Origin of the sequence: Caldicellulosiruptor acetigenus (assembly GCF_026914305.1) — a bacterium.
Taxonomy (GTDB): domain Bacteria; phylum Bacillota; class Thermoanaerobacteria; order Caldicellulosiruptorales; family Caldicellulosiruptoraceae; genus Caldicellulosiruptor; species Caldicellulosiruptor acetigenus.
In genome coordinates this window covers 1-57671 of record NZ_CP113866.1, presented here as the reverse complement: position 1 = coordinate 57671, position 57671 = coordinate 1, and the positions used below count along the sequence as shown (strand labels likewise).

Here is a 57671-nt window from a genome sequence, read left to right as displayed (position 1 = left end):
CTTCCCTTTTCGCGTATGCTATCTCCTATTTCATCCAAAAGCTCTGTGGGAAATGGACCTTTCCCAACCCTTGTGGTGTATGCCTTAACAACACCTATTACCTCTTGAATGTACTTTGGTGCAATCCCTGCTCCAATGCAAAATCCACCAACTGTGGGGTGCGATGATGTAACATATGGGTATGTTCCGTAATCCAAATCAAGCATTGTTGCCTGTGCACCTTCTAAAAGCACCTTTTTTCCTGCCTTTATTGAATCATTCAAAAGTTTTATTGTGTCTGTGATATATGGCTTTAAAATCTCTCCATATTTCATGAACTGTTCCAAAAGCTCTCCGAACTTCATTGGTGTTTTGTGATAAACATGGGTAAGTATCTGGTTCTTTCTCTCATACACATTTCTGAGCTTTTGAATAAACTCTTCCTCGTCAAGCATGTCACAAACTCTGAGGTTTGTTCTTTCTGTCTTGTCAGCATACGCAGGACCTATTCCCCTTTTTGTTGTGCCAAGGCTCTCTTCGCCTCTCTGTCTTTCCTGCTCTTCATCTAATATCTTGTGGTATGGCATAACAAGATGTGCTCTGTCGCTAATTTTAAGATTTTTTGTCGAAATACCCTCTTTTTCTAAGTTTTCTATCTCCTGTATGAGAAATTCCGGATCAATCACAACACCGTTTCCTATGATGTTGAGTTTTTCTTCATAAAGAATTCCAGATGGTATAAGGTGAAGTTTAAAAACTTTACCATATGCTTCAACTGTGTGACCTGCGTTGTTGCCGCCCTGAGCCCGAACAACAACGTCAGCTTCCTTTGCCAAAAAGTCTACAATTTTGCCTTTTCCCTCGTCACCCCACTGGGTGCCAACTATCGCGCGGATTTGTTGCATTTCTGTTCATTCTCCTTCTTTTATATGCTAAGATATTTTACCTGAAATAAAATATTAAAAGTCCTTTAATATTATATCAGAATGAAGTGAGTTTTTTAAGTAATTTTAAAATCTTCTCAGTTTTCTAACATCCAAAGTATCATCGAATACTTGCTCTGCTTCCTTTGATTTTTTCGCATGAGTTCTCTTCTTTCTCAAAGAAGATACTTTATCCCACACCTTTTGAAGTGAATATGGCTTTGCAATCCTTTTAAAGCCTGAAGATATTGCCAAAAAGTACCTCTCTACCTGAGGATACAGACCAAATCTTCTAATGCTCACTTCTAAAAGAAATAAGACAATACAAAGAATTATTAATAAACTGCTAATATCTCTTTTCGACTCTATGCTCTTGAGCCTTCCAGCATACACCTCACTTGGATTTTTTATAACTTTTGCTCCTGATAAAGAGACAAACTGTTCAAACCTGCTGCTGTCTATATCCACTCTAAACTCATCAGAGTAGTTAGCTGAATAGAAAAAGGTTGATACCTTGGATTTGTCCTTGCTACTTAAGGTTACCACAAATACATAATTTCCCAGCATAAAATCAACTTTAGATTCAAACCTGTCAGGTGCAGTTCTTCTCATTGCAAATGTCTTTTCTTGGTCGTTTGGATATATGCATTTGAGAGTTGCAACGGTATCAGCATCGAACTTGCCTACCAAAGATACCACCAAATCTTTTTCTTTTCGAACATTAAAATCAAAGCTGCTGTCATCTGCTCCTTTTTCTAACCACTTGAAAAGCCTTGTCCAAAACTGTGAAAATCTATCCCACAAAACCCAATCGCGCGACCACTGCCCGCTCAAGTCCGAACACCATGCAGCAACCTTTCCAAGCCCGTACCTCCACACTGTCAAAATAGGCTCATCCTCGTCGCTTACCAAAAGGCTGGTTGCAAGGTCTTTTTTTGTTGTTGCGATGTAACCGTAAAGCGGTGGATAAGAGGAAAAACCCGAATTTATAGCATTTGTCTCAACCACTTTGGGGACAAACTTCTTTTCCTTTATGTACTTGCCTTTTATAATTTTTGTCTCTTTTAAAAACACATCAACAAGCTCAGAAGGATTTGAAACTAAATAGAACCTGCCCGAGGTATAAGCAGCTATCCAGCTCAAAACGGAGGCGTTTACAAACTTTCCGACACCAATTGTGGTGATTTTGATGTTATTTCTTTTTGCCTCATCGGCTGGAATTTCATAACCGCTTTGTTCACCCATGCCATCGGTCAGAAGCACAACCAACTTGTTTTTTGCCTTTGACTTTTTTAGAGTTTTAACTGCTTCATTCAGAGGTGGAATTATAGCCGTCCCACCACCTACTTCAATGCTTGAGATGCTTTCTATCACATCTTCTTTTCTGACAAGCTTGCCAAATTTGTATGCCCAATAGTAATTGTGGTCAAAAGCAATCACACCAACACCATCTGAACTTTCAAGGTGCTCAACCATCTTTGCAGAAGCGCTCTTGGCAATCTCTAATTTAGGAATACCTGCGTCTTCTGTATCCGCCATGCTGCCTGAATGGTCAAGAACAAGCACAACATCTATGTTCTTTTCCTTTTCTTTGTTTTTAAGTTCCATCTTGACAGGCAGCATCTTTTCTAAAACCGAATTAGAATAATTCCCAAGTGCATAAGAATTCACACCACCAATTACTATAAGCCCACCGCCTAAATCCTTCACATACTTCTCTACAGCGTTTAAAAAGTTGTCGCTAAAGTTTTCCCTTGATACATTGCACAAAATCACAAAAGAATATCCTAAGAGCTTATCAAGCCCAAAGTTTGCCTGGTCGCTCTTTACCACGTCATACTCGGCTGAATAAGAATCAAGAAGGTTTTTGACATTTTTTACATCATCGACATTCTCATAAACTACCAGAACCTTTTGAGGTTTTCTTACCTGGCACATAGCATACGCAACATTGTTTGACTCTTCTTCATCATCCAGCACCTCAACCGCTCCTTGATAGCTAAAAACCCCTTCCCTGTCCAGCTTATCCTTTATAACAAACCTGTTTTCACCTTTTTCAAGCGTTACATTTTGGCTGAAAATTAAATCATTGTCTCTGAAAATCTTGAGCAGAGCTTTTGTCGAAAAAGTGCTGTTTATATTGGCAAATATCGAAAACGCCTGATTTTTAAATACCTTCTGTGGAATCTTCAAACTTGAAAACTGAACATCTTTTTCTTTCTCACTTTTAAACAGCACTACTTTTACATCTATCCCATTATTTTTGAGAAGTTCTACTTCATTTTTTGCCTCACCTATTGTCTCTTTCCCATCTGTCAAGATGACAAGTCTTTTTTGTGAATCCCTATCAAACAGATTTACTGCATACTTTATTGCATTTTCAATATTGGTTTGAGTGCTATCTACAGCCGTTCCAAATTCAGAAAAGTTGGGATACTTGGTCGGCAGAAACTCAATGTTTGCATCCTGTCCGAACACAACAACTGATTGCAACTCATTTGATTTTTTGAGCTTTATCGACTTTTGAATGAAGTCTTTCATCTTTTCTGCGTTTTTTCTATTGCTCTCTGATAAGTCGGCAAGATAAATTGTTGTTATCTTGTCGGTTGAAATTGCCAAGCTTGGCACGCTCAGAGCCAAAACTATTAAGACTATTAAAACAATCCTCATCCACACAACAAACCTTTTGCCCAAACTTTCTTTTGAAAATCTTCTTGAAACAAGCCAAATAAATACTCCAAGCACAACTGCAGCAAGCAAAACAAAAGGTCTTTCAAACTCTATTCTCATTTAAAAACACCATCCACTCCAAAGTCAAAAAAATGAGCGCAAGTATCAAAAATATATCCTTCAAAGAATATGGCATTTTCACGCTATTGATTTTGCCTGCATCTGAAAAATCGATGTTATTCCCTGCCAAACTATCACCTGAATCATCCAGAGCGTATGTTGGAAAATTTATTGCAAATTTGTAGCTCTCTTTTGACTTTTCATTTAGAACCAAAGAATAAATTCCCAAAGCATCTTTTTTAGGAAGAATTGAAGGATAACCTGACAAATCAACAATTTCTCTTTTCCCATCGGGCAATATCAAATCTGCTTTTTTATCTGAATATGAAAAAACTCTTATCTCTTCACCCGGATAAAAAGCTGTCTTTTCAAATAACTGATTTTTCTTGACAAAAGCGCTTTTGATGTTTGCCATCAAAATTGGGAAAGATACCTTCAAAGGCAGGTCACTGTTATCTATCGCAAAACCGAATAGGATTGACGGATGATTTTGGATATTGCCAAAAGAGATTATTGGCTTGCCACCTATCTTTGCAACTGGTTCAAAAGCTCTATCAATAATATACACAGCCTTTTGTACAGCAAAATCCATACCAATAATGTTTTGTGTAACGCTCGACTTTACAAACCTTGCATATCCTTCATTGCTATCATTTTTCCCTATCTTTATCCCCAAAAGTTTTAAAGCATTGCCGTCATTTGGCAATACAAATATGAAAGCTCCTTTTTGAGGAAACTTTTGTGGTATGCACTGGTCGAATATGTATATATCAAAATCACCAGCAATGTTTTTGCCATCCTGAGTTTTATAAAGTTCCACATCATCAAAAGATAGCCACACTTTTTCAAAAAAGAAATTTCCTTTTCCTACATACAAAACTTTTTGCTTTGCCCTGACAGGTTCTAAAACTGTCCAAAAGAGGTTGTCTTTTTCTAATGCGTCATGATAATTTATTCTTCCCCACACAACCTTGTAATTTCCTTTGATATTTTCAAACAAAAAGCTCTCTGCTTTCCCCGGCAAAAGGGAAATGTTTTTTAATCCTACCAGTTTGCCGTCTGCAAAAAGTTCAAGTTCAAAACTTGCTTTTTCAATTCCTCTGTTTTTAATCTCTACCAGAGCATCAAAACCATCTTTGCTGCTGACACAGGATATATTTTCAATGCTCACATTATCTTTTGGTTTTGGAAACTTGTAAAGCTTTGCATTTTCTAAGTAAGGCACGTTCTTGTCGGTAAATATAAACAAAGTTGTATCTGAAGGTTTGAAAAGCTTTGAAATAATATTCAAGCCGTTTTTCACATCTGTTGCATAGTATGTTTGAGCTACCCTGTCAATTGCATCCTTGGCAAAGCTGCGCGTGCCTTCTTTTTGCAAAACCTCGACTGTATCTGAAAAAGTCACAACGCTTACCTTTGTTGTGCCCGGCAATCTATCTATTATATCCTTTGCTATCTCTTTTGACTTTTGAAGATATGACTTAGAATCATCTTCTCTGCAGCTCATAGAAGCACCATTATCAAAGGCAAAAACTACATTCTTGCGTGCATTTTTTATAAATATATTGGGAGCTGCAAGATACATTGAAAAACTGAAAAGTGTAAAAATTCCCAAAAGCAATAGCAAAGAAAATCTTAACTTTTGCGCCGGTTTTGCAATTCTTTTTTGTTTTTTCAATCGCTCCCACAAAAACGTGCTTGGAATGGTTACTTTCTTGTGCCTTGGTTTTATCATATACAAAAAAATTAATACCGGGATTGTCAAAAGAAACATGAGAAAAAGCGGCTGTGAAAAGGTCATCTTCCCACTCCAATCAGGTTCATCACAGTTTTTTCAAGTGCACTTGAGCTCAAGACCTCAAAAAATAAGCCATTTGCCTTTTTTAAAATTTCTTTGAGAGCATTTTGATACCTTCTCAGCTCTTCAACATATTCTTTAATTAAACTATTTGATAGCTCCACATCAATGGCTTTTGCACTTTCACTGTCAATCAGCTGACAAAATGTATGTTCAAATGAAGGATACGCTTCAATTTCATCTAATATCTGACAGCAGCATACAAAAGAGCACCTTGCAGAAAGCACTTTCAAAACTTCAGCTGCTCCTTCGAACAAAAAATCAGAAAAAATAAATGAGATGCTCTTTCTGGGAATATAAACATTTTTAATATTCTCAAAATCTGCTTCTCCTTCGAAATGAGCATCCTCTAAAAACCTCACAATCTTTGTAAGGCTTTGCTTGCCTTTAAGATACCCTGACGATAAAATGCCATTTTCCTGAACCAAAAATATGCCACAAGTGTCAAGCTGCGAAAGAGCAATGTATGAGAGGCAAAAAGCTAACGCTTTTGCCATATCACCTTTTTTGACTTTGCTGCCGAAATCCATCGATTTTGACATATCAATGAAAAAATTATAAGTTGTCTGTCTTTCCTGTTCAAAAAGCTTTACATAAAGCCTCTGGGTTGCTGCAAAAATTCTAAAATTTACCTTTCTAAAATCATCGCCTGGCATGTACTCCCTGTGGTCGCTGAACTCAAGCGAATTCCCCCGCCCTTTTGATTTCTGCTGCCCTTCAAACTGCGAAGTTATCTCAATTCCAAACTTGAATTTTAGGCTGCTAAGTTTTTTTAGCGTTTTGTCATCAACAAGCCCGCCAAACATAAAAATTCTCACCACTTTTTTAAATTTTTCTACCACTCTTTTTGTCTTTGCAAAATCATATCCACAACCTCACTTTGAGTAAGACCCTCAGATATTGCTTCAAAGTTCAAGCCAATCCTGTGACATAGAACGCTTTTTGCAAGGCTTTTTATATCATCAAACGCAACGTTTGGTCTTCCTTCAAAGAGTGCATTTGCTTTTGCACCTAAAACAAGGTGCTGAAGAGCCCTCGGTCCTGCACCAAACTTGAGATACTTTCTTGCAATTTCATTTTCTTCAATGTGCGGCTGTGTGCTCAAAACAAGCCTTGTTGCATATTCCAAAACAGGCTTTGCAATGGGTACTTGCCGAACAATTCTGCCTATGTTCAATATCTCTTTTCCTTCAATGACCTTTTGAGGCTCGGGCATTTGACTTTCCACTGTCAGGTTTACAATTCTTATCATCTCATCAAAACCCGGAAGTGGAACATCAATTTTAAACAAGAATCTGTCCTGCTGCGCCTCTGGAAGTGGATATGTCCCTTCCTGCTCAAGAGGATTTTGTGTTGCAAGAACAAAAAACGGCTCATCAAGCTTGTAGGTCTGCCCCATCACAGTAACCGTCTTCTCCTGCATTGCCTCAAGAAGTGCTGACTGTGTTTTCGGTGTTGCTCTGTTTATCTCATCTGCCAATACGATGTTAGCAAATATAGGACCTTTTTGGAATGTAAAATTCAAACTTCCATCCTTGTCTTTTGAAATTATATTTGTTCCCACAATGTCTGATGGCATAAGGTCAGGTGTAAACTGAATTCTTGAAAATTTCAAATCCAGCACCTTTGCAATTGACTTTACAAGATGAGTCTTGCCAACGCCCGGCAACCCTTCAAGAAGGACATTCCCGCCGCAGAATATGGCAATCAAAACCTTTCTGATAACATCCTTCTGGCCAATTATAACCTTAGAAATTTCACTTTCTACTTTGCTTAAAACCTGCATTGTATATTCAATATCCTGCAAAACCAAATTGTGTTCACCTCGTGTTCTCTAAATTTTCAAAATAACGTTTGGTTATTTCCTTTGCCCAGGAAGGAACTTCATCTGCCTCGATATACTCGTTTGCCTCCTGTTTGTATTGCGAAAAAACCTTGTCAAAACTCAGCTTTTGCCCTCTTTCTCCGATGCCCTGTTTTTGGGATACTCTGCCACTTTCCTGCCCTGTGTCCGCCAAAACCTTTTTAGATGCATCAAGGCACAGAAGATTTTTTGTATAAACGGACGGCACCTCTACTTTATTTGAAGTTCTGGGAATGGCTGCTCCAAGCCCACTACCTTGGCTGTTTAAGTTATCAACCTGACTTATAGCCCCATCTCCTCCCTGCATACCACCGTCTGCACCTTGGCCAGATGCATTTTGCACGCTATTTGCACTTGCATCTGAGCCTGAAGCGTTTGAAGTTTCATTTTCTGAGCCAGCTTTTAAATTTCTATTTGCTGCTTCTGAGCCTTCTTTTTCGGAAAAAGAAGCGTTCGATCTTTCGTCTTGACTTTTCTGTTCACTGCCTTGTCCGCCTGCTGAACCAGATGCCACTTCACTTTTGCTGTTTGTATTTGCGCTTGCAAGAGAATCTTTGCTGCCTCTTTGATTTGAATTGTTATCATGTGCAACAAGATTTTTGAGTTTTTCAACTGCTGAATAAAACTGGGAATTTTTAGAGCCACTTTTCAAATCATTGAGCAAAAACCATGTCTTTTGCCTTGCAAGTTCTATTTCGCTTCTGGTTTTGGCAAGCTTTATTTCCTTTTTAAGTTTTAATAATACTTCATCAATCTTTCTCTTTTCAGCCTCATTAAGTTTGTAACTTTTTAGCACCTCTTTTTTCTGCTTTTCTATCCTTGTTATTTCCTCTTTCTTAAGTTCATTGAAAGCATGTATTCTCTTTGCCTCATCCATTTTGGGGCTGTGAACATTTGTTATAATGAAAAATACAATGAAAAGTGATGCTACAAACATCCACTTATCTTTTTCAAACCTGGGTTTTATTAGTCTTTTTATGTTTAGATTTTTTATAATCTGTGCTGTTGTTTGCTTTATATATCTTGAGATTTCGGTATCAACTCCAATTAGCTCTAATGCTGTTGTCAGCCTTTCTTTCAAGCCAAAACTGTCAATTAGAAGCGCTGAGTGCTCAAGAGTTGGCTTTCTTAAGATAATAAATATTGCATAGATAACCAAAGACAGCAGGAAAATAAATATCTGGTAGAAAGATTTGTAGTACATCGGGACAATCTTTGATAAAGCTTCTATTAAAATAACAAAAGACAAAGAAGCAGATACACACTGCCACAGACGTGTCAAGAGACTGCAAAGCATCTGTCTTCTTTGTACCTTTTTCAAAAAACTCAAAATCTGCATTTCACTTTCGTGCATAAATTACCATCTCCATCTAATCGGGCTTTCTTCTAAAAATTCTTATTCTTCTCAGAGGACTTAAAAATATCGCGCTCAAAAAGATGTTTAGAATTGTTCCGACTATGCAAATGAGAAGGTGAATCTGATACCCTTTAATCTTATATGAGTATTGCAAAAAAGCATTAAGGCCTGAATTCAGACGAATATTTATAAATTCTATTAATGCGAAAGCAGAGCTTATAGAAATTGAGATTAAGTTCCAAAAACTTTGAGCTTGTAAAGGCTGGCCAGCACTATTTACAAACTTCTGTGCGCTTATCGTAACAATTAAGTAACTGAGAATGGTTGACGCAAGGACAATGGAAATCACAATCACAGTTGCCGCTATGCCTTTTTTGATAAGTGTTGATAGCAGAAGACTCAGCGAACCATAAAAGAGGATGAGCGCAAAAACATAGAGCATAATAAGCAAAATATCCCCCATAGATGTTATACCATAAAAATATAGAAGTACCAATATCGGAATTGCAGAAAAGAAAAGTATTACCGCTTCACCGGCTGCTGCTATCATCTTCCCAACAACAATTTCAAAATTGGTCAAAGGTGTTGAAAGAAGTATGTCAAGTGTTTGATTTTCTTTTTCTTTTGCTATTGCCTGGGAACATAAAATGGTAATTAGAAGCCCGAAAAAACCAGCAAACAAAAATATTAGAAAAAAACAAAAGTTTTGAATAGAATTTTTGTAACGGGTTATCTCAACAACTGAATTTGTAATTGATGTTAAAAACATTATTGTAAAGAGAGTCATAAGAAGCAGCCATCCAGCAATGGTAAACGAAAACTTGAGTCCTCTTGTCCTCTGTTTTATCTCTTTTGTGACAATAGGGTTTGAGAAAATGGCCATCACAAATCTTTTTATACTCTTCAAAACTTCTTCACTCCCCTGTTTTTGAGAATAATCTTTCTAATTTTCAATACCCTGAACTACCTTCATAAACGCTTCTTCAAGGCTGCCCTCGACCATACTCACTTCACAAACCTTTGCGCCTTTGTCAATCAAGCTCTTTATTAATAAAAACAAATCATTGTCATCACCATCAAAACCCAAAATGTATCCACCTTCAATGACCTGAATATCACAAACAGCTGGAAACTCTTTAAACACCATATAAGCCTCATCAAAGCCATCAACAAACCTTATCTTAATCCTCTTTGTGCCGTGCGCAAGCATGGTAATCTGGTTAATATCGCCCTGTGCAACCATCCTGCCGCTGTTTATTATCCCGACATGTGTGCAAAGCTCTGATAGCTCAGGAAGAATGTGTGAGCTTATTATTATTGTCTTTCCCATATCTTTTAAATTTTTTAATATCTCCTTCATCTCAATTCGGGACTGCGGGTCCATGCCAGAAGCTGGTTCATCCAAAATAAGAAGAAGCGGATTGTGAATTAGACACCTTGCTAAACATAGCCTCTGTTTCATACCCCGTGAAAGAGAATCAACAAAATCATACTTTTTATCTGTCAGCCTTACAAGCTCTAAAAGGTCATCTATAAGTTTTTGCGCTTTTGTCCCGCGTATACCATATGCCAAAGCAAAGAATTCCAAATATTCGTTCACCTTGAGATTGTCATACACTCCAAAAAAGTCAGGCATGTAACCAATGAGAAATTTAATTTTGTTAATCTTTTTTGCAACATCTATCCCATCAATTTTCACAGTTCCACCGTCAGCTTTCAAAAGCCCGCACATGATTTTCATTGTGGTTGTTTTACCAGCACCGTTTGGCCCAACAAAACCAAATATCTGCCTGCTGTCAACCGCAAATGAGAGGTTATCTAACGCCTTCTTTTTACCATAAAACTTTACAAGCCCCTCCACCTCAACAAGAGCCATTTATTTTTCACCACCTTCTGCAGAAATAAGAGGAATGGCTGTCACAGACTTTTCATCTTTCCCTACAATTCTAACCCTTATTTTATTGTTTTGGAAATATTTTTCTATTTCATGGCTTCCCATCGCAAGTGGTTTGTCAAAAGTTATCTTATCCCATTTTTGTGTTTTAACATTGAAGATAAATTCATCAACGTTATATCTTCCATACTGTTTTGGCATTTGTATCAAGACCTTTTCTATCCTGTCCAGATACCCCGAAAGGTCATATTCAAGCTCCAGCTCACCCTTGCCATAATATGAAATTGCTTTGTTTGGTGTAATGTAATTTACATTTGGGAATGTGTTTTTTATCAAATTGGGAGTAACAGAACCTGGAAGAATAATTCTTTTGCCTTTAACAATAGCTACCCTGCTGAGGTCTTTTCTGAACACAGCTTCGCTGCGGACTTTTAAAACCTCTGAATTTATGTTAAGCTTATCATCCTTGTAATTTTCTATATGCCCTATCAAAAACGGGTTTGACAAGTCGTTTGGAATAAGGCTGCTCAAAAGTTCTGTTTCTCTGTCAATAAGTCGAAAATCTCTAATTATGCCTCTCTGATTGTTATAAAATCTGTTTCTTATTTCGTCTACCAACATACCGTAAATATTAGAGATTGTTTTTGTGGCCTTGCTGTGCGGTTTTAGTTCTTCTATGTAAACATAGTTATTATACAGAACAACAAATATATTTTTTATTTTATAGTCAGACCTATTGTTTACCTCCACAGTTATCTTTGAGATATCCTTCACGTTAAAATTCACATCAAGAGGAATATCATCCACTTCGTAAACCATCTGGTCTTTTATATTTTTAATAAATGGTCCTGTCAAACCTCTGAAAGCTATTTTATTCCATGGAGTGTAATCAAAATCGTTAGTTGGATTATCTCTATATGTCCAAAAATCATAATTTAAAAAAATTGGTTCTAACTTTTGATTTTCTATGCTCTTAATTTCCACATCAGTTCCAAAAGGAGAAAATATTTGATAATACTTGTCTACCACATACCCTTTCCCATCTGAGTTATACACAATAAAATTTACAGCATTCACATTGGGCTGATTTATCCTGTATAAACTTGCAACTCCAAATATGATTACTGTCCAAACAATACTTTCAAGCAAAATCAGCTGCCATGTCAAATGACGCTTGTTGAGTCTTCTCAAAATAAAGTAATTGCCAAAACTTACAAAAACGATGTATAAAGCAATCAATATCAATATTATGGTGCTATTTGGCCATTTCACATTCACCGCAGTGTAAAAAATGCTGTTGGCTGGATATACTGTGTAAAAATTCTGAGGATTGTAAAATGAGGTGTTCATGTTTTCAATTATTATCTCAAAAATCTTCTTCTTTTCTTCACCTGTGAACTGATTATCAAAAGGGTCAAAAGATGTTACCAAAACTATCCCTTTTCCGTACTTTATTCTCTGTATGTGTTTTTGGTTTATTAATTCAGCATTTTTAAGGTCAAACTCCACATATTTAATCTTCTTAAGTACTGTATCCTCCTGATTGCTTGAAGCAGCCACATTTTGGGTATAATCCTTTTGGCTTACCCTCTTTAGTACTATATCTCCAGTTTTTACCTTGCCAATACTCCCTACAAGAAAATCATCTGTAAAAACAGAAAGATTTTTTTGATAATTTTCGCCCAAGGTTATTAAAAGGTTTCCACCTTTTGCTACATAGTCTTTTAAAGCCTGATACTGCTCAACTGCCAAATTTGAAGTTTTGTAGTTGTGAATGATAATAAATTCAAACATTTCCAGCAGCGACTCTCTTGTTGGAAAATTCTTGCTGCGAAGGACAACAACATTTGCAGCTTTTCCACTATTTTTTAATACATACGAAAGGTCACTTGCTGCAGCCATGTGAGAAAAAATTCCTACACAATCTTTTAAATAGTATGCTTTAGGCTTTATTTTAACCGATGAAATTAATCTGCCATCAGAAGTGTAAACTCTTAAATATTGTTCACTATCATCAACGCCAAGGTACACAGGAAGAATAATTACTTTTTTTGAATTGCCTGCTATCTCAAATTCTTTAGAAAAAGAAAAAACTTTTACTTTTCTTTTTTCAGGTCTGCCGCCCAAACCAGATAGATTTTTATAAATATTCCATCTTTCAAAAGAAAGCTTGCCTTTGAAATTGTTCGGGCTTGAATTTGTCAAAGTAATTTTTGCTTCGACCAATTCATTCACTTTGAATGTATTATCAATCCCATATTCAATATTTTCAATATTTATAAAGCTACCTGCTGGAGTAATTTGAACATACCACAAAAAGATAAAAATAATAACAATAAAAGCTGCACAAAGTCTTTTCTTCATTGGTTTTACTCCCTTCACTTGAAATTGTTATTAAGAAATTATTTATCAATTTTTACCCTCTATCATTTTATCAAATTTTATTTTTTTGTCAATGATAGAAATAATTATGTTGAATTTCTCTCGAATCATTTTTATATTATCCTTTCATATGATATTTAACGATTTATCATTCATTCGTGTTATTACCCTAAACATTATTTTCTACATCTCAAATTAGCTTTTTCTTATGTTATAATTATTTTATTAAAGCCGCAAATTTTTGCAAACTTTAAAAAAGGAGATGAAAGCTGATGAGTTATATTGAAAGCATATTCAAAGACTTTGGTAAACTCAAATGGTATTCTCTTGCGATAGTTGCTGTTTTGATATTTATTAGCATTTTTCTGTACCTTGCACAAAAGCGTCAAAAGTTCACAACAAAAGCTCTTGTATACGGTGGTGTGGCTATCTCACTTTCGTTTATCCTTTCTTTTATAAAGCTTTACAGAATGCCACAGGGCGGTTCAATCACACCTGCAAGCATGCTGCCTTTATTTGCATATGCTTATATGTTTGGTCCATTTGCAGGAATTGTTGCAGGGATGGCTTATGGAATTCTGCAGCTAATACAAGACCCATATGTTGTCCACTGGGCACAGCTGCTTTTGGACTACCCATTGGCATTCGGTGCGCTTGGGCTTTCTGGGTTTTTCAAAAAGAATTTGCCACTTGGAATTTTAGCAGGTGGCTTTGGAAGGTTTGTATTTCATTTTATATCTGGAGTAGTATTCTTTGCATCATACGCACCAAAAGGCACAAGCCCGCTTGTGTACTCTGCCATCTATAATGCAACATACTTGGGTCCTGACCTTGCTGTGTGTTTTGCGTTAGCTTTTATCCCGGGTTTGAGAAGTGCTATTGAGAGGTTAAAGTCCCAGGCTTAGAAATAAAATAAACTTTTTAAAATAAAATTTTGGGCAGGAAGACAAAAGAATTCCTGCCCGTTTGCTATATTTTAAAAATCTCATCTACGTTTATTTCTAAATCAGGAAAAGTAACAACTCTTATTTTATCTCCTTCTGAAAACATCTTTGGTCTTCCATAGCGACCGTTTGCTTCTAAAACAAAGCAGGTGATTATTTTATTTTCCGGTTCTACAATCCAGTATTCTTTTACACCTGCTGTTTCATATTTGTTAAATTTTAAAACTCTATCCAGCCTGACTGTAGACGGTGAGGTTATCTCTATTATCATTTGTGGGGCGCCTATATACCCTGTTTTTGCAAGTTTTGATTTGTCACAAATTATAGTCAGGTCTGGCTGAACAACCGTCGTAGCACTATCAACTTCAAGCTCATCTTTTGCTTCCAAAAACACATCAAAAGGCGCAGAAAATATTTCGCAATCTTTATCCTTCAAGTAGTTACCAAAGAAGAGCATCAGCTCTTTTAAAACCTTTTGATGCTGCCAGCTTGGCGCAGCATGCAAATACAAAGTACCATCAATCAAGCTATAAATTTTATTTTCAGAAATTTTCTGCACATCTGAATAAGTGCTGATAGCACTTTTTTGTATTTCTTCCATGACAATCACCCTTTGAAATACTTATTACTCTTCAAGAAGCTGCATGAGCTCATCTTCAGAAAGCTGTGTGAGGAATGTCTGGGCAGATTGAATTATAGTGTCAAAAAGGTCCTTTTTCTTCTGCTGAAGCTCAAAGATTCTCTCTTCAATAGTGTTTTTGGTAATGAGCCTGAAAACCTGAACAGAATTTTCCTGACCAATCCTGTGCGCCCTGTCCATCGCCTGGTTTTCTACAGCCGGGTTCCACCACAGGTCATACAGTATCACAACGTCTGCGCCAGTAAGATTAAGCCCAAAACCGCCTGCTTTGAGCGATACTAAAAACACCTGTTTCTGGCCACTGTTGAACCTGTTTGCCATATCTATTCTTTCCTCAGATTTTGTTGAACCGTCCAAGTAAAAATATTCAAAACCGCGCTCTTTTATCCTTTCTTCCAATATCCTTAGCATCTCTGTCCACTGGGAAAAGACAATCGCTCTGTGGCCGCTTTCCAAAACATCTTCCAAAATCTCTTCAAACAGCTCAAGCTTGCCAGATGAACCTTCATAATTTTCTAAAAATAGCTTTGGATGGCAACAAATCTGGCGAAGTCTTGTAAGTATTGAAAATATTTTAATTTTGCTTTTTTCAAACCCTTTTTGCTCTATCTCATTTTTGATGTCTTCTCTTGCCTTCAAAAGATACAGCTTGTATATGTTCTCCTGCTCAGGTGTCATAGAGACCTCAAGATTAGTCTCAATTTTTTCAGGAAGCTCAGACAAAACATCTTTTTTGAGTCTTCTTAAAACAAAGGGGGTTATCATCTTATGAAGAAGCTTTAAAGCTTTTTCATCATTTTGCCTTACAATCGGTTTTTCAAACCTCTCAGAAAACCTTGTGTGCGTGCCAAGATATCCTGGTAGCACAAAGTCAAATATTGACCACAGCTCAGACAAATTATTCTCTATCGGTGTGCCGGTCAAAGCAAAACAACATTTTGCGTTTATCCTGCTGACAGCTTCTTTGCTGAGCGACTGCGGGTTTTTGATGTGCTGGGCTTCATCCACCACGCAAACTGAAAATTCTAAGTCTTTGTAAAGGTCAATGTCTCTTTTCAAAAGAGAATACGAAGTAATAACTATATCATAATCTTTGAGCTTTTCAATGATTTCACTTCTTTTTGCAGGAGTGCCGTCAACCACCACTGTTTTCAAATCAGGTGTGAATCTTTTTGCCTCCTGCTGCCAGTTGTAAACAAGCGAAGTTGGCGCAACTACTAAACAAGGTCCATTTAACTTATCCTTGCATGCTGATATGAATGACAAAACCTGCACTGTTTTTCCAAGACCCATGTCATCTGCCAAGATGCCACCAAAACCGTTCAAATAAAGATGCGAAAGCCATTTAACACCCACTTTTTGATATTCTCTTAGAATCCTATCTAAATGCTCAGGAATTTCAATTGTGATATCTTCTACCTTCTTCATCTTCTGAACATAAACATCAAAAGCACTGTCTTTTGAAATATTAAGATTTAAGTTTTCAAGTATTTCAGATAAATAAATTGCATGGAACTTGCTAAAAATGGCCTTTCCTTTTTTGAGGTCTTTTTTGGAGATATCAAGGTCTTTTACTATATTTTGAATCTTTTCAAGCTCTGGACTGTCTAAAAGCAAAATTGTGCCGTCTTTTAATCTGTGATATCTCTTTTTCTCTTCCAAAGAAGCTAATATATCTGGAATTTCATCCTGTGGGATATCTTCGCTTGAGAGCCAGAAATCTATTGACGCGTGATTTAAGCTAACCTTAACACTAAATTTGGGATTTTTCTTTACTTTAAAACTCTTAAAAGTTTCTGAATAGTACACATCTGCAACTTTCATTAAAACCGGAAGTCCGTCCATTACAAAATTGAATATCTTTTCTTCATCCTCTAAAACAAAACCCTTCTTTTGGTCTTTCTCAAATCCATATGCTAATAGTATAGAAAGAATTTGTATCTCTTTTACTCTCTCCCTTTGAAGTCCTGCTTTTTCAACTTCAAAATCAGCAAAGCCGTCTGTATATTTTATATGAGCACAAATTCCTCTTTTGTAAGTATCAAATAAAACCTTTAATTTTAATTCCTCATCTTTTAATTCCAAAAACTCTTTCACTTTGGATGAAAATTCAAATCTGCAGCACTCTTTTGCAATAGGATAAGCTATTTCAAAAAATTCCTTTAAATCTTCTTTGTTTAATCTTATCTCTCCATATCCTTCACCATCAGTAAAGTCAGCAAAATTAAAATAGTAAAGAGGGGAAATCACCAAGTTCTTTGGGTTTTTCAGAATGCTCAGAGTATCCTGGTATATCACAAATCTTGCCTCAAGAGCCCAGTCAATTATTTCTGCCTGTTCCAAAAACTTGGACTTTATAACTGCTTCTTCATCATCTATATCAACAAATATGTCAATATCTACTGGTCTGTTTAAATCCACCTTTATTCTTTTATATTCATCTCCTTCATAAACTGCAAATATCTCTTGCCCATCTAAAAGGCTGAAAAATTCTTCCCAGAGTGGATATGGAACATTAAAATACTGTTCTGCGAACACAACAGGCTTTACTTTCTTCAACTTGTAAATATATTCTAAAAGTCTTCTGTCCTGCTCAGGAAAGACGTGAATAAAAGGTTTGAATACAAACTTCTTTCCAAACTGGTATTCAATTTTATTCATATAGGCTTCTGAAAAATCGCCTATGTTTTTGATAAAGTATTCTTTATTTATGTCTTCAGAGTATATCTTAAACCTGACATTCAAAGCATCAACTGATACTGATTCTATTATCTTCTTTATATACACATTCGGCTTCATTTCAACCTCTGATACAAGGTGTAGCGCTGCACGGGCATACGCTGATTTTATTTTCTCAAGTCTCTTTTTAAACTCTGACTTTCGTCTTTTCTTCTCTTCCTCTTCAATCTTCTTTTTAAATCCCAAAAAAATAGGTGGAATATAATCTACAACCTCAGCTTCGCCTTTAGCAAATGCCTTCAAAAGTGCAACCGCATGTTTGCAAAATCCTTTGTATGTCTGGGCTGCTTTACACTCACACCAAAATCCAAAATTGCTGATACCCATCTTCAAATTGTTGCCTTCACCTTCAGTATAAATTTCAAAGTCAATTATTACATTATATGTGCCTGTGTCTCCTTCGACCTCTGCCTCAACAATTTTGAGCTGCGGATTGAACTTTGGATTTTTTACCCTCCCATGATTATAAAGCTGGATTCCTCTGAGATAAACACCATCGTTTGAAGCAAGATTTCTTATCATGTAATCTGTAATAAGGATATATACCCTTTTTGTCATCTCTTGTAGCAACACTCTCAGCTCCTGTACTATTTTAATCTTTGAAAATTCTAAAATTTTTCTGTATATAATTTTATCATATTAAAAAATCAAATTAAAAACAAAAAAAGCAGGCTTTTTACCTGCTTGCGCCTCCACCGCCAGAGGAACCTCCGCCGAATCCTCCAAATCCTCCGCCACCGCCTCCAAAGCCGTCAGAATCATCAGAATCATCAAAAAAGCTTCTGTTGTTCTTCCATAAATCATCGTAGCGATATACATAAACTTTTTTCTCCCACTTTCCGTTTTTCCTTGTCCATATATATCTTTTTCCAACATATGGTTTCTCAAATAACATAGATATTCCCATGAAAAAAATAATGAGGAAAAACAAACCAAATCCTATTATTAATCCAATGTCAATTCTTAATACAAATGGCGATTCTACAGCATTTTTTTCATTACCATCAGTAGCAATCTCATTTTTATTTATATTTTCAGCACTACTATATCCTGAAAGCTCTTCTATCTTAAGCCCATACTCCTTTGCAACCTCGCTTGCCACTGCAAAGAATGTATCTTTTATTCCTTTTGAATATTCTTTGTTTTCAAAGGCAGGTATAGCATACTCATCCAGTATCCTGCCTGCCTTCCCATCTGGAATTGCACCTTCCAAACCATATCCAACTTCTATTCTTATCCTTCCTTTTTTGCCCGAAAGCAAATTCTCTTTGTTCACAAGAATCAAAACCCCATTGTTAAGTTCCTTGTCGCCAATTCCCCAGCTGTTGAAAAGCTCGTTTGCATATTCTTCTATTGTATAGTTGCCAAGAGTTTCTACAGTTACAACGACAATCTCTGCTTTTGATTTGTCTTCTATCTCCTTTGCCAAAACCCTCATTTCATCTTCATCAGAGCTATCAATCAAGTCTGCATAGTCAAAAACATAGATATTTTCAGGAGGTTTTTTTGGAATCTGGGCTTTAGCAGAGGCAAAAGATTCAAACAGAAGGCTTGAAACTGTAATTATAAACACTGCTGCAAGTATTCTGAAAATTAAACCTGGTTTTATTTTCATTGCCAATCTTCTCCTTTTTATTTCGAAAAGTCAACAGAAGGCACATTTTGAGCTTGGCTTGATGCCTGAAAATACTGGCGCTCTTCAAACCCAAACATCCTTGCAATCAAAACGTTCGGAAAAACCTTTATTTTAATGTTGTACTGCCTTACTGCGTCGTTGTAATCCTTTCTTGCAACGGCAATTCTGTTTTCTGTTCCAGCAAGCTCATCCATAAGCTGCACAAATGTCCTGTCGGCCTTGAGATTTGGATAGTTTTCAACTATCACTAAAAGCCTTGAAATTGCCGAGGAAAGCTCATCGTTTGCCTTTGCTTTATCTTCTACTGTTGAGGAATTTAAAAGCTTTGACCTTGCTTGAGCAAGAGTTTCAAAAATCTCTTTTTCGTGTTTTGCATAGCCTTTGACAGTGTTAACCAGGTTCGGAATTAAGTCTGCCCTTCTTTGCAGCTGATTTTCAACCTGGCTCCACTTGCTGTCAACATTCTCTTTCAAGCGCACAAGGCTATTGTATGTTGAAAAGGTGTACACAACAAGCACTACAACTAAAACTAAAATAGCTAAAAGGATTTTTGTGCCTTTCTTCAATTTTTCACTTCTCCTTCCCATATACTTTTTGGCTACAAGGATATATATACCCATAAATTTATTGTACTAAATATCATGCTAAAAATTAACTATGTATTTTTGCTTTTATGTTGAATGTATTTGAAAAAATGCTTATAATATCTTTGTAGCCATTTTTTTGCTTTAATATCTGTGATATAACTGAAGTTGAATATTTGCTGTGAAAAGCTTGCCAAGAAAAATTGTAAAATGGGAGGAGATTTTGGTGAAAAAAATTAAAATGTTAGTTTGTTTCCTGCTGGCAGTTGTTTGGATAATTAACCCTTTGACTTTTGCATACTCTCAGCAAGCCTCTTCTCAAAAGTTTGTGTATATAAAGCCACAGTTTGAAAATGTTATGTTCTGGCCAAACGGCTGGATTTCTTATCTCCAAGGAGGAAAATGGGGAATTCTTAGCTCATCTGGCAATGTTCTTTTAAACCCTCAGTTTGATAAAATAGAACCTATAGTTTACGATGGTCCTGCAATAATGGGGATTGAGGATAAGTTTTACAAAGACATTTTTATTGTATGGCAAAATGGAAAAGTAGGTTTTTTGGACAATAACGCTAAAATTCTTGTAAAACCAGAGTTAGATTCCTTTGAAGTTTTAAATCCCTGGTTAGATGTTTATGTATGCAAAAAAGATAGTAAATACGGTTTTTTAAATCTGGATAAAAAAGCCTATGTCAGCCCTCAGTTTGACAAAATGTATTTTGTTGTTGTGTTTTCCTACAACTCAAACGCAAAATATCCTAATCCTCATGTAAAATGCACTTTGCCAAATGAAAGCAGCAATGAATATTGTCTTTATGCGCTTGATTTGAAAGATGGCACTTGGCCAAATTCTTATTTGGAATATATTCTTGTCTCAAAAGATGGAAAGTGTGGTGCTGTTGATACAAATGGAAATGTATTTGTGGATTTGAAGTACAATTCTTTTGAAGAAGCTTTATCAGACAGCAAGTTCACAGAAGCTCTGCAGGATATGTTAGCAAATGAATCAAAATCTGCACCATCTTCGACCAAAAATGAAATAGAAAAAACATCATCAAGTTATATTTTATGCGAAATTGTAAATAACAAATACTACCTTGTGTTTGAAAAGTATACTAACAAAGGTGTTACAAGAACAAAAAGCAAAGAAGCGTACGAAAATGTGAAATACGTAAAAGTGAATAAATTAATGGCAGTTTGTAAAAATAAAAAGTGGGGAATTGTTGATATAAATGGCAATTATGTAGTTAAACCCCAATTTGATGATATAAAAGAATTCAGTGAAGGATTTATAGCTTTTAAACAAAATGGAAAGTGGGGATTTATGGATAAAAACTTTAAAATAGTAATAAAACCCCAGTTTGACAAAGCAGAAAACTTCTCTGAAGGATATGCAGCGGTAAAAAAGTCAGGCTTGTGGGGATATATAAATTCTTCTGGAAAGCTTGTTATAAAACCTCAATATACTTCTGCAGGCGCATTTTTTGCTCAAATGGCTGCTGTTGCAACAAACGATTATATAGGGCTTATAGATACAAAAGGCAGTTTTGTGGTAAAGTTTTCAGCTAAGAATTCTCAATATTCTTTTGTGGACAGTGAAACATACAGGTTTAGATATACTCCAGACTCCGTAATAAACTCCGGATCTTATGAGCTTTATAAATATACATTTAACTTCCCTAAATTTGGATATGTTGTGATTGATAAAAAATCAAAAAAGGTTGGACTTGTTTTAAGAGGGCAAGGAAAATAATTCCTTGCCCTCTTGGTTTTTATGTGATAGTTTTATTTTATATTTAAGGTGTGAGGGTTGTTAAACTGCTTCTTGACTATGGCTTCGATGGTTTCTTACTCTGCTGTATTTAAATGAACAACAGACAAAAATATTTGCCAAAAAACTAAAAAGCCCATGATCTTTCATAGGCTTTTTCTGCCAATGTTAATTACTTTTTAACAAGCTTCATTTTGTAATTTCTAAATTTAGAAGTGTCACGGAACATAAGATAAATACCAAATAATTCTAACCCAACACCAATTCCATAACCTAATCCTTCAATAAAATCTGGAAATTGGACAGAAAAATGTTTTAATAATAACATAAGTGCAATAATAATTAGCCCAAGGTTATGAATAGTGTTTAAAGTATTAAAAACTATTCAAATTTTTATTAAACACTATTCTTTGTTAGGCTATACTCAGCCTAACTGGGTGTAACCCCACACCCTCTATCCCCTCCGCAAATGCTTCGGGGAATACTTTCCTTATAATATTATATCCGCTGTTCACATCAGCATTTATTAATATCCCTTTGTTGCTTCTAAATAGCCCTCTTCTTATCCTGCGGCTTGGGTCATAGTTTTCTTTGCCCACTTCCTCTCCATCTAAAAAACTGCAACCACTGGTGTAACTCTCTTCTACAACTATGAAATTTATTCCTTCTTCTTCGCATTTGTACTTGAGCATTCCTATGAACTGATAATAAGGAATATTCACAAAATTTTGATTGTTTACTTTGCCTAACTCTATTTCCTGCTTCCAGTTTGGATTATAACCAACTACAAGGGTGTCTATTTCGTATTCTTTACACCAGCTGACTATAAAACGACTTGCCTTGTGCATGTAATCCTTAATCTTGTTGTTTCTCTTTAAAGTCAACTTCTCTATCCTTCTGCTATTTCCTTTATTGCCTACATAATTCATCAATTCTGCTTTCCTCTTGTTGTAATACTGGTTTATTGACTTAATAACTTTGCCATTAATAACAATAGGCTTTATGCCTATGTTATTTACCAAAGTTACAAAGTTATTAAGTCCCAAGTCTATACCTGCTATCCTCTTTGAAGGTTTCTTTGTTTCAGCTATCTCTTTTTCATAAACTATTTCAACAACATAAACACTTCCTTTTGGAATTATCCTAACTTCTTTTAATTTGCCTTCTATTCTTGTTTTTAGCTTTAAATCTGTTTTTGGAAAACTTAAATGCCCATCTTTAATTTTACACTGTTGATTTGTGAATATAGCTATAGCTTTGCCATCTTTTTTCTTATACTTGGGCAGTTTAGGTCTACCTAAGAATTTACTTTTATCTTTATTCCATTCTTCTATAGCACTAAAAAATGCTTTCCAATTTCTTTCAAGAAGTCTTAGGATTTGCTGTGATGTTTGGGCAGGCAAGTTCATATAAGTCTCATGTTCTTTTAACACTTTGTCAAGTTCTCTGTACCTTATCCACCTGCCATTATTTATAAATTCCTGTCTTACAATGTAGTTAGCATAATTATATAAGTTTTTTGCTGCAAAGCATGTTTCATCACAATAATTCCACAATTCATGATTTCTATTTATTTGTATTCTCTCCACTCTCTTGACTATTATCTTCAAACACCCCGTTTCATAATTTTGCTTTCATATTTGTATCACCCATAAATATTATAGAATAATCCACAAAACAATGGAAACATATTTTATTAAAAACTTTAATATGTTTAAACAATTTATTATTTTTTGTCACCATATATGTTGTTATGTATTCATTATAACATTAATTCTCCTCAAATATCTCTTTTAAATCTATTACTAAATCTTCAAAGATAGAAACTTTGATTTTATTACCTACAGTGTACACATCAGGTCTACCATATCGACCATTTTCCTGTAAAGTAAATACACTTACAATTCTATTTTCAGGTTCTACTATCCAATATTCTTTCACTCCATATTTTTCATATAAATTAAATTTCTCTATTTTATCTTTGCTTGCAGTTGAAGGTGATGTAATTTCAACGATTAAATCAGGAGCTCCTTTGCATCCTTCATTGTCTATTTTTGATTTATCGCACACCACTACAATATCAGGTTCTACAACAGTTTTTATTTCTTTATTACTTTTTTCATTTGCTGAAGGGAATCTTACTCCAAAAGGTGCACTAAATACTTCGCATTGCTTGCCTTTAAGATACATAGCAAAGTTTATAAATATTTCTCTTAATATTCTTTGATGAATTGTCGATGGAGGAGCCATTAAATAAACTTTACCATCAATTAATTCTATTCTCTGATCATTTGGCCAGTTTAAATAATCTTCATAAGTATAAAACTCTTCTTTTTTCGGTAAAGGCATAAACAACACTCCTTAGAGTTGTTTTTCTTTTTATTTTATCACTAATTATTTTACATCATCCTTTTCTTTTTACCAAGAGGAGGTTAGATTATGGTTTAAAATTTTATTGTTTATGTTGCCATCTAATTTGATTCCATGTAGTTTTAAAATACTCTACTTCTTTCATTGACCAATTTAAGGAAAAGTAATATAATTTTAATAAGTAATTTGGATATTTTGAAATCTAATTTAAGAGGAATGAACATCATGGGGTTTGAAAAGGTGCACAAGATAGAAGAGTACCTCAATCAAATAGAATTGCATGAAATAAAAGATGTTTATAGAAAGATTGAACAGAGATACAAAGCGCTGATTCAGCAAGCAGGGCTACAAAATGTTAAATGCTTTACTGGTGACAATGAAGACTTTTTAACAGAGCTCAGAAGGGCTATCAAAAGAGCAGTTGAAATAAACTTTATTGTTTCTTTTCTATTGGAATCCGGTGTGAGGTTAATCATAGAAGATTTGATAGAAGCCAAAAAAAGAGGATCAAAAATAAGGATTGTAACTGGAAGGTACCTTAATATAACTCAACCCTCTGCACTTTATCTCATAAGACAAGCACTGGGAAATTATGTTGATTTGAGATTTTATAAATTTGAGGAAAAATCTTTTCATCCCAAGGCATACATATTTGAGTATGAAAATGACGACGGAGAGGTTTTTATTGGCTCCTCCAATATCTCAGAGCAAGCACTCTGCGGCGGAATAGAATGGAATTACAAAATAGAAAAAAAGACCAATTATGATGATTTTCTCTTTTTCAAAAACGAATTTCTGAATATTTTTCATAACCAAAGTATAGAGATAACTGACAAAGCATTAAAAGAATACAGCCGCAAATGGAAAAAACCAAAAATCCAACTTGAAAAAGAAATATTAACTGAGGGAGATGATGATAACTTAGAACATGAAGAAAAAGACCAAAATATTCTTTCTGACTCATTAAAAGTAGCTCAAGAGGTTGCAGAATACTCTGTGCAAAGTCTTATAAAGTCAAAAGAAAATAAAGGAAAAGTTATTCAATTCTATTATCCCAGGGACGCTCAAATTGAGGCATTGTATGAGCTTAAAAAAAGCAGAGAGGAAGGTTTTAACAAAGGTTTGGTTGTGCTGGCAACAGGTGTGGGAAAGACTTTTCTGGCAGCATTTGACTCAATGGAATTTCAAAAGGTTCTTTTTGTCGCTCACAGAGAAGAGATATTAAATCAAGCCAAAAAAACTTTTGAAAAAGTCCGGCCAAATAGCAGTATGGGATTTTTTAATGCTGAAATTAAGGATACAAACAAAGATATAATATTTGCTTCTGTTCAAACCTTGGGAAAAGAAGAATATCTCAATGAAAGTTATTTCCCACCTGATTACTTTGATTATATTGTCATAGATGAATTTCATCATGCTGTTGCAAAAAGCTATTCAAATATCATCAGTTATTTTAAGCCCAAATTCTTACTGGGACTTACCGCTACACCCGAAAGATTAGATAACAAAGATGTTTTTGAACTCTGCGATTACAATGTCGTTTATGAACTGAGGCTGAAAGATGCTATAAATAAGGGTTTTCTTGTTCCATTTCACTATTATGGTATTTACGATGAAACTGATTTTTCGAATATTCCAATAATTAATGGAAAATATAAGGAAGATGAACTTGAGAGAGTATTGATGATTCACAAAAGAGCTGATTTAATACTTAAAAACTATCTAAAATTTAACAAAAAAAGAACTCTTGCGTTTTGTTCTTCACGCAATCACGCTGAATTTATGGCTGAGTATTTTAACCAAAATGGTGTAAAATCATGTGCCGTTTACAGTGGCGAACAGGGCAAAAATGCAGTTGACAGAAGTCAAGCAATAGAAAAACTTGGAAAAGGCGAAATCAATGTTATCTTCACAGTTGATATGTTCAACGAAGGAGTAGACATCCCAGAAATTGATATGGTAATGTTTTTAAGGCCAACCGAATCGCCTACAGTATTTTTGCAGCAACTTGGAAGAGGTTTGAGAAAAGCCAAAGATAAATACTATCTAACTGTATTGGACTTTATAGGAAACTATAAAAAGGCAAACTTAATACCATTTTTATTGAGCGGCAAAAGATATGACATCGAAAAGATTAAAAAGACACGGTTTGTTCATGATGAATTTGATTTTCCTGATGATTGTATAGTGGACTTTGATTTTAGAATAATTGATATTTTTAGAAAACAAGCTGAAGCTGTAAAAAGAATCGAAGAGTTAATATACGAAGAATATTTAAGGATAAAGAATTTTTTGGGATACAGACCAATGCGTCAAGTCTTTTTCAAGTATGTAGATAATGCTATATATGATAATATGAAGAGATATAGCGACCCAAACATCAACATACTCAAAGATTATATTTCTTTTCTCTACAAAAACAATGAACTTACTGAAAGCGAAAAAGCCTTGTACGCTACCGTCGCACATGAATTTATTAGATGTATTGAAAATACTCGTATGACAAAAAGCTATAAAATGCCTTTGCTTCTTGCATTTTATAACAATGGAGAAATAAAGCTTGTTGCAACACCTGATGATATCTATAGAAGCTTTAAAGAATTTTATTCTAATCCTTCAAACGCAGTTGACTTGGCAAGGCACAAAAGTACACAGGGATACAAAGAGTGGACAAAAGAGGATTGGCTGGATCTTTCAAGAAAAAATCCAGAAGAAGCTCTATTAAACGATAATGAATTTTCAAAATTTCTCAAAAGAGATGGCGAATTTTTGTATCTTTCCAAAGACCTTGAATCATTTATCAAAAACCAAGATTTTATTCGGCATTTCAAAGATGTTATTGAGTATAGAGTAAAACGTTATTACAAGGAGAGAATAGAAAATGGATCAGACGATTAAGTACTATGATGATAATGCCATTGATTTTTTCATGAATACAAAGGATGCAAACATGGAAAATTTATACAAGCTATTTTTAAAATACATCCCTGAGGGTGGTAAAATTCTTGATTTGGGTTGCGGTTCTGGAAGAGACACAAAATATTTTCTGGGAAAAGGTTATGATGTTGTGGCAGTAGACGGTTCAATTGAAATGGTGAAATTATCAAGTGAATATACAGGAAAAAAAACTCTGCATATGACATTTCAAGAAATTGATTTTAAAGAAGAATTTGACGGCATTTGGGCTTGTGCCTCTTTGTTACATGTCAGAAGAGATGAAATCAGTAGTATATTATATAAAATCTACCGTGCTCTAAAACCAAATGGTGTTTTGTATTCATCATTTAAATATGGAGATAAAGAGGAATATAGAGATGATGGCAGGTTCTTTAACTATTATGATGAAAAGTCTTTTTCTGAATTAATAAAAAAACTTGGATACTTTGATATATTGGAAATTTTGATAACAAACGATGTTCGAAAAGGCAAAGAAAATGAAAAGTGGTTAAATGTGATTGTAAAAAAGAAGACCGCTCACGTCTAAACGCGGTCTTCCAAATTGTATTTTTTATCCTCACAGCTTCTTATAACAAAACCACCAGTCAAAACATTCAATCTCGCCATCTTTAGCTTTTTGAAGTCTTTCTTTTGCTAAGTCTTCTGTTGCAGCAGGTGGAATTATTACCTTGTCGCCAATCAACCCGTTGTTTGGCCAGTTCTCTGGCAATGCAACACCGTTTTGGTCTGATGTCTGCAATGCTTTTAGCGCTCTTAGTATCTCGTCAATGTTTCTTCCAACCTCTTGAGGATAGTACATCATAAGCCTTAAAATTCCTTTGTCATCTACTATGAAAACAGCTCTGACGGTGTTTGTCCCTTTTGCCTCATGAAGCATTCCCAAAGTGGTTGCCACTTTCCCAAGCTCATCTGCAATGACAGGGAACGGAATTTTTACACCAAGCTTTTCTTCTATCCACTCAATCCACTTTATGTGAGCAAAAACTTGGTCAACCGAAAGGCCAATCAGCTCGCTATTTAGTTTCTTGAATTCTTGAGCCTTTTTTGCAAAGGCTACAAACTCTGTTGTGCAAACTGGTGTGAAGTCGCCTGGATGCGAAAAGAGCACAAACCATTTTCCTGCATAGTCATCAGGAAGCTTTTTCACACCATGAGTTGTTTTTACCGTCATGCTCGGAAACTTCTCTCCAAGCAGCGGGATTCTGTTTGTATTTTCCATTATAACCACTCCTTTAAAACTTTTTTGTCCAATTTATTAATACCATCGTGAAAAGACTTATAAACACAAATTAATAAACGAATTTTTATTTTTTATTCTCTTCAAATTTGTATAAATTGCAAAATTGAAATGATTTTTTCTCCTCTCATTTGCAATATTCCTTTCTTGCTATGGATTTTGTTTGCAAAGAATACAAAATTGGTTTATAATAATATCAAAAATAAAAAACGTTTGTTTTTGTGTGGGGGTAATCTTGGTGAATTTGAACATTGAGCAGAAGAAACTGTCTCAGGCAAAACCAAATGGGCATATGCTGGTAAAAGGTGTTGCAGGTTCTGGAAAAACAACAGTTGCAATATACAGAGTAGTTTATCTTCTAAATGAATATTGCTTTGCGCCCGATGACAAAATTCTAATGGTAACTTTTAACAAAACTCTGGTAAATTATTTGAAATACCTCTATAACAAGTTGGAAGATGCATATATTTCATTTGATGCTCTGGTAAATGACAACAAGGATAAGGTTAAGATAGCTTCAATTGACAGCATAATCTATGGATTTTTCCAGGAATACAAAGAATATTCTGGCGAAAAACTTGAGATTGTCAACAACAAGGCTACAAAATATAATTTTCTCAATCAGGCAATTGTTAAGATCAAAGAAAAATACCCAAAGGTTCAATATATAGACCTTTCTTTTGCCAATTTTCTTTTAGATGAGATTGAGTGGATAAAATCATGTAATATAAGAGAATTAGAGGAATATCAGAGCACTGATAGGATAGGTAGAACAGTTCAAAATCAGAAAGACATACCTCAGAAGATAGCAAAGAATTCAGAAACAAGAAAAGCTATATTTGAACTTATGCAGCTTTATACCTCGCTTTTAAAAGAAAATGGACTTGTCGATTTTAAAGACATGGCTTTGATTGTACTGGATTATTTGAAAGCAAATGAACACAAGATTACAAAATATACGCACATTATAATAGATGAAAGTCAAGACCTCACAAAAGTTCAATTAGAAATTTTAAAGCTTCTTTATAACTCCGAAAAAAGCTATTCCAGCATAATGTTTATTGCAGACACAGCCCAGAGCATTTACACACACTCATGGCTTGTCAGGGGAAGGTCGTTTGCAAGCATTGGATTTGACATGACAGGAAAAAGCTATACGCTGTCTAAAAACTACAGGACAACTGTCCAGATTGCAAATCTTGCATATAGTTTAATAGAAAAAACACCAGAAATAATAGAAGATGAGAATTTTGTAAAACCTGCTTTAATAGACAAGCAAGGACCTCTGCCTGTACTAAAGATTTTCCAAACCGAAGAACAAGAAGCAGAATTTGTATACAATGAAATTGTGAACAACTTAGCATTTGAATTTCAACTAAAAGATATTGCAGTGATTTGTAAAAATAGAAAATATTTGGAGTCTTTTTACAATTATGTCTCTTCAAAAGGGCTGAAAGCCATATTTTTAAACTCAGATTCGGGTGAAAACTTTGAAGAAGAGGGTATAAGGCTTATCACCATGCACTCTATAAAAGGTTTGGAATTCAAAGTGGTTTTTATCATTGGACTTAATAGCAACATCATCCCATACTCATCATGCGAAGACAATGAGGTTGCAAAGCTGCAAGAGACAACTGACAAAAAGCTCTTTTACGTTGGTATGACAAGAGCAAACGAAAGGCTGTATTTGTGCTGCTCAAGAAAACCATCAAAATTTTTGAGCGAGCTTAATACAAAACTTCTTCGAATTGATTCTAAATGCAATCTTCGCAGTTTTTACAAGCTGAGGATTGATGATTACAGATACATAAACAAAATCAGGGATATTTACTGCAAAGAAGAAGAGGTTCGCCAGTGGCTTATAAATGAACTTATTGAAACTTATAAATACCCTGAAGAGTTGATTGATGTTGAGTACAGGATAAACGTATTTTCAAAACCTGCATTTGTGGATGTTGTTGTGTTCAGGTATGATTCAAATAAAGAAAAGGTACCATTTATCATTTTTGAGGTAAAACCATATCTTTCTGGAATAGGTCAGGGGGCAGAGCAGCTGAAAAGTTATTTGAATGTGGTTCCAAGATGTTCTTTTGGAGTTGTAACAGATGGAAACAGCATTTTAATATTTGACAGCAGATTTGAAATTGTTGACGATTTTCCTCACTTTGATATAAGTATGCTTCCTTCTCAAATTGAAGAATATGAGGTTGTAGATTTCAGAAGGTCAAAAACTTACAGACTCAGAAAATTGGTAGACACAGGACATATTGACTTAGTTCAAGATGGACATCTCATAGAGATAAAATCAGAAGATGTTCTCAAAATTAACCTGTATGAAAAGGTTGCAGCAGGAACACCCGTTGAAACATCTGATGAGGCAATTGGTAAGGTTGCCCTGCCGACTTCTATTATCTCTGACCCTGAAAGATATTTTGCTATTAAAGTTAAGGGCGATAGTATGGTGGAAGCAAATATAAAAGATGGAGACATTGCAATTGTTCAAAAATGCAATACTGCGGAAAACAGAGATATTGTTATTGCATGGCTTGACGGTGAAATAACTGTGAAAAGATTTTGCAAAATGGGAAGCACAGTCCTGCTCATTCCCGAAAACAGCAAATATGAGCCAATAAACATCAAAGAAGGGGAACTTCGTATAGTTGGAAAAGTTGTCGGTGTGATGAGGAAAAAAAGATGATAACATCAATTTTTTAAAAACAAAAGGTGGGAGCTGCAAGAAAAGCATCCCACCTTTTTCTTCTTTATATTCACTTAGTAAGACATTATCTTTTCTAAATTCTCTAACAAAAACTTCTTACCTTTTTCGTTAAACACAATAACCTCATACTCAATATCCTTGTAAGTTCTCTTTTCAACTTCTATACCATACTTTTGTGAATTTTCGTTCATAACAGTTTTTGTTTTTCCATCTGGCAACTTTATTTCGCTCAAAATTCCCATTTTTTTGAGTTGTCTGTTTATGTCTGCACCTGTTAATCTCTTACTAACACTGGGGTCTATAACATTGTTAACACACTTTGCAAATTCATTCACGCCAATATTATAATCAGGAAGTTTAATCCTCTTTTTCTGTTCAGGTGTAATAACAAATTGTGTTGGTTTTGCACTCACGCCGTTAAATCCATTTTTTATAACAGCATCTAATACATCAGCAATATAAAAAAAGCACCTTATCAACCTTGGGTCCTGCATAAAGCTATCTTCTTTAATACTTTCGCCACTTATAGGATTTATGCCATTTGCTATCTTTTCTATAATACTTTTTGCTTTTATTAACTTTTCTCTATCATATTCCATCGAAATCTGCACCCCTGCTTATTCAATTGGATAACTCTTTAAAACGATATCATAAAAAATTACTTGTATCAATAACTTTCATATCTACTCATTCTTTCCTTGTATAATTATTTTCGTAAGACACATCAATAAAAATTCTAATAAAATAACAACCAAAGATTCGGTTAACATAAGATTTTGAGTCTCATCATTAAAATAACATTAAAATACTTCCTTGACATTTTCTCCAAAACATCTTTGGCTATACTTGAAAACTACCCTACTCCAAACGATACCTTAAGCGCTGACTAGAAAGCTTATATGCATTATCTTTGCTGTTATGCGTGATAAAAAGCCTTTTGAACTTAGAACTCCTGAAGAACATATTCAAAAATGTTTTAACAAGACTGCTGTTTATTGCGTATAAATAATTGTTTTATTAATGAAACATTGGTTAACCATAATATATGCTCAGCCTCCATATGTTATGTCAACCTCTAATGGATGGCTTACCTTCTTATGCCCTTTTAAAAGAATTTTCTACCATAAAATGTTATCAAAATTTTCTTAAAAACTCTTGACTTTAATTAGCTGGTCTTTTAAAAACCATAGTCCGCACATATCCCTTTGCTTAAATATTTATCTTCTGCCATTGCTGCAAACGCTGCAAAATAAGAAAGAAAAATACGAAGAAGAAGAAAATATCACAAAAAATTAGATCTGTCCACTTACTCTTCTGAACAGCTCTTGTATTCTATCACACTATTTAATAATTACCTGAACGGGAATAGATGAATAGACACCCTCTCCACCATTGCCCAATTGACCTGTGGCATTTGCTCCCCAAGCCCATACTGTGTCGCCTTTCTTTAGTACTAAGGAATGATAGCTTCCGGCTGAAATCGCCAAAACATCTTTTATTTCTTTGACTTGGACTGGAATAGTCGTCAGATATTTTGATAAAAGGCATACAGGCTTATTCCCTACAAACTACTGCTTTAGTCAAAAATTATCTGTAAATTTTATTATTAATATACTATGTTTGAAAATGAAAGTTTTCATTAAAGGATTTTTAGTCACTCTCCTAAAGAAATTTTACACTGTCGCTGTGTCAGGAGATATTGAAAATTCTTAAGTTTCAGCATGCAACAACCAAAAACCTCCCTTTTGAAATGCGTAATAATAGCCTTTTGCAGAAACGCTCAATATGAGCGTTATCAAGCTTTAGAAAGATTCAAAAAAGTCTGGTCACCCTCCTCATAGTTCTAGTAAAATATGATTATATAAAACAAATTTTCTACTATGAGGAGGGGACAAATGTTCAACACCAAACCTAAACAACTTTCTTTCCTAGATCTATTCTCCCACCTAAAGGCTTCGGCTCTCTATAAGCCTGAAAGCCTTTTAGGCTTGTTCAATAAATTCATCAACTTATCAAACTACATACCTTCTTCTTTCTACAATGCTTACTATAAACACTTTGGCAAGCATAGATGCTTCTCATTAGAATCTATGCTCCTGTGCTTCTTTGTCCAAAAATTACTCAAACTCAATACCCTTACTCAGCTTCGGGCTGTTCTCCTTAACTCCTATGAACTTCGTTCTTTCTGTAACCTAAATGGCAATGTTCCTTCTATTTCTACTTTCTCACGTTTCAGAAAAGTCTTTAACAGCGAAATACTTAAACTTTTCCAAAGCATCTCTATCCATGCACACAATATCTCTATCCAACAATGCCCTGAACTTGCTTCAATCTTAATCTTCGATACAACCGGTATTGTCCCAAAGGTTCGTGAAAACAACCCTAAATTCATTCATCTACTGCAGAAAAATACCTCAAAAGCTAACCCTGAGCTGTCCTCTGATAAAATCTATTCTATTGTCTATTCTTCCTTGCCTAAAACTGCTAATGCTAATTCTAATATCCGCGTTATGTTTGTAAATGGCCATTTCTGCTGGGCTTTAAAATTTGCTGTCATTACAAATGCTCTTGGTATACCCTTAGCTTTATTACCTCTGTTTGACTCTGATTCTACTTCTTCTGATCCTATAGAACATAAAAGTATCTGCGACTCTAAAGCTTTAATTCCTTCGCTCGAAACTTTATTCTCTTATATTCCCAAAAATTTCTCCACTTTCATTGCTGACAGCGCCTTGGATTCACATAACATCTACTCCACTTTAAAAAACACCTTCAACTTCTCCAAAATCGTTATTCCTCTAAATACAAGAGCCTCTAAAAATACTACACCTACTTCAGACCCCAACATCGTTATTTCTGAAGATGGTGTCCCTATCTGCAAAAAGGTCGATAAACCTTTTAAACCTGAAGGCAAATGTCAGGGTAAAAATCGTTCTGTGCGTTTTAAATGGACTTGTCCTATGTCTTCTTACAAAAATGGCAAACGTACCTGCTCTTGCCCTCAGCCTTGTACTACCTCCAAATCAGGTAGAATGTTCTACACTTACCCTGACGATTTTCGGTCTTTCCCAGGTATAAACAGAAATTCTCAAGAGTTTTTAGACCTCTACAATAAACGTGTTACCGTGGAGCAGACTATTTACCACCTAAAATCCTACATGGGTTCTGATACCATCTGCACTTATGACCATATTTCTATTTTCTCTGATTTCTTGCTCTCTGCCATTACTTTTTCGCTTTTATTTATTCTCGCTCACAATATTAAGCTTTATTGTTCTAAATTGACTATTAAAAAACTGAACAAACTTAAAAAACTTATCGCTTAAACTCACAATTTTTATTGAATTATTAACTTTTAAAAAATTTATGATTTTGTTTTTCTTAACCTTCTAAACTTAGAGTTTAGAAGGTTTAGGATACTATTGTCTTTTTTGAGGTTGTAAATTTTTGGCATACAATTATTATTGAATATTTTGATTATATTGATAATATTTAGTTGCAATTCTACTCTTCTTTTTACATCTCGATTGTATTTCCTGTTTATACTGGCATCTCTTACCTTCAATCACCACCTATTTTGCAAACAGCTAGAAATGCGTAATAATTTAAAGCTTTTTGCTGAAGTTTACGCTTTTTATTAAACCTAGGTTGGATGAAAAAACTGGTATTAGAAGCTAAAAACATTCACATTATTTTTACATTAATTATAAATTATGGTATTCTCAATAAGTTATTATAACAAAATAGCATCTTTGCACTTTGCTACCTTTAAAATTTTGTATGTAGACGTCACTTTCTTCTATATCGAATACCTTTATATTATTTTTTGTTTAAAATGAAGCTTCACAACATTAGTTAACATAGCATCTATTTTAAACCCTTGACTTGTTCAGGGCTAGTGGAATATTTATTATAACCACCATTACCATTCCCCAATTGATGGTGCTCATTATTCCCCCAAGCCCAAACAGTACCATCTCTCTTAAGAGCTAACGAATAGAAATTTCCACCAGCAGCAATTGCTACGACATCTTTTAATCCTTTAACTCGTACGGGAATAGTGGAATATTTATCACAACCACCAGTGCCATTCCCTAACTGACCCCAAGAATTATCTCCCCAAGCCCAAACAGTGCCATCTCTCTTAAGCGCTAAGGAATGAAAGTCTCCAGCAGCAATTGCTACGACATCTTTTAATCCTCTGACTTGGACAGGAACAGGGGAATTTACAGTAGTGCCATTTCCCAATTGACCACTGCTATTATCTCCCCAAGCCCAAACAGTACCATCTCTCTTAAGGGCCAAGGAATAGCAACCTCCAATAGCAATTGCTATAACATCCTTTAATCCCTTAACCTTTACAGGAATAGTAGAATATTCAATAGTGCTATTACCATTTCCCAATTGACCACTGCTATTATTTCCCCAAGCCCAAACAGTACCATCCTTCTTAAGAACTAATGAATGATCTGAGTCAGCAGCAATTGCTACAACATCTTTTAATCCTTTGATTTGGACAGGCACAGTAGAATACCCAGTAGTACTATTCCCAAATTGACCGTACCAACTCTCTCCCCAATTCCAAACAGTACCGTCTTTTTTAAGAGCTATTGAATAATTCTCTCCAGCACTAATTGCTATAACATCTTTCAATCCTTTCACTTGGACAGGAATATTCGAATCTTTAGTAGTGCCATTTCCCAATTGACCACTGCTATTATTTCCCCAAGCCCAAACAGTGCCATCTTTTTTAAGTGCTAATGAATAATTATCACCAGCAGCAATTGCTACAACATCTTTTAAACCTTTAACTTGCTCAGGAATAAAAATAGTAATTATATTAGTACCATTTCCCACTTGACCACTAAAATTATTTCCCCAAGCCCAAACACTACCATCCTTTTTAAGTGCTAATGAATGACTTTCTCCAGCAGCAATTTGAATTACACAGTTCTTTAATTCATTTGAAAATGTGCTTTTTGAATAATTTTTACTTTGATATGTAGTCGCTAAAACTGGAAGAACAACGCTCAATAATATCGCAAAAATCATAATAACACTACCTATCTTCTTTTCTTCAACTTTCATTCTTCCTTTACCTCCCTGCAAGTTAGATTTTCATCCTCTTGTAGAAACATCCAAGTTGGATGTTATTAAATATTTTGACAAAATGAATATTGATATATTTTCTGCAAACTTCTACCTTACTCATAAATTAATTACAAACTTTTTTCTTTATTATGCAATATATAGAAATGCAAACGTTAATTTCAATTTGTGCTAAATTATATTAAGATAGTGCAGGATAATTTTTATTAACAACACCCTGAAATATCTTAAATCAAGGATTTCCTGTTGTGCTTGTTTCCTTTAATCTTTATATTATTGCTTTTATAATTTATTGCTTTCAAAATTCCTGGGAACTCTCGCATATTTATAATCTGCTCTTTCAATCCAACCTTAACCATGCTATCTCCTCTAAGTTCTCAAAAAGAACTTGTTTTTATCATTGAGTTTGAAACAGAGTAGAGCACATCGCCAATACACAAAGGCCTGTCTATTTTCTCACAATATCCATCATCAATTTCACTAGAAATCTTACTCTTCAAAACAAATCCTTTTTTCAAATCTATGTTGTAGACAATTCTTCATTTAAATTCTAAATTGCAATATTAAATGCAACACTTTTTTAAAGGGAACTGGAAATTATAATTTGGATTTTTATTTCATTTACTAACCATGTCAGCATATTCATGAAATTAATTGTATTATCTTTGTCAAGATTGCCCGTTGGTTCATTAGTTAATATAATCAAAGGTTTTATAATCAAAGACCTTGCAATTGCAACTCTTTGTTGTTCACCACCAGATAACTCCAATATATTGCTCTTTATCTTATTTTCTGAATTCAATTCTTTTAACAATCTTATTGCTTCTTTCTTATAATGATACTTTTCTTCAATAAAACAGCAGACAACAATACATTGTCCAACACATTTTGAAGTGGTATCAGATTGTAGTTTTGAAATATGTACCCTAATTTTGATAATTTACAAATCTCAGCATCTTTTTTATTCAACTTATGTATATTTACATTATCATATAAAACTTCTCCTTTGCTAGGTTCTATTATTCCACCAATAATGTTTAATAGAGTGATTTTCCCACTGCCAGATGTACCTATTATTGCAATAGTTTCTCCTTCATTAATTGTCAAATTAAAATCCCTTATTACGAAATTTTTCTTATCATATGAATAACTTACATTATTAATATTTATTTACATCAATTATTCCTCTCTTCCTATTAGTTTTGTTCCCTCTTCATCATTTGAAAATACACTTAATATAAATGTGGCAATGATAGAAACAGCTTGAGCACATACAACAATATCAAATAATAATGTCCACGGAATAAAGTTGCGCATTCTTATTCCGTATAAACTTTCAATAAATGACGGCAATTCATTAGACAATATCGTTCTAAATATTAATCCTAATATGCTGCCAACAATTATTATAAATATCCCCTCAAAAGTATTCATCAAAATTATCTTTAGTTTTCTCATACCTATCAACTTGAATGAATTATTATATCTACTTCTCTCTTCTAAAGACATTAGAAACATATTAATAATCATAAATATGTTTATAGGTAGATAAATATATAAAAAAGTTTCAATCATTTCTGTCTCTTTTAAAATTCCATTCTTATATTCCTCGATAAGTCTATCTCTACTTATTACATCATACTTTATATTCGATTCATCCAGTTTTTTAGTTATATTATCAATATTTCCAATAGCATAAAAGGCTTTTTTCAAACCTATATTTTTTAGTCTTGTATTTCCCCCATCCTCAAAAACAATTGTATTATTTAAATTAATTTGTATACTCGTACTATATTATACAATGTTAAAAATGTCAACAATGTTTTTGTTAAATGATCATTAAACTAATGTTAAATTACTAGCAGGTAGAATAATTTCGGTCAAATAAAATTGTTTTTTAAACATTAAATACTCTTATATTTTTACAGTAAAAACTACTTTTCTTTTGTTAAATACATTTTATTACTACATGTCTTGTTTTTATTATGAAATTTTTAATACTTTTATCAACACCTTTTCAATCTCGTCATCTATCTTTGCCAATTTAAATTTTACTATTATACCTAATATTAAAAAATCGAAAAGTAAAAATAAAAAACCAATAAATATAAGCACTGAAAGAAAAGCAACTGAATTTATAAAAATAAATGGCACATCCCAGAAACTGAATTCTCTAAATGAAAGGATGACATTTTCTTTTTTCTCTATTTCCTTCACATTACTTAACCATCTGTTGAAATTCTCTTTTGAGCTATTTTTTAAATTTGTCATATAACTCAGTTTATTTACATAGCTTTTAAAATTATCAAAGTTGTTAATCTTTGATACCTGCGATTTTTTGAAAATTTTAAAAGGGCTAAGATTCCACGCTGTTTCTGCTAAACTGTAGTTTGTTAAAATATGATTGTTATTGTTATTATTTGCAACATCTAAAAAATACCAAGCAGGCATTAGATCCATTATCTCTTCTGCCTTTTGCAATGGTATGCTGTAATTGTATAAATATTTTTTTACCTCTCCTACCATATGCATATTTGCTGTCCACAACTTTATTACATACAAACAAATTCCCACAATTACCAAAGATAAAAGCAAAATAGCTGGAATTGCAAAATTTCTTTTAAATAGCTTATTACCAGTGTTATTTATTACATCTTGGTTTTTAAATATTTCAATGCATGCGATATCATCAAGCTCTTTTATATTCATATCTACTTCAATCCACTTTACCTCAAGCAATCTTTTTTTAGCTGGTGCTTCTATATTTTCACAGCATAGAAAACTCACTTCAAACAAATTATCTTTCACAACCTCTTCATACTCGTTTTTCATCTTCTCAAAAATATCTCGCCTAATAAACACTATCTGATATTTATCGTATTTCACATCATTTATCTCTTTAGTTAGATATAAACGCTTATAAAAGCGTGGAATAAACTCTAAGTTTATAGTGTTGCACATCTCAGAAATATCTATGTAAGAAAAATTTAAAAACAACCCGCAGAACAATAGCAGCAAAGAAATGAATATAAAATTATTGCTTAGCACAATCAGAAGTTGCTGCAAATTTGAAAATCCTGCTTCCTGGCTCATAAGTCTAAAATCCAAAAATATGTTATATAAAACTACAATTAACAAAGAAGCAAAAACTACCGCATTCCATCTGCTCATAAAAACATTGTCTAAAAAGTTGTTTTTTATTTCCTTCTTAAAGACTTCTTTTAAATAAAGTTTTACCTGGGCTGTAAAAACCTTGTTTGGTTCTTCCATTTCAAAAACATCTCTTTCTTCAAAAAGTTTCTCTTCAATATTTTCTATTTTACCTGTCGCATTTATCTCCAGGTTTTTACAAATAACTAATCCATCTACATAATATCCTTCATAAATAGAATAAGGAACTAAAATATTTCCATCATCGTATACCTTAAATACATAATGGTCTTTTATCACTTTAGCAATTACTGGATCTATTTTAGTCAGTTTAAAATCGTTTTTAGATTTACTATTGTTTATATTCAAAATCCTCATATCATACTTATAGTTAATTCTTGTTTTCTTATTCTCTCCTTTTCTATCAAAGGCACACATAACAGCCAAAAGAATAAAAAGAGTACACACAAAGATGGTAAAAATGAAGATAGCTGATTCCCCATAGGTTTTTAATAAATACCAAAATGCACTAAAGCACTCCTTTATTATCTCGTCTTGCAATAAATCCTTATAAATATTATTGCGGATAATACTAAGGTCTTTGAAGTATACAATAAACCTTATTAAGAAAATAATCAAAAACAGCACAAAAAATATAAAACTTGCTAATATTAAATATTCAGTAATTGATAACTTATTTTTTTCTTTTTCATTTTTCATCATCTGTTACCACCTTTTATATTTATAAACTAAAATTAATATTTATTTACTTCAATATTATAGCAAAAATTAACCATAAATGAACATTGTCTTTTATATTGCCTTTTACTTGAATATTATTTATAATATTATCAATCCCATAATTTTACTATTACATTTTCAACATAACAAGGTCTGATCATTGAAGAAAACAAAATTTCAAAGGAGGCTTTTGAATGCGAAAAATAAAGGTAGTTGCTTGTTTGATATTAATAATCTCAAATTTATTTGTATTGACAAATCCCTTACAAGCTAATACCCAAAAATATATTTACTTAAAACCGCAGTTTGGAAGACTTATATTTTGTGAAAATGGCCTTATTATTTATCATAAGAATGGAAAATTTGGCTTTCTCTCCCCTGCCGGTAAAGTACTTTTTGATCCAATATTCGACTGTATAGATATAATTTGCTCTGAAAGTAGCACAGAACCAAAACTTTCTCCAAAGATTTACAAAGACTTTTTTGTAGTCTGGCAAAATGGAAAACCAGGAATTTTAGATTCAAACTTGAAATTTATTTTAAACATTGACAACCAATATTTAGTAGGTGCTGTTGCTTTTATGGATATCTTTTTATATGAAAAAGACGGAAAAATAGGATTTATTAATTTACGCACAAAAAACATTGTCAAACCTCAATTTAATAAAATAAATTTTATATCTTATGGACCTTTCCCTACTGCAAACTGCAATGGAATTGTTGCTGTACACGCAAAATATTACCTTTGTGCACTTGATGGACCTTTTCCAGACCCTAAGATACCTTATTTGTTAGTTTCAAAAGATGGAAAGTGTGGTGCTATTGATAGCTATGGCAACATGTTTGTGGATATAAAATACAAAACTTTTGAAGAAGTTTTGTCAAATAAAAAATTTGCTGAAGTATTGCAAAGACAAGAAAACAAAAAAGTCAAAAATCAATCTGTTTTAAATAAGCAAAATACTGAAAAAAAAGCATCAGAATATATCTCCTATGAGAAAATAAACAAAAATAAGTACAAACTCATATTCATCAAAGGTTCTAATAAAACAAAGAGCAAAGAAGTTTATGAAAACATCAAATATATTGGTTTGAATAATCTAATTGCTGTTTCAAAAAACAAAAAGTGGGGTATTGTTGATATAAACGGCAAATTTGTAGTAACACCTCAATTTGAGGATATAAAAAAATTCAGTGAAGGCTTGTGTGCCTTCAAGCAAAATGGTAGATGGGGGTTTATGGACAAAAATTTTAAAATAGCTATTAAACCTCAATACATTCAGGCAGACTCATTTTTTGCCCATATGTCTTGTGTTACTACTGACAACTATATTGGCCTTATAGACACAAAAGGCAATTTCATAGTAAAGTTTCCAGCCAAAAATTCTCGATTCTTGATTGTAAACAATGTTAAATATAGAGATATGTGTTCATCTGAATTTACAATGAATTCTGTCGGCTTTAGATTATTTAAATATTCCACAAACCTTCCTAAATTAGGATATGTTGTAATTGATAATAAAACAAAAACAGTTGGACTTGTTTTAAAAGGGCAGGATTGATCAATCCTGCCCCTTTGATTCCATATACTTTTATTTTAATCCATATTTATTCCATCATTAAACTTGTTATTTCATCTAAATTATCTATCCTATTTGCTTTTATCATCTTGTCTGATATTGTGTATAAAGTATTATTTATATATAAAATCCTGTTTATATCATAACATCCCTTTTCCGATATGTTATGTGTTATCTTTCCTTTCAATATAAATCCTTTTTTCATGTCAATGCTGTAAACACAAGCACCTCTAAATATATTCCCATCTTTTTCGTAAATCACAACAGGAAATGCAAAAATGTTTTTATTCTTATCAAACAAAAGTGCCTTGTGATTATTAAGAAGCTCAGAGTTAGTGCCCCTGTCTCCGATTATGACCTTGAACAGCTCTTTTGGATTTTCTACATCCTCAACATTGAACATTGCAATCTTAAGCCCCAGAGGAATGGCATATTCTTCATTTAGGTCTTCTGCGTCCTTGCCAAATCCGATTATGTGATTTTGGTCATATGGATGAAGATATGTCGAATACCCGGGTATCTTCAGATACCCTAAAATCTCAGGTTTTTGAGGATTCTCAAGACTTATCACAAAAAACGGGTCAAGCGCTTTGAAGGTGACAAGATAAAGCCTATTTCCAATAAACCTCGCAGAGTAGATGCTCTCACCTTTTGCAAATTTGTCAAGTTTACCAACTATTTTTAAGTTCTTGTCAAGAACATACACAGCGTTGTACTCCTGAAAATCCCCTTCCCAGGAATAATGTGATTCAACTGTTGTGGCAATTCTCAAATACCCATCATACTCATCCATCGAAAACTGATTTAGCACCTTTCCCTCAACAAAGCCTGCACACAAAACTTCTGCCCTACCTTTTGTCAATGCAAATTTGTAAACAATTGTTTTTGGCTTGTAACAATATCTTGGTCTTAAAGACTCCAAAGTTTTTGCAGGCAAAATCACTTTTTTATAACTTTGAGCGCAAATGTAAAGATTTTCTTTTGAGCAGTATACTATGTCTCCTGCACCAAGGATGCATTCAACTGAAACAGGCGAAGTGTCGGAATCTAAATTAAAACTTCCAACAAGCGTGTAGCTAAAATCTGTAAAGTCAGGAACATATCTTATGTTATTAAAATCAATATAGACTTTTTGCGCACCTTTCATAGAAGTGTCTGAATAAGAAGGCATGAAATCTTGGGCTGATAGATTTTTGCTGTCGATAAAATAATATGGAAAAGACTTTAAAGAAACTATATGAATGCTTCCTTCGATCTTTCTTGAAGTCAAGTATCTGCCATCAAGGGTTATCTTTCTTATGTTCTTTGGATTTGCTTTGTCTGAGATGTCATATATAAAACAAACTGTCTCTTTTGTGGTATAATAGGGTGGATAAGCTATTATTCTGCTTGAGATTTTCTTTGAGTCTAAATCATCTTCTTTGTAAGGAATTTGCTTATATACTTCCTTGCTTTCACCAATTACCACTAAATACCTGCTGTCCACATAAAACTCTTTTGGATAAAAATCTTCTTCTAACTTGATGCTGCTCATAAGATGCATCTTCTGTGGAGGATATGCTTTTACTATTGTGAGCTTTCTGGCAGTCTCATTTATAACATAAATATACTCACCATCTGTCTTGACTCTGTCAGCTTCATCAACACCTTCAACCTGAACGTTTGTTTTAGAGTAGTCAGAGGTAGATTCGTCTGATACTTTAGCATCTTGAGAATAAACTATCCCGGGTCTTCCTTCCAAAAATAATCCATCTCTTGAGAATTCAAAATAAGGAAGCTTTTTTTGAGCATCAGCAATCAATTTTTTAAAATTATCAAAGCTTTTAATCTTTGGTAAAATACTTTCTGTCTTATTTTCATCTGGCATGGCTCTAAAAACTCCCACAAGAGAAGTTGCCAACAGCAATACAATCACTCCCAAAAGTATTCTTTTTAGCATTTAAAACCTCTCCTTTTATCCACCTGATTTTCCAAATCCCTCACCTTCTAAAAAATTTAACGAAAGAAAAGCGCAAATGTTATGTCATTTTTTTTTAAATCAATCTGAAAATTTATTTTTAAAAACTTTCAAGTAAAATAACCCTTTCGTTATTTTTAGCAGCTTCCATTAGGTCTTCTTCAAACCCGCTTTTTGAAAATAAGATATAGTATTTATCCTCATAATTGAAAATGCTACTTTTTTCAATTAAACTGTGAAGTTCGCTAATTCCCATTTTTTTGTTTTTCCATTTGCACTCTCCAAAAATAGCCTTATTCTCACCGATTGCTACTATATCAATCTCTTCTTCGCACTTTTTGATTGGATTGGTACCCCACCATTTTCCTATCTTTTCAAAAGTAAACGGAAGCTTTTTCTCTTTGTTCAGCATTTTCATATAATCAATGCACACCTGTTCATAGACAGGCCCTATAAAGTGGCTCATGAAAGGTTTTATCTTTTTTTCAATGACCTCATCTGCCAAGCCCTGTTCAATCAATTCCTTGTTGCTGAAAACAAATCGATACCAGAATCTAAAAAAATTATCTTTTATCCTGTATATGCTCTTTTTGCTTTTTTCTTTTTCTGCAACTGGTGAAAGTTTTTCGATTATTTTCAGATCAATAAGAATGGACAGATACTTCGCACACTTGTCTGTGTCAACTCCCACTTTGGTTGCTATTTCACTCAGTTTACTGCTACCGAGTGCAATTGCTTCTATTATTGAATTGTATAAGGCTGGTTCTCTCAGTTCTTGCTTTATCAAAAGCTTGGGCTCCTCATAAAGATAAGAAGACTTGTCCAAAATCTTTGTTTTTATGTTTTCGTATATATCCATCCTATCATCAAAAATCCTCAAATATTGTGGTATTCCGCCAAGTATACCATATGCAATGACCTGTTCTTCAAATGAAAAATTTTCGAAAAACTTTCTGCTATCAAAGAAATTGAAAGGCTCAACAACAATCTGTGCTGTCCTTCTCCCATATAGAGGACTTTTATACGCAAGCACTTCCTTTTCCATGAAACTAACAGAAGATCCGCAAACAATCAAAAACAGCTTTGTATTCTTGAGATTATGATCTATAAGCCTTTGCAGGATTGAAGGAATACTTTTGTTTGAGTTTACCATATAAGGAAATTCGTCAATTACAACCACAAGACGTTCATCTTTTGCTTTTTGAGCTAAGAACAAAAATGCCTTTTCCCATGACTCAAACCCATTTAAAAGCCCTTCTAATCCAAAATATGATAATATCTTATTTGAAAAAGACTCCAAAGCCATCTTGTCATTGTACTCTTCAGCAACAAAAAATATTGAAGGTTTATCTTTGCAAAACTCAGCTAATAATGTGGTTTTTCCCACACGCCTTCTTCCATAGATTATAACAAAGTGAAACCTATCTTCACTGTAGAGTTTATTCAAAGTTTGAAGTTCAAATTCTCTGCCAATAAACATCAATCTCACCTCACCGATTTATAAGTTACTAACTTTAGAGTTAGTAACTTTTAAGTAAGTAACTCTAAAGTTAATAATATTATAACATATTAAAAACAAAATCGTTGCTCAAAATTTTGAAGAAAATAATATGGTTTATGTTGTAAAATTAAATGCAACAGAAAAAAATAATGAATTTATAATTTCAAACTATGTATGAGAGATTGAGAATCAAAGTGTAAAAGGAAAAGTAAACTTTCATATGTGGAAGAATTTTTTTAAGTTTGCAGGATGAAAGATATTGAAAGATGAGTTGTATTTTGTATCGCAATTTAAAAAATTTTTTGTTGACACCCAAAAGTATTATGTATACAATATTTGTCTGTGTTTTCTTGAGGGTATATATACATTATAACTTTTAAAAAAAAAACTAAAAACGGGTGGTATGAAAATGAAAAAATTTAAGATTCGGTTTGTGCTTTTTTTAATTATACCATTAATAGTAATTTTGCTCCTAACAGTTGGAACTGTCGAGACGTTTACTGTCTCAAATGTAAGTAAGAGTTTAGAGCACAGCAACAAAGCATATTCAAAAGTGCAACCTTTGCTGCATCAGAAGAGCTGAGACAGACTATAAAAAAAATTATGGAACAGATAAACATTTTAGCCTCTGTGCCAACATTACAAAATATTAATTTTGAAGACCAAAACAAAAAGGCAGAACTTTTAAACTATTTCAAAGCTATTTCTACAACGTATGGTTCAGATATTCAATTTATTTATTTTGGATTTAACCAGAATGGAAAACTGCTTCTGTACCCTGAAGTTAAACTTTCTGCTGATTTTGATGCTCGAAAACGTCCTTGGTATCAAGAAGCGCTCAAAAACCCTGACAAAGTACTTTTAAGTAGTATCTATGTAGATGCAGTGACTAAAGAACTTACAACCTCTGTGTCAAAAGTAGTAAAAAATGGTAACAAAATAGTTGGTGTGCTTGGTGCAGATATAAGTCTGAAAAATTTTGGTGAAAGACTTGTTAAAACAAAGATTGGCAAGTCTGGATACATTGTTGTTTTGTCACCTGATGGAAAGGTCTTAATACATCCTGATAAAACACGTATAGGGACAGATTCTGTGTTAAAACCATATGTGAAGAAAATGAAAAAGGAAAAAGAAGGTTTTATCGACTATGTCTATAAAGGAAAAGAAAAGACTGCTTTTTATAGATACGATAATTTGACAAACCTTATTTATTTTTCTGCCATAGAAAAAAGCGAAATAGAAAGTGTAATTAGTTCAACAAGAAAACAAGCTATAATTATTACATTGATTATATCATTAATTGTTATCCTGCTTTTACTTTTGTTTACAACCTTTATAATTTCATCATTCAAAAAAATTAAAGCTGTATCTCAAAACCTTGCCTCGGGAAATTTAGATATATCAGTTAAAGATAACTCTATCATAAAAGAAATAAGCGAAATGATTGAAGAATACAATCGGGCTATATCAAAAATTTCATATATAATAAAGTCAATACAAGAAAATGCAAATAAGGTAAATTCAAATGCCATGAATCTGTCTGCAATATCACAGGAAATTTCATCTTCTTCAGAAGAGATTTCAAGCTCAACTGACCAGCTTGCTCAAGGAATGACTGAAATAGCAGAATCTCTTACAAACCTTCTTCAGCTCCAAAAAAGATATATGGACAGCTTTGAAAAGTTAGAGCAGGTATTTAGCAATATAATTGAACTTGCAAAAAATACAAATATGCTTTCCAAACAAGGTGAACAGAAACTCACCGAAGTTGTAGAAATATCAAATAATTTTATGAACCAGTTTACAAATATGAAGTCAACAATTGATGCATTTGCATCCAAAACAGCAAATATTGAAATGGTTGTTCAAACAATTAAAAGTATATCTGACCAGACAAACTTACTTGCTTTGAATGCATCTATTGAAGCTGCAAAGGCTGGAGAAGCAGGCAAAGGTTTCTCTGTGGTAGCTTATGAAATTAGAAAATTGGCCGAACAGTCAAAAGACTCAGTAAAAATTATTGGTACAATAATTAATGAAATTAAAACCGAAATTGCTGATATTTTGAGCTTGAGTGAAAAGATTACAAATGAAAGTTCAGTTCAATTAGATGTTATAAATCAAGCTGTATCTAATTTGAGGTTAATAATTGATTCAATCTACGAAATCTCACCAGAGGTAAACAATGCAGTTGAAGAACTTGGCCGTAATAAAGAAATGAATGCTGAAATAATGAAAAATATTGAGAGAATAACAGCTGTCTCTCAACAAACAGCTGCATCCGGGCAGGAAATTGCAGCAGCATCACACGAAGTTGCACGCGGGTCAGAAGAAATTGCTGAAAATGCTCAGGATTTAGCTCAAGTTTCACTTTCTCTTGTTGAAAATACAGAGTTTTTTAAAATTTAATCTACAATTATAACAACAGCTTCTTTATTTTGTCTTAGATTAAGAAAGGGGCTGTCCCAAAACAATAATTTTTAATAACCAGAATCGGGCATTTGATGCTACTAAATACCAATATTGAACTATATAGCAAACAAAAAGAGGGTTGGGTGGCAGTTTTACTCCAGCCCTCTATTATTATCTTCGCTAATTTTTCTATGTTATAGGCAATACAAACCAAACCCCACTCAAGCTTTACACCCTTCATACCCCTGAGCAGGAATCTCCTAAACCCTTTATTGTTCTTTATTATCCCAAATACTGTCTCAACTTCTATCTTCCTTTTTTCGTAAATCTCTTTGCCTTCTTCACTCAATAGCCTTTGCCTTACCTCTTCCTTCAATTTCTCTAACCTAGGTCTTATACTAAATCTCTTCTTCCATCTTTTACCTTTATAACATTTTTCTCTGTATTCACAGCCATTACAAATCTCTTCACATTGATATACCTTCTCATAACTTACAAATCCTCTCTCATTTGCACTTATCTTCGGATATAAATATTTAGCCTTCTTACCAGCAGGACAAACATAGGCATCTTCTTCAGCTATGTACTCCCAGTTCTTTACATTAAAAATATCCTTCTTAAATCTTCTTGTCTGCTCTATGTCAAATGTGTTATACTTAATGTAGCTATTTATGCCACATTCTTTCAGATGAAGGTAGTTTTCTTCAGACCCATAGCCACTGTCTGCTACAAGGTTCTTGGGCTTGTGGCCTGTTATCTTCTCCACAAGCTCAAGGTGTTCCTTTAGACAGACAGTGTCTGTGGGACTTTGGTGGATGCTAAAACCTATCACAAATCGGTTCTGTGTGCCGATTTGCACATTATACCCAGGTTTTAGCATCCCATTTTTCATATGGTCTTCCTTCATCCTCATGAATGTGGCGTCATTGTCTGTCTTAGAGAAACTGTTCCTGCCATTTAAAATTGCTTCATAATTCTCATACTTCTTGAGTCTGAGGACACAATCATTTTTCAGTACCTTTACCAGCTTCTTTACTCTTTTTTCTTTTCTTTTGCTTTTAAACTCAGCCTCCTCAAGTTTTTGATTTATTTGCTCAATCTTTTCTTCTAACTGCTTGCTATCATAGTCAGCTTCTAACTTTACATCTAAATCTCCCAATGCTTTATCTTCCTCTTCATTTATTTTTTCAATCTCTTCGATTATGTTTTTCACTTTTTCTCTTAACTTCTTTTCGAAAGTTCTTGTACTTTTAGCCCAAACAAAAGAATACTTGTTCGCATTGGCTTCAACTTTTGTCCCATCGAGATAGTAATAGTCGAAGTTTACATATCCTAACTCTATAAGGAGTTTAACCACCTCGGCAAAGATATTTTCAATTGCATCCCCCAAAATTTCTTTTCTAAATCTGTTGATAGTCCTAAAATCAGGAGCTTGATATTTTGAGAGCCACATAAAAGTAATGTTTTCACGTAAAGCCCGAGCTATTTTTCTTGATGAATAAATACCTTGTATGTAAGCATAGATTAAAACTTTTAATAACATCAGTGGATGGTAACTACTTGTACCACCACCTTTGTACTTTTCCATTACGGTTGATATATCTATCTTATCAATGATTTTATCAATTACTCTGACCAAATGATTTTGAGGTATAAAAGCTTCTGGGTCGATAGGCATTAAATATTGGTATGGGCTGTAATTTTTGAAGACAACTTTATCATGTTTACGAGCCATGGTTTATCACCTTATGTTATCATTTTTGATATATTATATCAAAAATATATCACTATGTCAAAAGAGCAAAATTAAAGGGACTGCCCATTCATCTTTTTGGACAGCCCCTTTTTCATACACTTAAAAAGTCCTTTCACTCCTCAGCCTTTATCCTTGCAATTGACGAAACCTTTATGTTACCTGTGTCAATTCGCATAAGCTTTACTCCTTGGGTATTTCTGCCCTGAACAGGAACTTGAGACACCTCAAGCCTTATAAATATTCCTTCTGTAGAGCATATCATTATCTCGTCATCATCGTTTACCATCTTTATATCAACAATACTGCCTGTTTTGTCTGTTACCTTGTAAGTCAATACTCCTTTTGCACCGCGCTTTGTCTTTCTATACTCTTCAATCTCACTTCTTTTTCCAAACCCGTTTTCTGTGACGCACAGAAGATACTTTCCATCGCTTGCCTTTTCCATTCCAACAATAAAATCGCCACTTTCTAACGTCATACCTTTTACGCCCTGTGCAGACCTTCCCATGACCCTCACATCATTTTCATTGAACACAACACAGTATCCATTGCTTGACACAAGCACAATTTCATCGTTTCCAGATGTAAGTTTTACATCAACAAGGCTATCATCATCTGCAAGGGTTATCGCTTTTTTGCCAGCTTTAGTTGTGTTTTCAAACTCGCTCAAAAGCACCTTCTTTATTGTACCGTTTTTGGTACACATCATAAGATAGCCTTCTTTAAAGTCCTTTACAGCCATTGTAGCTGTTATTTTTTCGTCCTTGCCAATCTGAATGAGGTTTACAATTGCAGTGCCTTTTGCCTGGCGAGAACCTTCGGGCACTTCATACGCTCTTAAGCGGAAAACTCTTCCCTTGTCTGTGAAAAAGAGAATGTAGTGGTGTGTTGTTGTGACAAAGACATCTTCAACAAAATCTTCTTCACGGGTTGATATTCCTGTGATGCCTCTGCCACCACGTTTTTGGCTCTTGTACGTGTCAAGAGGAAGACGTTTTATATACCCAAAATGGGTAAGTGTGATTACAGTTTCCTGCTCCTGAATCAGTTCTTCTTCCTCAAAGTCTTCATGTTCATCCTGAATTATCTTTGTTCTTCTCTCATCCTTGTACTTTTCTTTTATCTCCAGAATCTCTTTTTTTATAATTTCCTTTACCATCGCATCGCTTGCAAGCACGTTTTTGTAATACTCTATCATACGGATAAGCTCTGCAAGCTCTTCTTCAATCTTTTGCCGCTCAAGGCCAGTGAGGCGCTGAAGTCTCATGTCAAGTATTGCCTGAGCTTGGGCTTCTGTAAACTGAAATCTGCTAATGAGCCTCTCTTTTGCCTCATTTACTGTCTTTGATGACCTAATGATTGAGATTATCTCATCTATGTGGTCAAGAGCTTTCTTGAGCCCTTCTAAAATGTGAGCTCTTTCTTCTGCTTTCCTGAGGTCATACCTTGTTCTTCTAACAATTACCTCTTTTTGATGTTCAATGTAAAGATTTAGCATGTCCATAAGAGTAAGAACCTTTGGCTGGTTGTCAACAAGCGCAAGCATGATTATTCCAAAACTGTCCTGAAGCTGGGTGTTCTTGTAAAGCTGTTTTAAAACTACATTTGCATCTGCATCCTTTTTGATTTCAATTACAATCCTCAGACCCTCTTTGTCAGACTCATCTCTTATATCCGAAATCCCATCAATCTTTTTCTCATGGACAAGCTCGGCAATCTTTTCAATAAGCCTTGCCTTGTTGACCATGTAAGGAAGTTCTGTGACAATTATTCTCTGTCTTCCCTTTGATGTCTGCTCGATTGTCGTCTTTGCCCGGACAATGATTTTTCCTTTTCCAGTTGCATACGCATCCCTTATACCCTTTTTGCCGATGATATACCCGCCTGTTGGAAAGTCAGGTCCTTTGATTATTTTCATTATGTCATCAAGAGTTGCATTTTCATTGTCAAGTAAGTACACTATTGCATCAATCACTTCTGCCAAGTTGTGAGGCGGTATGTTCGTTGCCATACCAACCGCAATTCCCTGGCTGCCATTTACCAAAAGGTTGGGAAACCTTGATGGCAAAACCTTTGGTTCTTTTGCCGACTCGTCAAAGTTTGGCATGAAATCAACTGTCTCTTTTTCAATGTCGCGAAGCATCTCAAGAGCAATTCTGCTCATACGCGCTTCAGTGTAACGCATAGCAGCAGGCGGGTCGCCGTCAACCGACCCAAAGTTTCCATGCCCGTCAACAAGAGGATGGCGCATGGAAAAGTCCTGGGCCATTCGAACAAGGCTTTCGTACACCGCAGCATCGCCGTGCGGATGGTATTTAGCAAGAACATGCCCTACAACTGTTGCAGATTTTCTGTAAGGTTTGTCAGGTGTAAGACCTATCTCGTTCATTGCATATAAAATTCTTCTGTGAACAGGCTTTAGACCATCGCGAACATCTGGCAGCGCACGCGACACTATCACGCTCATTGCATAGTCTATATAGCTTCGTTTCATCTCTTCCTGTATCTCAACAGGAATTATCCTAAAATCGAGCTCTTCCATGCTCTTAAAAAGCCTCCTTCTATGCAATCATCAACATCAATCATTTTCATCTATCTGCTAACTCCTTGAGTATATCAAAATTCTTCTCAATTACTTTATCAATAATCTTTTCTAATTCTTTTCTGTATTTCATCTTTTTAAACTCAATAAAATCAAGTATTTCTTTTTGCTCATCCTCTGGCAACTTTAAAACTTCTTCATATATCTTTCTTGCCACTTCCATAAAAACCACCTCAATTTTTATATATCCAAATTTCTCACATACTTAGCATTCTTCTCTATAAACTCCCTTCTTGGCTCCACCTTGTCGCCCATAAGGATTGTGAAAATCTCTTCTGCCATTACAGCATCTTCAAGCTCAACTCTGAGAAGAATTCTTCTTGCAGGGTCCATGGTGGTCTCCCACAACTCCTGTGCGTTCATCTCACCAAGACCTTTGAAGCGCTGAACCTGTGCATCTTTCATCTCTTGCAAGATTCTCTGCAGCTCCTTTTCATTGTACGCGTATCTTACCTGCTTACCCTTTGTTATCTTGTAAAGTGGTGGCTGGGCAATGTAAATGTGGCCGTTTTCTATAAGCGGTCTCATGTACCTGTAAAAGAAAGTAAGAAGAAGCGTTCTTATGTGAGACCCGTCAACGTCAGCATCGGCCATTATGATTATCTTGTGGTACCTGAGCTTCTTTAAATCTATGTCATTTCCTATGCCAACACCAAGCGCCTGAATTAAAGGCAGGAGCTTGTCGTTTGAATAAATCTTGTCCTGGCTTGCCTTTTCCACGTTGAGCATCTTACCCCAAAGAGGCAAGATTGCCTGATATCGCCTGTCTCGTCCTTGCTTTGCAGAACCGCCCGCAGAATCACCCTCAACTATGAATATCTCGCACTTTGCAGGGTCTTTTTCTGAACAGTCTGCAAGCTTGCCAGGCAAGTTTGAACTATCTAAAGCAGACTTTCTCTTTATCACAAGCTCTCTTGCCTTTTTTGCCTCTTCGCGCGCTTTTGCCGCCAAAATTGCTTTGTCGATAATCTTTTTTGACACATCAGGGTTTTCTTCTAAAAAAGCTGCCAATTTTTCAGAAACCAAATTTTCAACAGCCCAGCGCGCCTCGCTATTCCCAAGCTTTGTTTTTGTCTGCCCTTCAAACTGCGGCTCGTGAATCTTGACAGACACAATTGCTGTCATACCGTCTCTTATGTCCTCACCAAGAAGCTGCGTATCACCTTTTATGAAGTTATATTTTTTTGCATATTCATTTACAGCTTTTGTAACAGCAGTTTTAAACCCTATAAGGTGAGTACCACCGTCTATTGTTGCTATGTTGTTTGCAAATGAGTAGATGTTCTCACCAAAATCCTCTGTATACTGAATAGCAACCTCAATGAGGATGTCGTTTTTCTCACCCTCAATGTATATTGGCTCTTGGTGCAAAACTTCCTTGTTCCTGTTCAAAAACTTTACAAACTCTGCAATACCACCATCATATTTTAGCTCAACTGGTTTTGCATTCTTTTCCCTCTCATCAACAAAGACTATCCTTATCCCTTTGTTCAAAAACGCAAGTTCACGCAAACGCTGCAAGATAACATCGCCGTCAAACTCTATGGTCTCAAAAATCTCATCGTCTGGCAAAAATGTAACTTTTGTACCTGTCCTATTTGTCTCGCCAATAACTTTTAGCTCACATGTTGGTTTTCCTCTTTCATACCTTTGATAGTATACCTTGCCGTCTCTATAAACCTCAACTTCCAAGTAGCGCGAAAGAGCATTTACAACAGAAGCACCAACACCATGAAGACCACCGGATACCTTGTACACTCTCTCGTTGAACTTTCCACCTGCGTGAAGAACGGTAAATACAACCTCAACACCGCTTTTTTGAAGCTTTGGGTGAATATCTACCGGAATTCCTCTTCCATCGTCAATGACGGTAACAGAGTTGTCCTTGTGAATCACCACTTCAATGTTTTTACAAAACCCTGCCATTGCCTCGTCAATTGCATTGTCGACAATCTCGTACACCAAGTGGTGAAGACCTCGCTGTGAGGTTGAACCTATATACATTCCGGGACGTTTTCTTACCGCCTCAAGCCCTTCTAAAACCTGTATCTCGCTTGCAGAGTATTCCTGAGAATTTGTATTTATCCTATCCAATTTCATCTCACCTGCCAACTAAATAATTTTCAAAATCAATCCTGGTCCAAATAGTTGTCAAAATAGAGGTTAAAGTTCAAAAGCCTTTTTGCGATGGTACCCGGCGACACAGGAGATATTATCCCGTACATCCTTCCATCAACTTCAAGGATTATTATAGACTTTTTTATCTCATCATTTATAACAACAACCCTGTCATGAAGTTTTAGATTTTCAAGAATTTTGAGATTGTCTTTTGAACGCACAAAAGAATCCCAGCTCAGTATCACAAGAAGTTCTGCGCTGTTGATTACATAATCCTCACCAATGTGAGCAAACATCCTCTTTACACATCCTTAAAGAAAATTTTTTATATACTCCTTTCAAGAAAAATCACGTTTGCACTGTCAAAGTCCAGTATTCCCTCACTTTGAAGGGTCTTTACGTCTTCTGCAGATGTCACAAATGACTGGTACTGACTTATAAACTTTACAAGATTTTTTCTTTTAAACTTATCAAGCTCAGAAAACACATCGTCTAAAATTAGCACAGGCTCTGTATAAAGAAGAGAAGTTGCAAGCACAACCGACACTGCCGCAAGTTTTATCTGTCCTTCAGATGCAAAATCAATTGCTGGCTTTCCATCTATCAAAATCCCAAAGTCGTCTCTGTGAACACCTTTTGTTGTATATCCAAGGTTCAAATCTTTCAGTAGACACTTTTTTAGCTCTTTGTAATACTCTTCCTCGCTTGAAGCGTTAATTGACGGCATATATCTTAGTTCAAGCAAGGATTTGTTTTCAAACACATAGCTGAATATCTTCTGCGCTTCAATAGATAATTTATCTATAACCTCCTGTCGTTTTTGGAAAATCAAAAATCCAAGCTGGCTTATCTGCATATCGTACACATCTATTATATCCTTTTTATCATAACTTTTCAAAAATGCATTTCTAGAAAGAAGTGCTCTTTGGTACTCTGAATACACTTTTGTCATGTAAGGGTAAAGCTTTGCAACTTCCATGTCCAAAAATCGGCGTCTTGTGCTTGGCTGATGTTTTATAAGCTCAGTTGTGTCCGGCTCAAAAAAAACAAACTTGAAAAGGCTAATTAGCTCAGATAACCTTTTTATCTTTTTATCATTTATCATTATTCTCTTCTCTAATGCTCTATCTACATAGCACAAAATGGTATACTCAATATCGCCAACCTCAGCTGACATCTCAAGCTTGAAATAGTAGGAATCAAAGTTTATTGCATCTACATCTCGACTTTTAAAAGATTTTCCGCACATACAAAAATATAGAGCCTCAAGAAGAGAAGTCTTTCCTGAGGCGTTATTTCCGACAATCAAGTTTATTTTATCTTTGAACTCAAAAAATCTTTGCTTGTAGCTTCTAAAATTTTCAATATAAATTCTTTTTATTTTCATATTCCATGACCTCTAAAAAAAGGCTTTACTCTGGCATCTTTATAGGAAGAACAAGATAGATGTAGTTCGGGTCGTCTGGCTTTTGCACAATTGACGGGCTTGTCTGCGATGTTATAAACAGGTTTATCTCTCCATCCAGCTCTTTCAAAACATCCAGGAAATACTTGACGTTAAAGCCAACTCTGATGTCTTTACCCTCAACTGAGCAAAGCACATCCTCTTCATACCTTCCATCGGCAGACATAGACCGGACTGTGAACATCATCCCGTTTGTCTCAAATATCACAGCCTGGATGTTGGTCTTTTCGTCCTTTGACACGATAGAAGCTCTCTCGAGCGTGCTTTCTAAAACGTCTGACGAAATTGAAATTTTGGTTGAATACTCTGTCGGGATTGCACCTTTGTAGTCAAAAAACTTGCCGGCAATGAGGGTAAGTATCACAGTTGTTGAGCCTATCTCAAATGTTGCCTGGTTCTCAAAAAACGATACTCTTACCTTTTCTGCCTCTTCAATGTCAACTATCTTTGTAATGTCATCCAAGTTCTCTGCAGGCACAATTTTTGAAAAGCTGCCTTCAACTGCAATTGGTTTTATCTTGCATATTGCAAGCCTGTGCCCGTCCATTCCAACAAGGTTTACAAAATCATCTTCTTCTTTTTCAAAGAGCACGCCTGTAAACGTTGGTCTTGTCTCATCCTTTGACGTTGCAAATATCACCTTGTCAACGCCATCAACAAACTCGCTTGCAACAAACTCGCAGAAGCTTTCGCTTGGCTTTTTCTCCATCTTTGGAAAGTCGAGCGGGTCAAGTGTAGGAAGTCTAAACTCTATCTTCTGGCTTCTTATTTTAACCTCATTGTCCTCTCTTATAACCTCAACCTCACCGCTTGGTAGTTTTTTAACTATGTCAGAAAACAGCTTAGCTTTAACCAGTGCAGCTCCTCTTTCTAAAATCTCTGCTTCAAACTCTGTTTGCATCTGCATCTTCATATCGTTTGTTGTAAATACTATGCTGTCTTCAGCCTCAATCAGTACACACTCTAAAATTGATGTTACCTTTGTTGACGCTGCAGCAGGTATTACCTTGGAAATATTGTCTTGTAAAATGTCTTTATCCACAACAAACCTCATATTCTTCCCTCCTTTTTTCATGTGGGGGTTTTAAAAGCGTACCACCAAATAAACTTCTCAGTAGCACTCACAGTAATAGCTGTGGATAAGTTAATAACATGCTCAAAAGCTTGTCAAACTTGGGCTTTTGGCTGTAAATATCCCTGTTGATAAAGTTTTAAGTTTTCAACCAAATTCACATGTGAAAATCAAAATTCACACAAAGTTATCCACATGTTATTATTCTCTGTTGATAAGTCTTTTTTTGATGGTTTCCACAGCGTTTCTTGTGTTTGAATCTGTGTTGATAAGTTCCTTAATTTTTTCACAGGCGTGAAGTACTGTTGTGTGGTCTTTTCCGCCAAACGCCTCGCCTATTTTAGGAAGCGACACGTTTGTAAGTTCCCTTGCTAAATACATAGCTATCTGGCGCGGAAAGGCGACATTTCTTGACCTTCTTGACGATTTAAAATCTTCAAGCTTTATTCCAAAATAGCTTGCAACCTCTGCCTGGATGTCCTCTATTGTGAGCTCTTTTTTTGTGTTTGTGTCGATAAACTCTTTCAAAGCCTTTTCAGCAAGCTCTAATGTTATCTCCTTGTCAGGTGCCATGAGCTTTGAGTATGCAAGGATTTTGTTGAGAGCACCTTCAAGCTCTCTTATGTTTGTTTCAATCTTTGATGCAATAAACTCCAAAATGTGCTGTGGTACCGGTGTTCCTTCAAGCTGGCATTTTTTGCTCAAAATTGCTATTCGCGTCTCAAAGTCTGGCGGTTGGATGTCTGTTATAAGCCCCCATTCAAAGCGAGAGCGGAGCCTGTCTTCTAATGTGTTTATCTCTTTTGGTGGCCTGTCTGATGAAAGTATTATCTTCTTGTTTGCCTCATACAGCGTATTGAATGTGTGGAAAAACTCTTCTTGGGTTCTTTCCTTTCCGCCTAAAAACTGAATGTCATCAATTAAAAGCACGTCGACGTTTCTGTACTTGAGCCTAAACTCGTCTGTCTTTTCATCTCTTATTGCGGCAATCAGCTCGTTTGTGAATATCTCTGACGTAACATACATCACCTTTGTGCCGGGATAAAGCTTTAGCACATGATGGCCGATTGCATGCATAAGATGCGTCTTTCCAAGCCCAACACCGCCGTAGATAAAAAGTGGGTTGTAAGTCCTCTCGCCCGGTGGTGTTTCTGCAACAGCCAAAGCTGCGGCATGTGCAAGCCTGTTGTTGTTCCCCACAACAAATGTTTCGAATGTGTACTTTGGATTGAGCGATGTTGTTATCTCTGGCTTTTCATCTTGTTTTTGCTTTAAGAACTTTTTGTACTTTTCCACCTCGTTGGGAAGGATTACTTTCAAGCTTAAGTGAGGTGAGAAAAGATCTCTTAAAGCGTTTAGAATTAAAATAGAATACCTGTTGATAACAATATCCCTGTGGAAATCTGCAAACGCCCGCAGGATTAGAGTGTCGTTATCGTCAAAACACACTGGCACGAGTGACTCAAACCAGGTATTGTACGATATATCAGTCGGGCTTGGATTTAACTCTTTTTTAATGACCTCCTTTATCTTTTCCCACACTTCGTTCACATCATAGTCAACCAT

At 34.7% G+C, this 57671-nt stretch carries 39 protein-coding genes and 2 pseudogenes (1 of these 41 running past the window's edge); 8 read left to right on the top strand and 33 right to left on the bottom strand.

Features of this window, described 5'->3' with window-relative positions:
- From OTK01_RS00200 to OTK01_RS00160, 9 genes are all read right to left on the bottom strand, one after another.
- Nucleotides 1-884: the 5' portion of an adenylosuccinate synthase gene (locus OTK01_RS00200; protein ID WP_029229049.1), read on the bottom strand. Its footprint begins 397 nt before the window's first position; 884 of the gene's 1281 nt are visible here — the first part of the coding sequence; its start codon is at nucleotides 882-884; its stop codon lies beyond the left edge, outside the window.
- A 105-nt stretch (nucleotides 885-989) separates the two neighbouring features.
- On the bottom strand, nucleotides 990-3692 hold the full coding sequence (locus tag OTK01_RS00195) for a vWA domain-containing protein (protein WP_029229050.1): 2703 nt from the start codon (nucleotides 3690-3692) through the stop codon (nucleotides 990-992).
- Nucleotides 3676-5466 (bottom strand): vWA domain-containing protein, encoded by a 1791-nt coding sequence (locus OTK01_RS00190; RefSeq protein WP_269011809.1) that lies wholly within the window; start codon nucleotides 5464-5466, stop codon nucleotides 3676-3678. The genes OTK01_RS00195 and OTK01_RS00190 overlap by 17 nt, the downstream gene beginning before the upstream one ends.
- 23 nt (nucleotides 5467-5489) lie before the next feature.
- Nucleotides 5490-6368: a DUF58 domain-containing protein gene (locus OTK01_RS00185; RefSeq protein ID WP_269011624.1), complete on the bottom strand. Its 879-nt coding sequence runs from the start codon at nucleotides 6366-6368 to the stop codon at nucleotides 5490-5492.
- Nucleotides 6369-6385: 17 nt separating this feature from the next.
- The gene (locus OTK01_RS00180) at nucleotides 6386-7363 is read right to left on the bottom strand and encodes an AAA family ATPase (protein ID WP_029229053.1); all 978 of its coding nucleotides are present in this window, start codon (nucleotides 7361-7363) and stop codon (nucleotides 6386-6388) included.
- Nucleotides 7364-7370: 7 nt separating this feature from the next.
- Entirely contained in the window at nucleotides 7371-8768 is a 1398-nt protein-coding gene (locus OTK01_RS00175) for a hypothetical protein (protein WP_029229054.1), read from the bottom strand.
- A 16-nt stretch (nucleotides 8769-8784) separates the two neighbouring features.
- Nucleotides 8785-9678 carry an ABC transporter permease gene (locus OTK01_RS00170; protein WP_029229055.1) on the bottom strand — a complete coding sequence of 298 codons (894 nt, stop codon included), beginning with the start codon at nucleotides 9676-9678 and terminating at the stop codon, nucleotides 8785-8787.
- A gap of 36 nt (nucleotides 9679-9714) precedes the next feature.
- The gene (locus OTK01_RS00165; RefSeq protein ID WP_029229056.1) at nucleotides 9715-10647 is read right to left on the bottom strand and encodes an ABC transporter ATP-binding protein; all 933 of its coding nucleotides are present in this window, start codon (nucleotides 10645-10647) and stop codon (nucleotides 9715-9717) included.
- A complete protein-coding gene (locus OTK01_RS00160) occupies nucleotides 10648-13029 on the bottom strand; it encodes a hypothetical protein (protein WP_029229057.1) in 2382 nt (793 codons plus the stop codon). It abuts the gene before it with no gap.
- 290 nt (nucleotides 13030-13319) lie between these two features.
- Here OTK01_RS00160 and thiT point away from each other — a divergent pair, with 290 nt between their 5' ends.
- On the top strand, nucleotides 13320-13952 hold the full coding sequence (gene thiT / locus OTK01_RS00155) for an energy-coupled thiamine transporter ThiT (protein ID WP_029229058.1): 633 nt from the start codon (nucleotides 13320-13322) through the stop codon (nucleotides 13950-13952).
- Nucleotides 13953-14016: 64 nt separating this feature from the next.
- Here the strand turns inward: thiT and OTK01_RS00150 are convergent, their stop codons facing one another.
- The 4 genes from OTK01_RS00150 to OTK01_RS00135 all read right to left on the bottom strand — a co-directional run bounded on the left by OTK01_RS00150 (nucleotide 14017) and on the right by OTK01_RS00135 (nucleotide 19572).
- Complete coding sequence (locus tag OTK01_RS00150) at nucleotides 14017-14592, bottom strand: Uma2 family endonuclease (protein WP_029229059.1); 576 nt, start codon at nucleotides 14590-14592, stop codon at nucleotides 14017-14019.
- Between the two features lie 24 nt (nucleotides 14593-14616).
- The gene (locus tag OTK01_RS00145) at nucleotides 14617-17928 is read right to left on the bottom strand and encodes a DEAD/DEAH box helicase (RefSeq protein ID WP_029672224.1); all 3312 of its coding nucleotides are present in this window, start codon (nucleotides 17926-17928) and stop codon (nucleotides 14617-14619) included.
- Nucleotides 17929-18046: 118 nt separating this feature from the next.
- The gene (locus OTK01_RS00140; RefSeq protein ID WP_029229061.1) at nucleotides 18047-18985 is read right to left on the bottom strand and encodes a TPM domain-containing protein; all 939 of its coding nucleotides are present in this window, start codon (nucleotides 18983-18985) and stop codon (nucleotides 18047-18049) included.
- A gap of 17 nt (nucleotides 18986-19002) precedes the next feature.
- Nucleotides 19003-19572, bottom strand: a complete 570-nt coding sequence (locus OTK01_RS00135) for a LemA family protein (protein WP_013433639.1) — start codon at nucleotides 19570-19572, stop codon at nucleotides 19003-19005.
- A gap of 244 nt (nucleotides 19573-19816) precedes the next feature.
- Between OTK01_RS00135 and OTK01_RS00130 the strand changes: the two genes are divergently transcribed.
- A complete protein-coding gene (locus OTK01_RS00130) occupies nucleotides 19817-21340 on the top strand; it encodes a WG repeat-containing protein (protein ID WP_013433640.1) in 1524 nt (507 codons plus the stop codon).
- Between the two features lie 431 nt (nucleotides 21341-21771).
- Here OTK01_RS00130 and OTK01_RS00125 read toward each other — a convergent pair whose 3' ends face one another.
- Both OTK01_RS00125 and OTK01_RS00120 read right to left on the bottom strand, forming a co-directional pair.
- Nucleotides 21772-22968: an RNA-guided endonuclease InsQ/TnpB family protein gene (locus tag OTK01_RS00125; protein WP_029229062.1), complete on the bottom strand. Its 1197-nt coding sequence runs from the start codon at nucleotides 22966-22968 to the stop codon at nucleotides 21772-21774.
- A gap of 160 nt (nucleotides 22969-23128) precedes the next feature.
- A complete protein-coding gene (locus OTK01_RS00120) occupies nucleotides 23129-23707 on the bottom strand; it encodes a Uma2 family endonuclease (RefSeq protein ID WP_013433643.1) in 579 nt (192 codons plus the stop codon).
- Between the two features lie 246 nt (nucleotides 23708-23953).
- Here OTK01_RS00120 and OTK01_RS00115 point away from each other — a divergent pair, with 246 nt between their 5' ends.
- Together OTK01_RS00115 and OTK01_RS00110 are read left to right on the top strand one after the other, a co-directional pair.
- Complete coding sequence (locus OTK01_RS00115; protein WP_029229063.1) at nucleotides 23954-26626, top strand: DEAD/DEAH box helicase family protein; 2673 nt, start codon at nucleotides 23954-23956, stop codon at nucleotides 26624-26626.
- Nucleotides 26610-27212 (top strand): class I SAM-dependent methyltransferase, encoded by a 603-nt coding sequence (locus OTK01_RS00110; RefSeq protein ID WP_029229064.1) that lies wholly within the window; start codon nucleotides 26610-26612, stop codon nucleotides 27210-27212. Before OTK01_RS00115 ends, OTK01_RS00110 begins: the two co-directional genes overlap by 17 nt.
- 30 nt (nucleotides 27213-27242) lie before the next feature.
- Here the strand turns inward: OTK01_RS00110 and OTK01_RS00105 are convergent, their stop codons facing one another.
- Nucleotides 27243-27905 (bottom strand): peroxiredoxin, encoded by a 663-nt coding sequence (locus tag OTK01_RS00105; RefSeq protein ID WP_029229065.1) that lies wholly within the window; start codon nucleotides 27903-27905, stop codon nucleotides 27243-27245.
- Nucleotides 27906-28161: 256 nt separating this feature from the next.
- On the opposite strand from OTK01_RS00105, the gene lexA reads away from it, so the two are divergent.
- Nucleotides 28162-30621 carry a transcriptional repressor LexA gene (gene lexA, locus OTK01_RS00100; RefSeq protein ID WP_029229066.1) on the top strand — a complete coding sequence of 820 codons (2460 nt, stop codon included), beginning with the start codon at nucleotides 28162-28164 and terminating at the stop codon, nucleotides 30619-30621.
- 74 nt (nucleotides 30622-30695) lie between these two features.
- Here lexA and OTK01_RS00095 read toward each other — a convergent pair whose 3' ends face one another.
- Both OTK01_RS00095 and OTK01_RS13295 read right to left on the bottom strand, forming a co-directional pair.
- Nucleotides 30696-31241 (bottom strand): hypothetical protein, encoded by a 546-nt coding sequence (locus tag OTK01_RS00095; RefSeq protein WP_029229067.1) that lies wholly within the window; start codon nucleotides 31239-31241, stop codon nucleotides 30696-30698.
- Nucleotides 31242-31982: 741 nt separating this feature from the next.
- On the bottom strand, nucleotides 31983-32129 hold the full coding sequence (locus tag OTK01_RS13295; RefSeq protein WP_208595885.1) for a hypothetical protein: 147 nt from the start codon (nucleotides 32127-32129) through the stop codon (nucleotides 31983-31985).
- A 408-nt stretch (nucleotides 32130-32537) separates the two neighbouring features.
- On the opposite strand from OTK01_RS13295, the gene OTK01_RS00090 reads away from it, so the two are divergent.
- Entirely contained in the window at nucleotides 32538-33968 is a 1431-nt protein-coding gene (locus OTK01_RS00090) for a transposase (protein WP_269011623.1), read from the top strand.
- A 541-nt stretch (nucleotides 33969-34509) separates the two neighbouring features.
- Here the strand turns inward: OTK01_RS00090 and OTK01_RS00085 are convergent.
- The 5 genes and pseudogenes from OTK01_RS00085 to OTK01_RS00065 all read right to left on the bottom strand — a co-directional run bounded on the left by OTK01_RS00085 (nucleotide 34510) and on the right by OTK01_RS00065 (nucleotide 39624).
- Nucleotides 34510-35730 carry an RCC1 domain-containing protein gene (locus OTK01_RS00085; protein WP_029229240.1) on the bottom strand — a complete coding sequence of 407 codons (1221 nt, stop codon included), beginning with the start codon at nucleotides 35728-35730 and terminating at the stop codon, nucleotides 34510-34512.
- 361 nt (nucleotides 35731-36091) lie between these two features.
- Nucleotides 36092-36284, bottom strand: a pseudogene (locus OTK01_RS13290) (beta-propeller domain-containing protein); the annotation flags it as partial.
- Between the two features lie 47 nt (nucleotides 36285-36331).
- Nucleotides 36332-36858: pseudogene (locus tag OTK01_RS00075) on the bottom strand (ABC transporter ATP-binding protein).
- 72 nt (nucleotides 36859-36930) lie between these two features.
- Nucleotides 36931-37464 carry an FtsX-like permease family protein gene (locus OTK01_RS00070; protein WP_029229239.1) on the bottom strand — a complete coding sequence of 178 codons (534 nt, stop codon included), beginning with the start codon at nucleotides 37462-37464 and terminating at the stop codon, nucleotides 36931-36933.
- Between the two features lie 270 nt (nucleotides 37465-37734).
- Complete coding sequence (locus OTK01_RS00065; protein ID WP_269011622.1) at nucleotides 37735-39624, bottom strand: hypothetical protein; 1890 nt, start codon at nucleotides 39622-39624, stop codon at nucleotides 37735-37737.
- A 212-nt stretch (nucleotides 39625-39836) separates the two neighbouring features.
- Here OTK01_RS00065 and OTK01_RS00060 point away from each other — a divergent pair, with 212 nt between their 5' ends.
- Nucleotides 39837-41204 carry a WG repeat-containing protein gene (locus OTK01_RS00060; protein ID WP_029229237.1) on the top strand — a complete coding sequence of 456 codons (1368 nt, stop codon included), beginning with the start codon at nucleotides 39837-39839 and terminating at the stop codon, nucleotides 41202-41204.
- A gap of 46 nt (nucleotides 41205-41250) precedes the next feature.
- Here OTK01_RS00060 and OTK01_RS00055 read toward each other — a convergent pair whose 3' ends face one another.
- On the bottom strand, nucleotides 41251-43161 hold the full coding sequence (locus OTK01_RS00055; protein ID WP_029229236.1) for a beta-propeller domain-containing protein: 1911 nt from the start codon (nucleotides 43159-43161) through the stop codon (nucleotides 41251-41253).
- 118 nt (nucleotides 43162-43279) lie between these two features.
- Nucleotides 43280-44659 carry an ATP-binding protein gene (locus OTK01_RS00050; RefSeq protein WP_029229235.1) on the bottom strand — a complete coding sequence of 460 codons (1380 nt, stop codon included), beginning with the start codon at nucleotides 44657-44659 and terminating at the stop codon, nucleotides 43280-43282.
- A gap of 564 nt (nucleotides 44660-45223) precedes the next feature.
- On the opposite strand from OTK01_RS00050, the gene OTK01_RS00045 reads away from it, so the two are divergent.
- Nucleotides 45224-47089: a methyl-accepting chemotaxis protein gene (locus OTK01_RS00045; RefSeq protein WP_307188818.1), complete on the top strand. Its 1866-nt coding sequence runs from the start codon at nucleotides 45224-45226 to the stop codon at nucleotides 47087-47089.
- A 34-nt stretch (nucleotides 47090-47123) separates the two neighbouring features.
- On the opposite strand, the gene OTK01_RS00040 is transcribed toward OTK01_RS00045, so the two are convergent.
- The 8 genes from OTK01_RS00040 to dnaA all read right to left on the bottom strand — a co-directional run bounded on the left by OTK01_RS00040 (nucleotide 47124) and on the right by dnaA (nucleotide 57671).
- A complete protein-coding gene (locus OTK01_RS00040; RefSeq protein WP_269011621.1) occupies nucleotides 47124-48827 on the bottom strand; it encodes an IS1182 family transposase in 1704 nt (567 codons plus the stop codon).
- A 133-nt stretch (nucleotides 48828-48960) separates the two neighbouring features.
- Nucleotides 48961-51390, bottom strand: coding sequence for a DNA gyrase subunit A (gene gyrA, locus OTK01_RS00035; RefSeq protein ID WP_029228573.1), 2430 nt, complete (start codon nucleotides 51388-51390; stop codon nucleotides 48961-48963).
- Between the two features lie 46 nt (nucleotides 51391-51436).
- Nucleotides 51437-51613, bottom strand: a complete 177-nt coding sequence (locus OTK01_RS00030; protein ID WP_013431454.1) for a DUF2281 domain-containing protein — start codon at nucleotides 51611-51613, stop codon at nucleotides 51437-51439.
- Between the two features lie 17 nt (nucleotides 51614-51630).
- Nucleotides 51631-53550: a DNA topoisomerase (ATP-hydrolyzing) subunit B gene (gene gyrB, locus OTK01_RS00025; protein ID WP_029672125.1), complete on the bottom strand. Its 1920-nt coding sequence runs from the start codon at nucleotides 53548-53550 to the stop codon at nucleotides 51631-51633.
- 29 nt (nucleotides 53551-53579) lie between these two features.
- The gene (locus OTK01_RS00020; RefSeq protein ID WP_013431452.1) at nucleotides 53580-53864 is read right to left on the bottom strand and encodes an extracellular matrix/biofilm biosynthesis regulator RemA family protein; all 285 of its coding nucleotides are present in this window, start codon (nucleotides 53862-53864) and stop codon (nucleotides 53580-53582) included.
- Nucleotides 53865-53893: 29 nt separating this feature from the next.
- Nucleotides 53894-54955, bottom strand: coding sequence for a DNA replication/repair protein RecF (gene recF, locus OTK01_RS00015; protein ID WP_029228571.1), 1062 nt, complete (start codon nucleotides 54953-54955; stop codon nucleotides 53894-53896).
- Nucleotides 54956-54980: 25 nt separating this feature from the next.
- A complete protein-coding gene (gene dnaN / locus OTK01_RS00010) occupies nucleotides 54981-56087 on the bottom strand; it encodes a DNA polymerase III subunit beta (protein WP_029228570.1) in 1107 nt (368 codons plus the stop codon).
- Between the two features lie 219 nt (nucleotides 56088-56306).
- Nucleotides 56307-57671, bottom strand: a complete 1365-nt coding sequence (dnaA, locus tag OTK01_RS00005) for a chromosomal replication initiator protein DnaA (RefSeq protein WP_014041708.1) — start codon at nucleotides 57669-57671, stop codon at nucleotides 56307-56309.

Coding starts and splice junctions, on each gene's coding strand:
- OTK01_RS00195 (WP_029229050.1), bottom strand. CDS start 3,692: ATGAGAATAGAGTTTGAAAGACCTTTTGTTTTGCTTGCTGCAGTTGTG.
- OTK01_RS00190 (WP_269011809.1), bottom strand. CDS start 5,466: ATGTTTCTTTTGACAATCCCGGTATTAATTTTTTTGTATATGATAAAA.
- OTK01_RS00175 (WP_029229054.1), bottom strand. CDS start 8,768: ATGCACGAAAGTGAAATGCAGATTTTGAGTTTTTTGAAAAAGGTACAA.
- OTK01_RS00165 (WP_029229056.1), bottom strand. CDS start 10,647: ATGGCTCTTGTTGAGGTGGAGGGGCTTGTAAAGTTTTATGGTAAAAAG.
- OTK01_RS00160 (WP_029229057.1), bottom strand. CDS start 13,029: ATGAAGAAAAGACTTTGTGCAGCTTTTATTGTTATTATTTTTATCTTT.
- thiT (WP_029229058.1), top strand. CDS start 13,320: ATGAGTTATATTGAAAGCATATTCAAAGACTTTGGTAAACTCAAATGG.
- OTK01_RS00150 (WP_029229059.1), bottom strand. CDS start 14,592: ATGGAAGAAATACAAAAAAGTGCTATCAGCACTTATTCAGATGTGCAG.
- OTK01_RS00145 (WP_029672224.1), bottom strand. CDS start 17,928: ATGACAAAAAGGGTATATATCCTTATTACAGATTACATGATAAGAAAT.
- OTK01_RS00140 (WP_029229061.1), bottom strand. CDS start 18,985: ATGAAAATAAAACCAGGTTTAATTTTCAGAATACTTGCAGCAGTGTTT.
- OTK01_RS00120 (WP_013433643.1), bottom strand. CDS start 23,707: ATGCCTTTACCGAAAAAAGAAGAGTTTTATACTTATGAAGATTATTTA.
- OTK01_RS00115 (WP_029229063.1), top strand. CDS start 23,954: ATGGGGTTTGAAAAGGTGCACAAGATAGAAGAGTACCTCAATCAAATA.
- OTK01_RS00110 (WP_029229064.1), top strand. CDS start 26,610: ATGGATCAGACGATTAAGTACTATGATGATAATGCCATTGATTTTTTC.
- OTK01_RS00105 (WP_029229065.1), bottom strand. CDS start 27,905: ATGGAAAATACAAACAGAATCCCGCTGCTTGGAGAGAAGTTTCCGAGC.
- OTK01_RS00095 (WP_029229067.1), bottom strand. CDS start 31,241: ATGGAATATGATAGAGAAAAGTTAATAAAAGCAAAAAGTATTATAGAA.
- OTK01_RS00090 (WP_269011623.1), top strand. CDS start 32,538: ATGTTCAACACCAAACCTAAACAACTTTCTTTCCTAGATCTATTCTCC.
- OTK01_RS00085 (WP_029229240.1), bottom strand. CDS start 35,730: ATGAAAGTTGAAGAAAAGAAGATAGGTAGTGTTATTATGATTTTTGCG.
- OTK01_RS00065 (WP_269011622.1), bottom strand. CDS start 39,624: ATGATGAAAAATGAAAAAGAAAAAAATAAGTTATCAATTACTGAATAT.
- OTK01_RS00060 (WP_029229237.1), top strand. CDS start 39,837: ATGCGAAAAATAAAGGTAGTTGCTTGTTTGATATTAATAATCTCAAAT.
- OTK01_RS00055 (WP_029229236.1), bottom strand. CDS start 43,161: ATGCTAAAAAGAATACTTTTGGGAGTGATTGTATTGCTGTTGGCAACT.
- OTK01_RS00050 (WP_029229235.1), bottom strand. CDS start 44,659: ATGTTTATTGGCAGAGAATTTGAACTTCAAACTTTGAATAAACTCTAC.
- OTK01_RS00040 (WP_269011621.1), bottom strand. CDS start 48,827: ATGGCTCGTAAACATGATAAAGTTGTCTTCAAAAATTACAGCCCATAC.
- gyrA (WP_029228573.1), bottom strand. CDS start 51,390: ATGGAAGAGCTCGATTTTAGGATAATTCCTGTTGAGATACAGGAAGAG.
- OTK01_RS00030 (WP_013431454.1), bottom strand. CDS start 51,613: ATGGAAGTGGCAAGAAAGATATATGAAGAAGTTTTAAAGTTGCCAGAG.
- gyrB (WP_029672125.1), bottom strand. CDS start 53,550: ATGAAATTGGATAGGATAAATACAAATTCTCAGGAATACTCTGCAAGC.
- OTK01_RS00020 (WP_013431452.1), bottom strand. CDS start 53,864: ATGTTTGCTCACATTGGTGAGGATTATGTAATCAACAGCGCAGAACTT.
- recF (WP_029228571.1), bottom strand. CDS start 54,955: ATGAAAATAAAAAGAATTTATATTGAAAATTTTAGAAGCTACAAGCAA.
- dnaN (WP_029228570.1), bottom strand. CDS start 56,087: ATGAGGTTTGTTGTGGATAAAGACATTTTACAAGACAATATTTCCAAG.
- dnaA (WP_014041708.1), bottom strand. CDS start 57,671: ATGGTTGACTATGATGTGAACGAAGTGTGGGAAAAGATAAAGGAGGTC.